Source organism: Pseudomonas sp. 34 E 7 (genome assembly GCF_900005715.1).
Classification (GTDB): domain Bacteria; phylum Pseudomonadota; class Gammaproteobacteria; order Pseudomonadales; family Pseudomonadaceae; genus Aquipseudomonas; species Aquipseudomonas orientalis_A.
The window spans coordinates 1-52,361 of record NZ_CVTX01000128.1; the positions used below are offsets into that span (position 1 = coordinate 1).

The following is a 52,361-nucleotide window of genomic DNA, read 5'->3' on the forward strand; positions in this document are numbered from 1 at the left end:
ATCATCTGGGTCGCTTCTTCCTTCATCTCGGCATCCCACAAATGCGGGTTTTCGATTTTGATCTGGTTGATCACATCGATCCCGAAGTTCAGGTGCATCGACTCATCGCGCAGGATGTACTGGAACTGTTCGGCCACGCCGGTCATTTTGTTGCGGCGGCCCATGGACAGGATCTGGGTGAAGCCGCAATAGAAGAAGATGCCTTCCAGCACGCAGTAGTAGGCGACCAGGTTGCGCAGCAGCTCTTTGTCGGTGTCGACGGTGCCGGTTTCGAACTTCGGATCGGAGATCGAGCGGGTGTACTTCAGGCCCCAGGCGGCTTTTTTAGCGACCGATGGGATCTCGTGGTACATGTTGAAGATCTCGCCTTCATCCATGGCCAGCGATTCGATGCAGTACTGGTAGGCGTGGGTGTGGATCGCTTCTTCGAAGGCCTGGCGCAGGATGTACTGGCGGCACTCGGGGTTGGTGATCAGGCGGTACACGGCCAGCACCAGGTTGTTGGCCACCAGGGAGTCGGCGGTGGAGAAGAAGCCGAGGTTGCGCATGACGATGCGACGTTCGTCGTCGGTCAGGCCTTCGGGGTTTTTCCACAGGGCGATGTCGGCGGTCATGTTGACCTCCTGCGGCATCCAGTGGTTGGCGCAGCCGTCGAGGTATTTCTGCCAGGCCCAGTCGTACTTGAAGGGCACGAGTTGGTTGAGGTCGGCGCGGCAGTTGATCATGCGCTTTTCGTCGACGGCGACGCGGGCGGAGGCGCCTTCGAGTTCGGCGAGGCCTTCGGCGACGTCGAGTTTGTCCAGTTCGGCCTTGGCGCGTGCGATGGCGGCGGAGTCATTGGCGGTGACGGCGCGGGCTTCGACGGCGGCAGCAGCGCCGGCTCCGTCGAGGCGGTCCATGTTGGCTTCGGTGGCGTGGCCGGCGTTGGCGCCCTTGGTGGCTACTTCGCCTTCTTCTTCTTTGTCGAATTCGTCCCAGCTCAGCATGACGTGTCGTCTCCTGCGTGAGGGCTCAAAGGTGCCCGTGTGAAACCGGATAGTGGGGTGTTCACACGGCCCTGAGGCCGCGGTGGATCTTAAGGAATCGTTTGTTGCAGCAGCTCGCGCAGGCAAATAAACGGAAATTGCGTAACGGGTACTGCATGAGGCTTGAGGTGCGGAGCGGTAGGTGCAGGCTCCAGCGGAGGCCTCAGGTCTGGCTCTTCATCCCTGTGTAAAGGGATATTGCAGGCCCGATTTACCCGCGCATTATAGGGAAAAAAACGGGTTTGTGTTGTGGCGGATTGTCCCGGTGGGCGGACAAAAAGGTGGATATTTAGGCCAGAGTGAGGGATTACGGGGGGTTGGTGGGTAGGAAGTTTTTGACGGGAGGTGTCGGTATTTTACCGAGGGGGGAAGAGGTGATCAGGTTGTGGGCATTTGCGTTGCTCTGCGACGAGGAGCTCCCTTAAATTGCAGCAGTCAGCTACGTTGGGGAGGCAACTTGTTATGCGCACTGTTTCGATCATTGGGAGTGGAGAGGGTCAGACGATCCATTTGCCAGCGGATATGACTTACGACGGGGTGGATGAGCTGGAAATTCTCAGGGAGGGGGACACAATTATTCTGAGGCCAGTCAGGCCCAGTTGGTTGTCGCTGGTCGATTTGCCTAAGGTGGATGAGGTTTTTTTGCAAGAAAGGAAAGATGTCATTGAGCGTGTGAAGCCCAATTCGGGCGCTTAGAGCGGATTGCAGTGGTGCAGCATCTATCGTCTTCGCGAGCAAGCCCGCTCCCACATTTGATCTGTGGTGCATTCGAGGTGGGTTCTTGGCCGCAAGAACGATTTCCTGCGGCGACCAAGATCCGGGTTAAAGCTAAATAACGAAGTTATTATCCGTTAGAGCAACCATTCCCCATCACATGATAATTAAGAATATGACGCTGACCTTGCGAGTCTTCATATTCCATCTTCACCGGTACTACTTCACACACTTGTGGAATGTCACTCATGGACACTACTTTGGCGACGTCCAGGTGGGTGCTGTAGGTGTAGTCCTCGACAATCGGCGCGTTGCCGCCAGCCAGCTCCGTCGGGGCTTCGTCGGCCAGGGCGGCGGTGGCGCACAGGCTGCTGAGGGCTAATACTACTAAAGCTTTCATTTCTCTACTTACCTTCTTCAGGGCGAAAGGGGTCACGGGGCCCTTGTGAGGCCACGTGTGTCACTTGAAAGTTGGGAAGTTCGGATTAACGTTGCCTTCGTGGGGGCTGTTACGGTGTTAATCACAGTGCCTTGGTTGGCGGAGTTGATTTTAGGCGCCCGAGTTATATTCATATACCCGTGGTTTTGATAAACACTTTTGACGGTTTTTGTAACAATCCCTCGATGGAGGTTTTTTCAGCAGGCCGCCAAGCGCCACAGGACGCGGGCCAGAGCGGGATACCGGCATAGCTGGGCAATTTGTAGGGTCTTGTTACTACCATCGTCGAATGGTTCTATAGGCCTACCCCGGCTACAACAGGGGCCATACAACAACAACTATTGTCACCGAGGTAAGAAAGATGAGTGCGGCTTCCCTGTACCCCGTTCGTCCCGAAGTAGCAGCCAACACGCTGACCGACGAGGCGACCTACAAGGCGATGTACCAGCAGTCGGTGGTCAATCCCGATGGTTTCTGGCGCGAGCAAGCCAAGCGTCTCGACTGGATCAAGCCTTTCACCACGGTGAAGCAGACGTCGTTCGACGATCACCATGTAGACATCAAGTGGTTTGCCGATGGCACCTTGAACGTTTCCTACAACTGCCTGGACCGCCACCTCGCCGAGCGCGGCGACCAGATCGCGATCATCTGGGAGGGCGATGACCCTGCCGAGAGCCGCAACATCACCTACCGCGAACTGCATGAACAAGTCTGCAAGTTCGCCAACGCCCTGCGCGGCCAGGATGTGCACCGCGGCGATGTGGTGACTATCTATATGCCGATGATCCCCGAAGCCGTGGTCGCCATGCTGGCCTGTACCCGCATCGGGGCGATTCACTCGGTGGTGTTCGGTGGTTTCTCGCCGGAAGCCCTGGCCGGTCGCATCATCGACTGTAAGTCGAAGGTCGTTATCACGGCTGACGAAGGCATTCGCGCGGGTAAGAAGATTCCGCTCAAGGCCAACGTCGATGACGCCCTGACCAACCCGGAAACCAGCAGCATCCAGAAGGTCATCGTGTGCAAGCGCACCAATGGCGCGATCAAGTGGAACCAGCATCGCGACATCTGGTACGAAGACCTGATGAAAGTGGCGGGCACCGTGTGTGCGCCCAAGGAGATGGGCGCCGAAGAAGCGCTGTTCATCCTCTACACCTCCGGCTCCACCGGCAAGCCCAAGGGCGTGCAGCACACCACCGGCGGCTATCTGCTGTATGCAGCCCTGACCCATGAGCGCGTGTTCGACTACCGCCCGGGCGAAATCTACTGGTGCACCGCCGACGTCGGCTGGGTCACTGGCCACACTTACATCGTCTACGGCCCGCTGGCTAACGGCGCGACCACGCTGCTGTTCGAAGGTGTGCCGAACTACCCGGATATCACGCGGGTGGCGAAGATCGTCGACAAGCACAAGGTCAACGTCCTCTACACCGCGCCGACCGCGATCCGCGCGATGATGGCGTCGGGCACCGCCGCCTGCGAAGGCGCCGACGGCAGCAGCCTGCGCCTGCTGGGTTCAGTGGGCGAGCCGATCAACCCGGAAGCCTGGGACTGGTACTACAAGAACGTCGGCCAATCCCGTTGCCCGATTGTCGACACCTGGTGGCAGACCGAAACCGGCGGCAACATGATGAGCCCGTTGCCGGGCGCCCATGCGCTCAAGCCGGGTTCGGCCGCGCGTCCGTTCTTTGGTGTGGTACCGGCGTTGGTGGACAACCTGGGCAACCTGATCGAAGGTGCGGCTGAAGGCAACCTGGTGATCCTCGATTCGTGGCCGGGCCAGGCGCGTACGCTGTACGGCGACCATGATCGTTTCGTCGACACCTACTTCAAGACTTTCCGTGGCATGTACTTCACCGGTGACGGTGCGCGACGTGACGAGGACGGTTACTACTGGATCACCGGGCGTGTAGACGACGTGCTCAACGTGTCCGGCCACCGCATGGGCACCGCCGAGATCGAAAGCGCCATGGTCGCCCACCCGAAAGTCGCGGAAGCGGCGGTGGTGGGGGTGCCGCATGACATCAAGGGGCAGGGCATTTATGTCTACGTCACCTTGATCGGCGGCGAAGAGCCCAGCGAGCAATTGCGCCTGGAGTTGAAGAACTGGGTGCGCAAGGAGATCGGCCCGATTGCTTCGCCGGACGTGATCCAGTGGGCGCCGGGCTTGCCGAAGACGCGCTCGGGGAAAATCATGCGGCGCATTCTGCGCAAGATTGCCACGGCTGAATATGACGGGCTGGGGGATATCTCCACCCTGGCCGACCCGGGGGTGGTTGCGCAGTTGATTGAGACGCACAAGACCATGAACGTCGCGTAAGGCGGGGTAGGTGGGACAAAGCCCCATTCGGTGCAGGCCGGGTGGGGCTTTTTTATGGGATCTTGCACACAGTGAAGATCCCTTGTGGGAGGGGGCTTGCCCCCGATGGCAGTGGGTCAGTGGAGCATGTATCGGCTGGCACACCGCTATCGGGGGCAAGCCCCCTCCCACATTTGGATTGCATTTCAAGGCGTGTGCAGAGGGTGGTCTGACAGACCCGCATAACCAACAAGCCAATAAATATCGATTTGCGCAGTAGGATATTTCTGAATGTTACCGTCGAACGCAAATGTGTAACCCTGCGCCCTGGCATGAGGCGAACGGCTACATCCGCGCCCCGAAAAATCGCGTTTCAGACACCCCCGCAAATAAGATTAAACGCCACACTTGCCGTGCCAGAAGGGTTTGCGAATAATAGGCCCGCAATTTGCAGCATTAGCTGGTTTAATATCTTTTGTCTCTGCATAAAATCCAGAGGCTGTCAATGGGCTGGAACCGCTTTCTCGGTGCTTCTGTAAATTGTTGTCGCATTGAGGAAATATCGGCTTTCCGCCTGTCGTTAGAATGCCGATCACTCGCTCGTCGTCGCTGGCACTCTCTGGCGCAGGACGCTGCAACGCTATTCGGTTTCACCTTCGCCGCATCGTGGGCCATGGCTCATACTGCTGTTTTGCCCTATACCGATGGAGTCCCAAGATGAAGAAACTCGTGCTGTTGGGCGCCCTGGCGCTGTCCGTGCTGTCCATGCAGGCTTTCGCCGAAGGCAAGCCACTGAAGATTGGTATTGAAGCCGCTTACCCTCCGTTTGCCTCGAAGGCGCCGGATGGCAGCATCGTCGGTTTTGACTACGACATCGGCAACGCCCTGTGCAAGCAGATGGACGTGAAGTGCACTTGGGTCGAGCAGGAATTCGACGGCCTGATCCCGGCGCTGAAAGTGCGCAAGATCGACGCGATCCTGTCGTCCATGTCCATCACGGAAGACCGCAAGAAGTCTGTCGACTTCACCAACCGCTACTACCTGACGCCGGCGCGCCTGGTGTTGAAGGAAGGCACCACGGTCAGCGACAGCCTGGATGAACTCAAGGGCAAGAAGATTGGTGTGCAGCGCGGTTCGATCCACGATCGTTTCGCCAAGGAAGTGCTGGCTCCCAAAGGCGCCACGGTTGTGCCTTACAGCTCGCAGAACGAAATCTACCTGGACGTGGAAGCCGGTCGCCTCGACGGCACCGTGGCTGACGCCACCCTGTTGCAGGAAGGTTTCCTCGACACCCCCGCCGGCAAAGGCTACGCGTTCACCGGCCCATCGTTCACCGACGTCAAATACTTCGGCGACGGCGTAGGCATCGCGGTACGCAAGGGCGACCAGGAAAACCTGGACCGTATCAACGCCGCTATCGCAGCGATCCGTGCCAACGGCGAGTACAAGAAAATCCAGGACAAGTACTTCAACTTCGACATTTACGGGCCTGAAGCCAAGTAAATCGTCGCAGCTGTCTGTCTGAAATGGCGCAAGCAACAGAACACTCTGAAGTTTGCGCCATTTTTTCATCCCCCTTTTCGAGGACCTGAATCATGTTGAAAGGCTACGGGGCCGTTATCCTCGATGGCGCATGGTTGACGCTTCAGCTCGCCTTGTCGTCCATGGCCCTGGCCATTGTTCTGGGTCTGATCGGGGTCGCGTTACGCCTGTCGCCGGTGCGCTGGTTGGCCTGGCTGGGTGACTTGTACTCCACGGTGATCCGCGGGATCCCCGACCTGGTGCTGATCCTGCTGATTTTCTACGGCGGTCAGGACCTGCTCAACCGCGTCGCGCCGCTGCTCGGCTACGACGACTATATCGACCTGAACCCCCTGGCCGCCGGTATCGGCACCCTGGGTTTCATCTTTGGCGCCTACCTGTCGGAAACCTTCCGCGGCGCCTTCATGGCCATTCCCAAGGGCCAGGCTGAAGCCGGCCTGGCGTATGGCATGAGCAGCTTCCAGGTGTTTTTCCGGGTGATGGTGCCGCAGATGATTCGGCTGGCGATCCCCGGTTTCACCAACAATTGGCTGGTTCTGACCAAGGCGACTGCGCTGATTTCAGTGGTGGGCCTGCAAGACATGATGTTCAAGGCCAAGCAGGCGGCCGACGCCACCCGCGAGCCTTTTACCTTCTTCCTCGCAGTGGCGGCGATGTACCTGGTGATTACCAGCGTGTCGTTGCTGGCCCTGCGCTACCTTGAGAAGCGCTACTCGGTAGGCGTAAGGGCGGCTGATCTATGATCTTCGACTACAACGTCATCTGGGAGGCCATGCCGCTGTACCTCGGCGGCCTGCTGACCACCCTCAAACTGCTCGCCATTGCGCTGTTCTTCGGCCTGCTCGCCGCTTTGCCCCTGGGCCTGATGCGCGTGTCCAAGCAGCCGATCGTCAATGGTGCGGCGTGGCTGTACACCTATGTGATTCGCGGCACGCCGATGCTGGTGCAGCTGTTTTTGATCTACTACGGGCTGGCCCAGTTCGAAGCGGTGCGGGAAAGCTTCTTGTGGCCGCTGCTGTCCAGCGCTACGTTCTGTGCGTGCCTGGCGTTTGCGATCAACACCAGCGCCTACACCGCCGAGATCATCGCCGGCAGCCTCAAGGCCACGCCCAATGGCGAGATCGAAGCGGCCAAGGCCATGGGCATGTCGCGCTACAAGCTGTACCGCCGCATCCTGTTGCCTTCGGCCCTGCGCCGCGCGCTGCCGCAGTACAGCAACGAAGTGATCATGATGCTGCAGACCACCAGCCTGGCCTCCATCGTCACCCTGATCGATATCACCGGTGCCGCGCGCACGGTGAACGCCCAGTATTACCTGCCGTTCGAAGCCTATATCACCGCCGGTGTGTTCTACCTGTGCCTGACATTCATCCTGGTGCGCCTGTTCAAGTTGGCCGAGCGCCGCTGGCTGAGCTACCTGGCTCCACGGAAGCATTGATATGGAACGTATCGATCACCTGTTGCCCTGGGGTCACCTGGGCTGTGAACGCCAGCTGAGCGTGTTTCGTTTCGGCAGTGGCGAGCGCAAGGCGTATATCCAGGCCAGCCTGCATGCCGATGAATTACCCGGCATGCGCGCGGCCTGGGAGCTGAAAAAGCGCCTCAGCGAACTGGAACAGCAAGGCGCGCTTAACGGCGTGATCGAGTTGGTACCGGTGGCCAACCCGATGGGCCTGGGCCAGTTGCTGCAAGGCAGCCATCAGGGCCGTTTCGAGGTGGGCAGCGGCAAGAATTTCAACCGCGATTTCGTTGAGCTGAGCGAGCCGGTCGCCGAGCGGCTGCAAGGCAAGCTGGGCGATGACCCCCATGCCAATGTGCGCATGATTCGCCAGGCCATGAGCGATGTGCTCACGGCCTTGCCCGCGCCGAGCAGCCAGTTGCAAGGCATGCAACGTATCCTGCTCAGCCATGCCTGCACCGCCGACGTGGTGCTCGACCTGCATTGCGACGCCGAGGCCGCGCTGCACATGTACGCACTGCCCCAGCACTGGCCGCAGTGGCGTTCGCTGTCGGCGCATTTGCATGTGAAGGTCGGCCTGCTCGCGGAAGATTCCGGCGGCAGTTCGTTTGATGAAGCCTGTTCGTTGCCCTGGCTGCGTTTGTCGCGCACGTTCCCCGACGCGCAGATTCCACTGGCCTGTCTGGCGACGACGCTGGAGTTGGGGGGCCAGGCTGACACCGGCCGCGATGAAGCGATCTTCCACGCTGAAGGCATCCTGGCGTTTCTGGCCGAGCAAGGCCTGATCAAGGGCGAATGGCCGGCACCGCAACACGAAGCGTGCGAAGGCATGCCGTTCGAAGGCACCGAATTGCTGTTCGCTCCCCACGCCGGGGTGATCAGTTACCTGCGTAAGGCCGGTGACTGGGTCGAGCAGGGCGACCCCATTTTTGAAGTGATTGATCCCCTGGCCGACCGCGTGAGCATTATCTGCGCGGGTACGTCCGGGGTGTTGTTTGCCGTTGAACGGCTGCGTTATGCCCAAGCGGGTTTCTGGCTGGCCAAGGTGGCGGGGCGCGAAGCGCTGCGTCACGGGCGCTTGCTCAACGACTGACCACCTGTTTTTGTGAGAACCGACCGCATGTACAAGCTTGAAGTCCAAGACCTGCATAAACGCTATGGCAGTCATGAAGTGCTCAAGGGCGTGTCCCTGGCCGCCGCAGCTGGTGATGTGATCAGCATCATCGGCTCCAGTGGTTCGGGCAAAAGTACGTTTTTGCGCTGCATCAACCTGCTGGAGCAGCCCCACGCCGGCAAGATCCTGCTCAACAACGAAGAGCTGAAACTGGTCGCGACCAAAGACGGCGCGATGAAGGCCGCCGACCCCAAACAACTGCAGCGCATGCGTTCGCGCTTGTCCATGGTGTTCCAGCATTTCAACCTGTGGTCGCACATGACCGCGATTGAAAACGTGATGGAAGCGCCGGTGCATGTGCTGGGCGTGTCGAAGAAAGAAGCCCGTGAAAAGGCCGAGCACTACCTGGCCAAGGTCGGCGTGGGCCATCGCAAGGATGCGTTCCCCGGCCACATGTCCGGCGGCGAGCAGCAGCGCGTGGCCATTGCCCGTGCCCTGGCGATGGAACCTGAGGTGATGCTGTTCGACGAACCGACGTCGGCGCTCGACCCCGAGTTGGTCGGTGAAGTGCTCAAGGTGATGCAGGACCTGGCCCAGGAAGGCCGCACCATGGTGGTGGTGACCCATGAAATGGGCTTTGCCCGTGAGGTGTCGAACCAGTTGGTGTTTCTGCATAAAGGCATTGTCGAAGAGCGCGGCAACCCGCGCGAAGTGCTGGTGAACCCGCAGTCCGTACGGTTGCAGCAGTTCCTCTCCGGCAGCTTGAAATAGTCCTTTGCTGTTGGAGCTGCTTTATGTAGGAGGGGGCAAGCCCCCTCCCACATTTGATCACCATTGTTTTTGAGATTTGTGTCGGTTTACCGGCTAGCATTGGCCTCTGTCTTCATTACCGTTACTCGCTTCGGATAGCACTCCATGACCGCCCATAAAATTGGTTTCCTGATTTGGCCCAGCACAAAAGCACTCACGCTTGCGCTGGCTGAGGAGGCCTTGCGCGTTGCTCAGCGGGTGCATCCGGAGGTGGTCTACGAGTTATCGTTTCTACAGGCCGAGCCGCAAACCGAAGGGGCCTGGCAGTTGCCCGGCGAGCCGTGGGCCGGCAAGTTGGACGGCTTTCAGAAACTGTTCCTGCTGGCGGACGAGCCGCCCACCGTCATCGCTTCCCAGCTCAGCACTGCGCTCAAGCAACTGGTCCGGGCAGGGTGTGTGATCGGTGGATTATCGGCGGGCGTGTACCCGCTGGCCCAGCTCGGCTTGCTCGACGGCTATCGCGCCGCCGTGCACTGGCGCTGGCAGGACGATTTTGCCGAGCGCTTCCCCAAGGTCATCGCCACCAGTCATCTGTTTGACTGGGACCGTGATCGCCTGACCGCTTGCGGCGGCATGTCGGTGCTCGATCTGCTGCTGGCGGTACTCGCGCGTGACCACGGCGCCGAACTGGCCGGCGCGGTCTCCGAAGAACTGGTGGTAGAGCGCATCCGTGAAGGCGGCGAGCGCCAGCGCATCCCCTTGCAGAACCGCCTGGGTTCCAGTCATCCGAAACTGACCCAGGCTGTTCTATTGATGGAAGCGAATATCGAAGAACCGCTGACCACCGATGAAATCGCCCAGCACGTGTGCGTGTCCCGACGACAACTGGAACGCATCTTCAAGCAATACCTCAACCGCGTCCCCAGTCAGTATTACCTGGAGCTGCGCCTGAACAAGGCCCGCCAGATGCTGATGCAAACCAGCAAGTCGATCATCCAGATCGGCCTGTCGTGCGGCTTTTCCTCGGGGCCGCACTTCTCCAGCGCCTACCGTAACTTCTTCGGCGCTACGCCGCGCGAAGACCGCAACCAGCGCCGCAGCAGCAGCCCGTTTGAATTGTCGTCGGTACCGTCCGAGCGCGGTTGATCGACCTCAGTCTTCGTCGGGGACAGGCCTGGCCACTACCAGGGGTCTGCCTTGATTGTCCACGGTGGCGGCCGCCACCTGGAAGTCCACGCCCGTGCGCTGATAGTACTGACGCAAGCGCAGCAGGCTTTGCGCCGACAGGGGGTTGCCGCTCAAATCGCTGTCGCCATTGAAGGCTGCCGAGGTCTCCAGCAAGTCCGCCGGTATCTCCTGGATGGCGTTGTTGCTCAAGTCCAGCGTTTGCAGTTGATCCAGGCCAAAGACGCCCTGCGGAACTTCGTTCAGTGCCGCGTTGCTCAAGTGCAGCGAGGTCAGTTCACGCAATGAGCTGATGTCAGGGGTAAGGCCCAAGGGGTTGTTGCTCAGATTGACGAACTCAAGTTCGGTGAGGGCGGTCAGCCTGCCACGGGTTTCGGGGGTCAATCGGATCGCGCATTCGGTCATGTCCAGCGTGGAAAGCTTGGGCATGCGCTGGAGCGCCTCGGGCAGGGCGCCCAGGGAGCATTTGCTGAGCCTGAGTGTTTGCAGGTGGGTGAAGCTGCGCAACATCGTGTCGACGCCGGTCGTGGTGCCGTTCCCGTCCAGTTGGAGCAAGGTCACGTGGTCGAAGTTGGCGTTCAATGCTGGTAAATCGCCCATCACCGGAGTGTCGAGTATGACTTGATGGGTGAGCTCATCGTCCAGGCTGTCTTCATCCTCGGGGCTTTCTCGTCGCCAGGCCTGTTCCAGCAGTGTCTTGAAGTTGCGTCGCCTCAGTTGGTCCTGGGCACGGGTTTGTTCGTCAATGGGCACATCCAGGATCGGATGGCGGTCCGGAACGGCCTGCACCCACAGTTGCAGGTCATTGCCTAGTTGTTCGTACTCGGCCGCCAGGTGCGTCAGCGTTGGGTCCACTGCCGCCAAGTCGCCGGGCAGGTGGAAGATGAAACGGTCTGCCTCGGTGTCGAGGAACGAGGGGTATAGCTGCTGCGTGCGCCGGCGTTGGGCCACGGGTGCCTGGGCGGCGAAGCTTTCGCCGGTGCGCTGGCAGTAGCGTTTGATCGACTCCAGGGCCTGGGGTGCCAAGGGGTTTTCCGACAGGTCCAGGCCACTGGTGCTCGAGGCCGGCATGGAAAACAGCGCGTCGGGCAGTTGCTCGATAGCGTTTTTGCTCAAGTTGATCGACTGGCGTGGCGGGTCGCCCAGCAGGCTCTGGGGGACCTGCGTCAATCCGGTGTCCTTGAGTGAAATGCTGCTCAGTCTGGGCAAGTGACTGAAGTCCGGGGTGTTTACCAGTGGATTGTGATCCAGGTTCAGGTATTCGAGGCGGCTCATGCCTTGCAACTTCGCGGCGCTGGCGGGGCTCAGTGCTATCGAGCAGCGTGGCAGTCCCAGTACGGTCAGTGCCGGCAGGTTGAACACCGGTGCCGGCATGTCGCCGAGCGCAACGTTTTCGAGGTGCAGGATGCTCAAGGCCGGGAAGCTGTCGATCAAGGCCGACGATTGCATTGGGCCGCCATTGCCTTTGATGGTCAGTGAGCCAACATGCTTGAAGCGCGCGCTCAGCGTGGGCAACTCGCCCGCCAGTGTTGCGGGGATTTCCAGGGCATGGACGAATTGAGTGTCCTGGGGGATTTCCCTGCGCCAGCTTCGTTCAAGCAAGGCGTTAAGCTGGCTGCGCCGGGTGGCTTCCGGGGGCGGCAGCTGCGGTTGTTGCGCCCAATGGTTGAGTTCTGACTGCAGCGTACCCAATTCCCCCGCCAATCTTGCCAGCTCGCGCTTACCCGCTTCCAGATCGCCCGGGAGACTGTAGATAAGCTGGTTGATCTGGTTGATGTCCAGCGAGGGGTACAGCTGTTGTGCGTCACGCACATCTACCGCTGGCGCATTGGCCTCCCAGTAGGTGCCATGTTGCTGGTAGTAGGCTTTAACGCGCTCGAGCGTGGCCGATGACAGCGGGTTGTCAGACAGGTCGAAGGCAACGCTGGTATGTGAGGGCAGTTCGAACAGCGCCTCAGGTAATTCGCTGATCCGGTTGCCGCTGAGAAAGGCCGCGCTCAGGTCGTTGCGGGTGAGCATGCCGGGAGGGAGGCGATCAATGCCGGTTTCGGACAGGTCCAGGGTGTTCAACTCGTTCATTGCTTCGACGCTGGGCACCCGGCCCAAAGGGTTCTTATGCAGGTCCAGGGTTTGCAGTTGGGTCATTGAGGCGAGCCGGGCCTGGCTGTTGGGCGTCAGGGTGACACCGCAGTCGCTCAGGCTCAGTACGTTCAGGTTGTGCATCTGAAACACGACCGGCGGCACGCTGCCCAAGGGAATACTGTCAACGCTCAGATGGCGCAGGCGGGGAAAGAGGGCCAGAAACCCGGCGGCGCCCTGTGTGTGGTGGCTGCCTGAGAGGGTCAGCATCGAGACGTGATCGAAGTTGGCCGATAGCCGTGGAAGTTCGCCGCGAATGTGATAGTGAAGGTTCAGCCGGTAGCCGTCGCGCGCAGGGTCTTCGAAGTAATCATCAACGGGCAGCTCCCGGCGCCAGCAGCGTTTGAGTTCAGTGGCAATGAGTTCGCGATTGCGTTGCTCGTACTGGCGCTGGCGCAGGCTGAGCAGGGAGCCGTTTGCGGGGTCTTGAAGCGGGATATTGCGTTGCCAGGTACTGAGGTCACGTTCCAGTTGGCGGTATTCGATGCCCAGCGCTTCCAGGCCCGCGAGCGCGCCACCTGTCTGTGAGTGCAAGTGGTTCACCAGCGTGGTCAATGGGTGTTCGCGAAGTTCGGGGTACAGGGCGCGCGCGCGGTCCAGCAGGCTCGGCGGGCCCAGCGGTGCCGGTGCCTGGGCACGGTAGCCGTTGTCGCTGCCTAACAGGCGCAGGGTTTCCGTGACGCTCTGCGGTTTGATATCAGGCGTGAGCAGCACACGCAGTTCATCGCGGGGCAATGAATGTTGCCGCAGGCGCCTCTTGAGTTCGCCGCCCTGGTGAATCCGCAGGTCGAGCTGATCGCGTTGTTGATCGGGCAGTGCACTCAAGATGGCCGAATACAGGTCTGTTTCACTCGAAAGCTCGCCCTGTTCGTCGCAGGGGATGTAGCGCCCTGCTTCAGTGCGCACCAGTGTGCGGTGAATGGGCGCATCAGTCGGGCCGATCTGCAGCCAGGTGGGGCCGGTCGGCGAGTGATGGCGAGCGTCGAGCCGTATCTCGCTCGACCAGCCCGGCAGAAGGCGCAGGCTGTTCAATTCAAGGCGATCGGTGTCGAGGGCGCGCGGTGCGTCCAGATGCTGCCCCTCGTAGGCGCGATTGACCCGGACTTCGCTCACTGCGGTGCGTGCCAGTTCGGCCAGGCGTGGCGGGGTGTTGCCGTCATGCAGGAGCGCAAGCTCGGCGCCGGTCATTTGGTTCACCAGGGTTTGCGCAACGCTTGCGGGCAATTCAGGTGTGGTGCTGAGCAATTGTTGGGTAAGGGGGGCGGTGGAGGCCCGCAGCGGTGCATAGCGCGATTCGAACAACGCGCTGCGCTGACGCTCGGCAATATCGGCCAGGCTATGGCGCAGCAGGCGGCTGCGGTTTTCCAGGCTCAGCTCGGGGTCGCTGGCGCGTTCATCGAATTGGGCGCGAATTTCCTCGGGGCTCAGCCCACGCAAGACGGTTTTGAGCAAGTCGCCGTTTTCCAGCTGGGCTTCGTGTACCTGGATCACCGGCACGTTCCTGTCGCCGAACGCCCAGGCGATCTGGCCCTTGTCATCGATGATGCGCAAGGCTTTGGTACGCGGCCATGGCCCGTGGGTGGTCAGCAACTGCAAGGTGTCTTGAGGGTCGATCTGGTGATGCACCGCCGGGTCGTCGCTGCGCAGCTGCTCGATCAGCCGTTGGAGGCTGCGGTCGATGCGCAGGCGGCTCAAGGTATCGTCCAGCAGGGGCGACAGGCGTTCGCTGTTGACGTGCATCTTGCGCACGGCGTCTTCGGGAACGCCGCTGATGTCCAGGGCCAGTTCCCGGTCCGCCTCGCTCAGTGCCTGGGCACTGTGCCCCAGCCGACGCAACAGCGTAGGTCTGTCCCACGCCAGCGGTTGTTCAAGCTCGGTATGCCAGGCGCCGGCCTGGTTGTGCCGCACCACGGGGCGGTAGGCTTCAGGACGGCTTGGGTGCTTGATGCGATAGAACTCGCTGTCGGCGTCTTTTTCCACGGAGTACAGCTTGCCTTCATGGGGCAAAATCGATTCCCTGCGCACCTCGTGCAGGCCCAACTCATTGATGCCGATGCGCGGCGGCAAGGCGGATGGATATTCGTAGGGCGCCAGGTCCGGTTTCCAGTAGCGTTGGGCGCCGTTGGCCAGGCTCACCGGTTTGAAGCTGTCGATGTACGCGAGGACGGGTTCGGGCAGCACTTTGCGCAACTCGGCCGGGCCAATCTGGCCGCCCACTGCGAAAGCACCCATTTGCACCAGGGATTCCAGCACGCTCATGAGGTGACCGAAAGCCTCCTTGCCCAGGCCTTCGGCCCAGTCGACGATGCCTTCGAACACGTCCTCAAGCAGTTGATAGGCCATGTAGCCCAGCATCAATTCGCCCAGCCCCGGGACGAAGGGGGCCACCACCATCAGTGCGGCATTGAGGATTGAGGCCGCCACATCGACGAAAGAGTCCCACAGCCGCCAGCGCGCCTCACGATCGACGCTGGCGGTGGAGACCGCCAGCGTGCGGGCGTCGTTGAGGATCTTGTCGAGTTTGCGATGGTACAGGTGCAACCAGGGATCGCCCGTGATGGGCTGGGCATCAAACTGTAGCTTGGGGTCGTCGATGGGCGTGCTGCGCCAGGGCGCCTGGCCGCTGCCCTTGACCGGCGGGTGCCAGGTGATCCGTGCCAGATGCTGGCTCAAGCCGGAAAAAAACACCCCGAGTTGAGCGTGGGGCACGAAGCGGCTGAAAAAGGTTTGGTAGTCGAGGTCACGCAGTTGTCGGGTCAGCTCCTGCTTGAACGCCAGGGGTGACGCATATTCCTTGACGGGGTGCTGCGGATCATCGGGAACATACGCCACCAGGCGTTGCGGCGACCGCGGGCTTTCAAGCTCGGGGGCGAACAGTTGAATGCCCGTCAGCGCAATCCCCATCATGCGTAAATCCTGGCAGCGCAGGCGCGCGCCGTCGAGCCTGGGGTCGGGTGTGCCGGCGATCAAGCTTTCGATCACGTCAGCGTAGTCATCGCTGATATCTGCGTTGATCCGGGCCAATTGCAGGGCTGCCCGTAGAGCGGCTTTCTGGCTGGCATCGACCTTCAGGCGCAAGACCGCAGCGGCCACAGGGTTGGACATGCCCAGCGCTTCGTTGAGGTAGCGGGCGTAGCGGGCGCCGATATCCAGGTCACGGCACAGGCTGGTGAACGCCGGAATTGAAAGCACACGCTTGATCTGCGCCAGGGTGTCGAATTGGCCGCTGGCCGAGGGCTTTGTGATAAAGGTCGAGGCCGGTGCGTAGGCGTCGACCAGGGTTTCCTTGTGTTCGAAATTATGCAGGGCGGCGTCCAATAGCGAGACCGTCCAGGTTCGCGCTGCGCCGGAGCGTATCGAAAACCAGGGGATGTGATCGGGGATGTACAGGCGCAGATAGGTCGCCTCGACATCCAGCACCAGGTTGAAGTCGGCTTTGAGTGCCTGTTCGAGTATCGGCGTGGCGAACGCCTTGATGTCCTGCAGGCTTTGCAACCCCAGGTCTACGCTGTTTTGCGCCTCCCAGTGGGCGCCGGTCAGCCGCGCAAGTGCGGCCCGTTGTTCAGCGCTGCCCTGCAACTGCAGCGGCTGGACGGCTTTGAGCGCCTGGCGTTTGCTGGCAGAGGCATTGCCGAGCCAGGGGGGCAGGGTGCCGGTCAACAGTTGATAGTGGCTGTCAGGCAGGCGGGTATCGGAATAGTCGATGTTCGTCATGGAGCGGGTCCGTGCAAGTCATGAAGGCTTGCAGTTAACCAGCCGGTCCCGGGCGGCGAACTTTAGATAGTTAGCGCGTCGCCACCCTTTCACCGGATATCCTGACGCAAACCTGATGCACCGTTTAAACTGCGCCATTGCGACGCTATTTGTCGCATTGGCGTAAACCCCCGAAAAACGCGGGTTGGCGCTATAAGAAGTTGTCGCTTGGCGACAAGGCCCAGCCGAAAACTGTCCTTACAATCCCTGCATCGCCCGCCAGTTCCAGGCAGGCGTTCCTCTTCAGGAGACTCCGATGTCCGTTGAGCAAGCCCCGGTGCAACGTGCCGATTTCGACCAGGTCATGGTGCCCAACTATGCACCTGCCGCCTTTATTCCCGTGCGTGGCGCAGGTTCGCGCGTGTGGGACCAGGCGGGTCGTGAGTTGATCGATTTTGCCGGCGGCATCGCGGTCAACGTATTGGGCCACGCCCATCCGGCGCTGGTCGGTGCGCTGACCGAACAGGCCAACAAACTGTGGCATGTCTCCAACGTGTTCACCAATGAGCCGGCGCTGCGCCTGGCTCATAAGCTGATCGACGCCACGTTTGCCGAGCGCGTGTTCTTCTGCAACTCCGGCGCCGAAGCCAACGAGGCCGCCTTCAAGCTGGCCCGTCGCGTCGCGTTCGACCGTTTCGGCAGCGAGAAGTACGAGATCATCGCCGCGCTGAACAGCTTCCACGGCCGTACGCTGTTCACCGTCAACGTCGGTGGCCAGTCCAAGTACTCCGATGGTTTCGGGCCGAAAATCACTGGCATCACCCATGTGCCTTACAACGACCTGGCTGCACTGAAGGCCGCTGTGTCGGACAAGACGTGCGCCGTGGTGCTGGAGCCGATCCAGGGTGAGGGCGGTGTATTGCCGGCCGAACTGACTTACCTGCAAGGCGCCCGCGAACTGTGCGACGCCCACGACGCGCTGTTGGTATTTGACGAAGTGCAAACCGGCATGGGCCGCAGCGGTCACCTGTTCGCCTACCAGCATTACGGCGTGACGCCGGACATCCTCACCAGCGCCAAGAGCCTGGGCGGCGGTTTCCCGATTGCCGCGATGCTCACCCGTGAAGACCTGGCCAAGCACCTGGTGGTCGGCACCCACGGCACCACCTATGGCGGCAACCCGCTGGCGTGCGCGGTGGCGGAAGCCGTGATCGACGTGATCAACACCCCCGAAGTGCTGGCCGGCGTGAATGCCAAACACGCGCTGTTCAAGGCGCGCCTGGAGCAGATCGGCACGCAATACGGCATCTTTACGCAAGTGCGCGGCATGGGCTTGCTGATCGGTTGTGTGCTCAGCGATGCATTCAAAGGCAGGGCCAAGGACGTGTTCAACGCCGCCGAGAAAGAGAACCTGATGATCCTGCAAGCCGGCCCGGACGTGCTGCGCTTTGCGCCAAGCCTGGTGGTGGAAGAGGCGGACATCAAGGAAGGCCTGGACCGTTTTGAACGTGCTGTGAAGACGTTGACCCAAGCCTGATAGCAACACATTTGGCAGGTCGGACCGTTTCCAAATGTGGGAAGGGGCTTGCCCCCGATGGCGGTGGATCAGTCCCCTGATTTATCAACTGACACACTGCTATCGGGGGCCAGCCCCCTCCCACGTGGGATCTGTGTGAACTCAGTTCCCGTGTCCGGTATTTTTTCCTATGAGTTTTTCGAGTTAAGGAGTGACACCATGCTGGTGATGCGCCCCGCGCAAATGGCTGATCTGGGCGAGGTACAGCGTCTGGCTGCGGACAGCCCGATTGGTGTGACTTCCTTGCCGGATGATGTGGAACGCCTGAGCGACAAGATCGCCGCCAGTGAAGCGTCCTTCGCGGCCGAAGTGAGTTTCAACGGTGAAGAAAGCTATTTCTTCGTGCTTGAAGACACCGACACCGGCAAGCTCGCCGGCTGCTCGGCCATCGTTGCTTCAGCCGGCTACTCCGAGCCGTTCTACAGTTTTCGTAACGAAACCTTTGTGCACGCCTCCCGCGAGCTGAAGATCCACAACAAGATCCACGTGCTTTCCCAGTGCCACGACCTGACCGGCAATAGCCTGCTCACCAGTTTCTACGTGAAGCCTGCATTGGTCGGTTCGCCGTGGTCGGAACTCAATTCCCGTGGTCGCCTGCTGTTCGTCGCCAGCCACCCGGAGCGCTTTGCCGATTCGGTGGTGACCGAGATCGTTGGCTACAGCGACGAAAACGGCGATTCGCCGTTCTGGGACGCCATCGGTCGCAACTTCTTCGACCTCAACTACGCCGCCGCCGAGCGCCTGTGCGGGCTGAAAAGCCGTACCTTCCTCGCCGAGCTGATGCCGCATTACCCGATCTACGTGCCGCTGCTGCCGGACGCAGCCCAGGAGGCCATGGGCCAGGTGCACCCGCGTGCACAGATCACCTTCGACATCCTGATGCGCGAAGGCTTCGAGACCGATCACTACATCGACATCTTCGACGGCGGCCCGACGCTGCACGCGCGGGTGTCGGGGATTCGCTCGATTGCCCAGAGCCGCGTGGTGCCGGTGAAAATCGGCGAGATGGCCAAGGGCGTCGGTCGCCAGTACCTGGTGAGCAACGCGCAGTTGCAGGATTACCGCGCGGTGATGCTGGAGCTGGACTACGCGCCGGGCAAGCCAGTGATTCTGGACCTGGAGGCAGCTGAAGCCCTGGGTGTGGGCGAAGGTGCGAGTGTGCGCCTGGTTGCGGTTTAAAAAGAGAGTTTCGCGGGTGGCTGACCACAGCGGCCCGTTCGAGGAGATAGCATGATCGTTCGTCCCGTACGCAGCAGCGATTTACCGGCCCTGATTGACCTGGCGCGCAGCACCGGCACCGGCCTCACCACCTTGCCGGCCAACGAAGAGCGCCTGACCCATCGCGTGGGCTGGGCGGAGAAAACCTTTCGCGGCGAAGCCGGGCGCGGCGATGCGGACTACCTGTTCGTGCTGGAAAACGACGAAGGTCGGGTAGTGGGGATTTCGGCCATTGCCGGCGCCGTCGGCCTGCGCGAGCCCTGGTACAACTTCCGGGTCGGCCTGACGGTCAGCGCCTCCCAGGAGTTGAATATCTACCGCGAAATTCCGACGTTGTTCCTGGCCAACGACCTCACCGGCAATTCCGAGCTGTGCTCGTTGTTCCTGCACGCCGATTACCGCAACGGCCTCAATGGCCGCATGCTGGCCAAGGCGCGCCTGTTGTTCATCGCCGAATTCCCGCAATTGTTTGGCAACAAGATCATTGCCGAGATGCGCGGCGTGTCCAACGAGGCAGGGCGCTCGCCGTTCTGGGAAAGCCTGGGCCGACACTTCTTCAAGATGGAGTTCAGCCAGGCCGACTACCTCACCGGCGTCGGCAACAAGGCGTTTATCGCCGAGCTGATGCCGAAGTTTCCGCTGTACAGCTGCTTTCTTTCCGAAGACGCGCGCAACGTGATCGGCAAGGTGCATCCGGACACCGAGCCGGCGCTGAGCATGCTCAAGAGCGAAGGCTTCAGCTACCAGGGCTATGTGGATATTTTCGACGCGGGCCCGGCGGTGGAGTGTGAAACCAGCAAGATTCGTGCGGTGCGCGACAGCCAGGCGCTGGTGCTGGCAATCGGCACGCCGGGGGACGACGCCACGCCGTTCCTGATCCATAACCGCAAACGCGAAGACTGCCGCATCACGGCCGCACCGGCCCGCCTGGCTGCGGGCACGTTGGTGGTCGATCCCCAGACCGCCAGGCGCCTGCAGTTGGTGGTCGGTGATCAAGTGCGTGCTGTTGCGTTGTCTGCTGCTCGGGAGTCGAAATAATGAATTCGTTGTACATCGCAGGTAGCTGGCTGGCTGGCCAGGGTGAACTGTTTGAGTCGCGTAACCCGGTCACCCAGCAAGTGCTGTGGAGCGGCAATGGCGCGACGGCCGAACAGGTCGAGTCCGCCGTGCAGGCTGCGCGTCAGGCGTTTCCAGGCTGGGCTCGGCAGTCGTTGGAAGAGCGCATCGGTGTGCTCGAAACCTTCGCCGCCACGCTGAAAAGCCGCGCTGATGAAATCGCCCGCTGCATTGGTGAGGAAACTGGCAAGCCGCTGTGGGAATCGGCGACTGAAGTCACCAGCATGGCCAACAAGATCGCCATCTCGGTGCAAAGTTATCGCGAGCGTACCGGCGAGAAGAGCGGCGCCCTGGGCGACGCCACCGCTGTGCTGCGCCACAAGCCTCACGGTGTGGTGGCGGTGTTCGGCCCCTACAACTTTCCCGGTCACTTGCCGAACGGGCATATTGTCCCGGCGCTGCTGGCGGGTAACACCGTGCTGTTCAAACCGAGCGAGCTGACGCCCAAAGTTGCCGAGCTGACCGTGCAGTGCTGGATCGAAGCGGGTTTACCGGCGGGTGTATTGAACCTGCTGCAAGGCGCGCGGGAAACCGGTATCGCGCTGGCGGCCAACCCAGGCATCGACGGTCTGTTCTTCACCGGTTCCAGCCGAACCGGCAACCACCTGCACCAGCAGTTCTCCGGGCGTCCGGACAAGATCCTGGCCCTGGAAATGGGTGGCAACAACCCGCTGGTGGTAGACGAAGTGGCCGACGTGGATGCGGCGGTGTACACCATCATCCAGTCGGCGTTTATCTCCGCCGGCCAGCGCTGCACCTGCGCCCGTCGCTTGCTGGTGCCGGAAGGCGCCTGGGGCGATGCGTTGCTGGCACGTCTGGTAGCGGTCAGCGCCGCCATTGAAGTGGGCGCGTTCGACCAGCAACCGCCGCCATTCATGGGCTCGGTGATTTCCCTGGCTGCCGCCAAAGCCTTGATGGACGCCCAGGAACTGATGTTGGCCAATGGCGCTGTGGCGCTGCTGGAAATGACCCAACCCCGGGACCAGGCCGCCTTGCTGACCCCGGGCATCATCGACGTGACCTCAGTGACCGAGCGCGAAGACGAAGAACTGTTCGGCCCGCTGTTGCAGGTGATTCGCTACGCAGATTTTGCTTCGGCGATTGCCGAGGCCAACGACACCCAGTACGGCCTGGCCGCAGGCCTGCTGTCGGATTCCGAGGCGCGTTACCAGCAGTTCTGGCTGGAAAGCCGCGCCGGTATCGTCAACTGGAACAAACAGCTGACCGGCGCCGCCAGCACCGCGCCGTTTGGCGGGGTCGGGGCCTCGGGTAACCATCGCGCCAGTGCGTATTACGCGGCCGATTATTGCGCGTACCCGGTGGCGTCGCTGGAGACCCCAACGTTGGCGGTGCCCGCCACGCTAACACCTGGCATTACGCTTATTTGAATGTGGGAGGGGGCAAGCCCCCTCCCACACTGAATCTGTGGTGTGTTGAAGATTGCCTATAAGAACAGATGTTCGTGGAGCCTCGCCGATGAAATCCTATGAAGTCAATTTTGACGGTCTAGTGGGGCCGACCCATAACTACGGCGGCTTGTCCTTCGGCAACGTCGCGTCCCAGAGCAACAGCCAGCAGCATTCCAACCCCAGGGAAGCGGCGTTGCAGGGGCTGCAAAAAATGAAAGCGCTGATGGACATGGGCTTTGTGCAAGGCGTACTCGCGCCCCAGGAGCGCCCGGATGTGGCCGCTCTGCGCAACCTCGGTTTCAGCGGCACCGACGCTCAGGTCATCGAGCAGGCGGCCAGGCACGCCATGCCGTTGTTGGTGGCGAGCTGCTCGGCGTCGAGCATGTGGGTGGCCAACGCCGCCACGGTCAGTCCCAGCGCCGACACGGCGGATGGCCGCGTGCATTTCACCGCTGCCAACCTCAACTGCAAATACCACCGCAGCATCGAACACCCGACCACCAGCCGCGTGCTGGGGGCGATGTTCGCCGACCAGAAGCACTTCGCCCACCACGCGGCATTGCCGGCGGTGGCACAGTTTGGCGATGAGGGCGCGGCCAATCACACGCGCTTTTGCCGTGAATACGGTGAGGCCGGCGTCGAGTTCTTCGTGTTTGGCCGCAGTGCGTTCGATGCTCGCTACCCGGCCCCGCAAAAATATCCAGCGCGCCAGACACTCGAGGCGTCCCAGGCGGTTGCACGTCTGCACGGCCTGAAGGATGACGGCGTGGTCTACGCCCAGCAGAACCCGGCGGTGATCGATGCCGGTGTGTTCCACAACGACGTGATCGCGGTCGGCAACGGCGAGGTGCTGTTCTACCACGAGGACGCGTTCCTCAACACCGAACAGATGCTCGCCGAACTGCAGGGCAAGTTGGGCAAGCGGGGCGGCAACTTCCAGTCCGTGTGTGTGCCGCGTTCCCAGGTCAGCGTCGAAGATGCGGTGCGCTCCTACTTGTTCAACAGCCAGTTGCTGACACGTCCCGATGGCTCGATGCTGCTGATCGTGCCGGAAGAATGCCGCGCCAACCCGCGCGTCTGGGCGTACCTGCAGCACCTCACGGCCAGCGGCGGCTTGATCCGCGAAGTGAAGGTGTTCGACCTCAAGCAAAGCATGCAGAACGGCGGCGGCCCGGCGTGCCTGCGTTTGCGTGTGGCGTTGAACGAAACCGAACTGGCGGCGGTGAATCCAGGCGTTATCATGACCGCGCCGCTGTACGACACCCTGACCCAATGGGTCAACAGGCACTACCGCGACAGCCTGCGCGAAACCGACCTGGCTGACCCGCAATTGCTGCTTGAGTGCCGGACGGCACTGGATGAACTGACGCAAATCCTTAAACTGGGCTCGGTTTATCCTTTCCAGATCAATTAACGCCCTACGGCTGAGATATTTTATTTATGACCGACACCCTGAAGCTGATCCTTGAAGACACCGACGGCACCCAGCTGGAAACCTCCTGCACCCGCGTTGCCGTGGTCTGGCAGGGCAAGGAGATCTGGATCCAGCATGACGGCCGTGGCCAACTGCTGATCGGTGTGGATGTGGAAGAGGGCGACGCCGAGTACGCCAACCTGCTGATGCGCCCGCTGGCGACCAACCTGATGAGCCTGGAACTGGAAATGGAACCGGCTGACGTCGAAGGAGATGACGACGATCACGTCCACGGCCCAGGCTGCAACCACTAAGGAAGCTGCTTATGCTCGCCCTCGGCAAACTGCTTGAACTGACCCTCGCCGGTCGCGAACCGGCGCAAAAAATTCAACTGACTGTCGACGGCGTGCAAATGCGCTGGCTCAGTGAGGGCGCGCTTGAAGTGCGCCCGCCTGAAGCCCGGGACAATGGCGGCGACCTGCTGCTGTCGTCCGGCATCCATGGCAACGAAACCGCGCCGATCGAACTGCTCGACCGCCTGTTGCATGGCATCGCCCGTGGGGAGATCAAGCCCCGCACCCGTATTCTGTTCCTGTTCGGCAACCCCGAGGCCATGCGTCGCGGCGAGCGTTACCTTGAACTGGACATCAACCGGCTGTTCAACGGCCGGCATGAAAGCAACATTGGTCCCGAAGCCATGCGCGCCGCCGAACTTGAACAGTTGGCCCGCAGCTTTTTCAGCCAGCCGGGCCGTTCGCGCCTGCATTACGACCTGCACACCGCGATTCGCGGCTCGAAGATCGAGCAATTTGCGCTGTACCCGTGGAAAGAAGGGCGCCAGCATTCGCGCCGTGAGCTGGAGCGCCTGCGCGCCGCCGGAATGGAGGCGGTGCTGCTGCAGAACAAAGCCTCTATCACCTTCACGGCGTTCACCTACGAACGACTCGACGCCGAGGCCTTCACCCTGGAGCTGGGCAAGGCCCGTCCTTTCGGCCAGAACCAGAGCGTGGATGTGTCCAGGCTGGAGACGCGCCTCAAGCACATCATCGAAGGCACCGAGCCTGAGACAGGCGACCTCGACGGCTTGAAGCTGTTCGCCGTCGCACGGGAAATCATCAAGCACAGCGACGCGTTCCTACTGCATTTGCCGGCGGACGTGGAAAACTTTTCGGAATTGGAAAAGGGGTATCTGCTGGCCGAAGATGTGGCCCAGACCCGCTGGGTGATCGAGGAGGAGGGCGTACGCATCATCTTCCCCAACCCGAAGGTGAAGAATGGTTTGCGCGCGGGAATTCTCATCGTGCCGACCACAGAAGCTGGCCTTGCATAGATCTCAGGCCTGACTGGCTTCAAATGTGGGAGGGGGCTTGCCCCCGATAGCGGTGTTTCAGCTACAGATGAGCTGACTGACACACCGCCATCGGGGGCAAGCCCCCTCCCACACTCGTTTTGCGGTGTTGCTTAGACCGCTACAGCACGCGGCTCGCTACGACGGATCGCCCGCACCTTGTGCAGGGTGTCGGCACACGTACGCGCAGCTTCCTGGCCCTTGTGCACGAAATGCTCGTAGAAGAAGGTGGTGTGTTCGCTGCCCCCGTGGAAATGGTGGGGAGTCAGGGATACCGAAAATACCGGCACTTCGGTTTCCAACTGCACCTGCATCAGGCCGCTGACCACCGATTGGGCGACGAATTCGTGACGATAAATGCCGCCGTCCACCACCAGCGCGGCGGCGACGATACCGGCGTAACGGCCGGTCTTGGCCAGCAGCTTGGCGTGCAGGGGCATTTCAAAGGCGCCGCCGACTTCGAAGAAATCGATGTCCGATTCCTGGTAGCCCTGGGCGATCATTTCGGCGAGGAAGCCTTTGCGCGACTGGTCGACAATATCCTTGTGCCAGCAGGCCTGGATAAACGCGACACGCTCGCCGTGATGGTTTTTGCTTTTGCTGTCGATTGCGGTGGGTTGCATGTTCTGACTCCTGTTTAAGAAAAAAACAGGGCGTTATGAATCGAATGGGATTTAAGGGTACGCGTGCGCGAACAGGCGCGCGGCCCTTAGGTGCCAATCCCGTTCTCTCTTCATCCGGACTATGACCGTCGGCCCCGGGATCACACCGGGTCTGCTGACCTTGTCGCCGTCCTGCCTGAGCAGTTCGAGGCGCCAAGCGCTCGCGGGCTATGCACATTGCGCGCAATTACCGCCGGTGGGGAATTACACCCCGCCCTGAGAACGTTGCCGCCAGAACCCTGGCGGCGCAGAGTTTTTAACATGGTTTTTCAAAAACTGCACGGTTGCCGTATCGATAAGCTATATCGGTTTGTTTGGTGGGTATTCGATTGAGTGCAGCGGGGACTTGATATTGCGTGGCTTTGCCCGCAGTAATCACTCACAAAAGGACTTATCCATTCCGTTAGAGGCCCCCTTCATGACCGTGATCGACCTGCGCAGCGACACCGTGACTCAACCCACCCCCGGTATGCTCGATGCGATGGCCAGCGCCGTCAGCGGTGATGACGTCTACGGCGAAGACCCCAGCGTCAACCAACTGGAGGCTGAACTGGCCAGGCGCCTGGGGTTCGACGCTGCGCTGTTCGTGCCCACCGGCACCATGAGCAACCTGCTGGCGTTGATGGCCCACTGTGAGCGCGGCGAGGAATATATCGTCGGGCAACAGGCCCATACCTACAAATACGAAGGCGGCGGGGCGGCCGTGCTCGGTTCAATCCAGCCGCAGCCGCTGGAAGTGCAGGCCGACGGTTCCCTCGACCTGAATCACGTGCTCGACGCCATCAAGCCCGACGACTTCCACTTCGCCCGTACGCGCTTGCTGGCGCTGGAAAACACCATGCAGGGCAAGGTGCTGCCGCTGGAATATCTGGCCCGGGCGCGTGCGTTTACCCGTGAACACGGCCTGGCTTTGCACTTGGATGGCGCGCGGCTTTACAACGCAGCGGTCAAATTGGGCGTGGAGGCACGAGAGATTGCCCGGCATTTCGATTCGGTGTCGGTGTGCCTGTCCAAGGGGCTCGGCGCACCGGTCGGCTCGGTGCTGTGCGGTTCCACCGCGTTGATCGCCAAGGCGCGGCGCCTGCGCAAGATGGTCGGCGGCGGCATGCGCCAGGCCGGTTCCCTGGCGGCGGCGGGCCTGTATGCCCTGGATCACCAGGTGCAGCGTTTGGCCGATGACCACGCCAATGCGCAGTGGCTGGGGGATGCGTTGCGCCAGGCCGGTTATACGGTCGAGCCGGTACAGACCAACATGGTCTATGTGCAGATGGGCGATCGGGCGCAGGCCCTGAAAGGCTTTGCCGCCGAGCACGGGATCAAGTTGAGCGCCGCGCCGCGTCTGCGCATGGTCACGCATTTGGATGTCAGTCGGGCCCAGATTGAGCAAGTCGTGCAGACATTCGTCGCATTTTCGCGGAAATGACAGTGCAGGCCGTCTAATTGACTGTTTCTATCACATAAACACGCTGTACCACCGGCAAAGGGCCGATATAATGCGGCCCTTTGCCGTCGCTTCGTCTGATGATGTTGCGCACTGGCCTTTGGCCGCAGCCTCCGTGGAAGAACCTAATGAAAAGCGCAGAAATCCGTGAAGCCTTCCTTCGCTTCTTCGAAGAGCAAGGCCACACCCGTGTAGCCTCAAGCTCCTTGATCCCAGGCAATGACCCAACCCTGCTGTTCACTAACGCGGGGATGAACCAGTTCAAGGACTGCTTCCTGGGCCAGGAAAAGCGCGCCTACACCCGCGCCACCAGCAGTCAGAAGTGCGTACGCGCCGGCGGCAAGAACAGCGATCTGGAAAACGTCGGTTACACCGCGCGCCACCACACCTTCTTCGAAATGCTGGGCAACTTCAGCTTTGGCGATTATTTCAAGAAAGACGCGATCACCTTTGCCTGGACCTTCCTGACCGGCGTGCTGAAGCTGCCCAAGGAAAAGCTCTGGGTCACCGTCTACGCGACGGATGACGAAGCGTATGACATCTGGACCCAGCAAATCGGTGTGCCCGCCGAACGCATGATCCGCATCGGTGACAACAAGGGCGCGCCTTACGCGTCCGATAACTTCTGGACCATGGGCGATACCGGCCCGTGCGGCCCCTGCACCGAGATTTTCTACGATCACGGCGCCGACATCTGGGGCGGCCCGCCGGGTTCGCCGGATGAAGATGGCGACCGCTATATCGAAATCTGGAACAACGTGTTCATGCAGTTCAACCGCACCGCCGATGGCGTGTTGCATCCGTTGCCGGCACCGTCGGTGGACACCGGCATGGGGCTGGAGCGCATCAGTGCGGTCATGCAGCACGTTCACTCCAACTATGAAATCGACCTGTTTACCAACCTGTTGAGTGCCTCGGCTGCGGCCATTGGCTGCGCCAATGAGAGCCAGTCTTCGCTCAAGGTGGTCTCGGACCACATCCGTTCCTGCGGTTTCCTGATTGCCGATGGCGTGTTGCCGTCCAACGAAGGCCGGGGCTATGTGCTGCGCCGCATTATCCGTCGCGCCTGCCGTCACGGTAACAAACTGGGTGCGACCGGCAGCTTCTTCTACAAGATCGTGGCTGCGCTGGTGGCCGAGATGGGCGACGCCTTTCCGGAACTCAAGCAGCAACAAGCCAACATCGAGCGGGTGCTCAAGGCTGAAGAAGAGCAGTTCTCCAAGACCCTGGAGCATGGCCTGAAAATCCTCGAGCAGGACCTGGCTGAGCTCAAGGGTACGGTGGTGCCGGGCGACGTGGTGTTCAAGCTTTACGACACCTACGGTTTCCCAATGGACCTGACCGCCGACATCGCCCGCGAACGCGAGCTGACCGTCGATGAGGTAGGTTTTGAGCGCGAGATGGAGGCCCAGCGTGTGCGCGCGCGTTCGGCCAGCTCGTTTGGCCTGGACTACAACACCTTGGTCAAGGTTGATGTACCCACCGAGTTCATCGGCTACAAGGCAACCGCCGGCTCCGCCAAAATCGTTGCCATTTATAAAGACGGCAAGTCAGTCGATGTGCTGAACGAGGGCGATGAAGCGGTCGTGGTCCTGGACCAGACGCCGTTCTACGCTGAGTCGGGTGGCCAGATCGGTGACTGTGGTTTCCTCGGTTCGACGTCCGGTCGTTTCGAGGTGCGCGACACCACCAAGACCGGTGGTGCGTTCCTGCACCATGGTGTGTTGGTGCTGGGCAACCTGGTCGTGGGTGCGCCGGTCGATACTCAGGTCGATGCCGATGTACGGCATGCAACCGCGCTGAACCATTCGGCCACTCACTTGCTGCACGCTGCGTTGCGCCAGGTGCTCGGTGAGCATGTCCAGCAGAAGGGGTCGTTGGTCGATAGCCAGCGCCTGCGTTTCGATTTCAGCCATTTCGAAGCGATCAAGCCTGAGCAGATCAAGGCGCTGGAAGATATCGTCAACGCGGAAATTCGCAGGAACAGCCCGGTTGAAACCGAGGAAACGGATATCGAGACCGCCAGGAACAAAGGCGCCATGGCGCTGTTCGGCGAGAAATACGGCGACCAAGTGCGCGTACTGAGCATGGGCGGCAGCTTCTCGGTGGAACTGTGTGGCGGTATCCACGCCAATCGCACCGGTGACATCGGCCTGTTGAAAATCATCAGCGAAGGCGGCGTGGCCTCGGGTGTGCGCCGTATCGAGGCGGTGACCGGCGCCGCGGCGCTGGCCTACCTCAATGCCGCCGAAGAACAACTCAAGGAAGCGGCCGGCCTGGTCAAGGGCAGCCGCGACAATCTGATCGACAAGCTGTCCGCCGTGCTTGAGCGCAACCGCGCGCTGGAGAAACAGCTGGAGCAGTTGCAGGCCAAGGCAGCCAGTGCCGCGGGCGACGATCTGTCGGCCTCGGCGGTTGACGTCAAGGACGTAAAAGTCCTGGCGGCGCGCCTGGACGGTCAGGACGGCAAGGCGTTGCTGGCCTTGGTCGATCAGTTGAAGAACAAGCTCGGCCGCGCAGTGATCCTGCTCGGCAGTGTCCATGAGGATAAGGTCGTTCTGGTTGCCGGTGTAACCAAGGACCTGACTGGCCAACTCAAAGCCGGTGATTTGATGAAGCAAGCTGCTGCGGCAGTGGGCGGCAAGGGCGGTGGTCGTCCGGACATGGCGCAAGGCGGTGGTGTGGATGCCGGCGCCCTGGACGCGGCCCTGGCCTTGGCCGTGCCGTTTGTCGAGGCAGGTATTTAAGGCGCTGTTAATGAGCCCATGGTTTAGTCGTGGGCTCGCTCGGTTGCTGGAAGATTCGTTTATTGGGCGCCCCTTTACGGGCTGAGGCGGCTTAGAAATGGCTTTGATCGTACAGAAATTCGGAGGCACCTCGGTCGGTTCTGTCGAAAGAATCGAGCAGGTCGCCGACAAGGTTAAGAAGTTCCGTGATGCCGGCGACGACCTGGTGGTCGTGCTGTCGGCCATGAGCGGCGAGACCAATCGCCTGATCGACCTGGCCAAGGCCATCAGCGGTGATCAACAGCCGCTGCCGCGTGAGCTGGATGTCATTGTGTCCACCGGTGAGCAGGTGACTATTGCGTTGCTGGCCATGGCGTTGAACAAGCGCGGTGTGCCGGCGGTGTCCTACACTGGTAGCCAGGTGCGCATTCTTACCGACAGCGCGCATACCAAGGCGCGCATCCTGCAGATCGACGATCAGAAGATTCGTGCCGATCTGAAGGCTGGACGCGTGGTGGTTGTAGCCGGTTTCCAGGGGGTGGACGAGCAGGGCAATATCACCACCCTCGGGCGTGGCGGTTCGGATACCACGGGCGTGGCGCTGGCAGCGGCTCTCAAGGCCGACGAATGCCAGATCTATACCGATGTGGATGGCGTCTACACCACTGATCCGCGCGTTGTGTCCGTGGCCCAGCGCCTGGACAAGATCACCTTTGAAGAGATGCTGGAAATGGCCAGCCTTGGTTCCAAGGTGTTGCAGATCCGTGCGGTGGAGTTCGCCGGCAAGTACAACGTTCCGCTGCGCGTACTGCACAGCTTCAAGGAGGGTCCGGGCACCCTCATTACTATTGATGAAGAGGAATCCATGGAACAGCCGATCATTTCCGGCATCGCTTTCAACCGCGACGAAGCCAAGCTGACGATCCGTGGCGTGCCAGACACTCCAGGTGTGGCCTTCAAGATCCTCGGCCCTATCAGCGGTGCGAATATCGAAGTCGACATGATCGTGCAGAACGTTTCGCACGATAACACCACCGATTTCACCTTCACCGTGCACCGCAACGAGTACGATGCGGCCGAGCGTATCCTGCAGAACACGGCGAAGGAGATCGGCGCCCGTGAAGTGATCGGTGATACCAAGATCGCCAAGGTATCGATCGTGGGCGTGGGCATGCGCTCCCACGCAGGTGTTGCCAGCCGCATGTTCGAGGCGCTGGCCAAGGAAAGTATCAACATCCAGATGATCTCTACATCAGAGATCAAAGTCTCGGTGGTGATCGAGGAGAAGTACCTGGAGCTGGCTGTGCGCGCGCTGCATACCGCTTTTGAGCTGGACGCTCCGGCCCGACAGGGCGAGTGATGCGATGCCAGAAAGGCGCGGCTTACCGCGCCTTTCATTTTTTTGTTGAGCGCATGTTCTTTTGCGTGGGCTCGACAATACTTAGGCGGTAGGGCTATGGCCGTCTGGTTGTAGGTCCAATGCCTTTTTTTTGCAGACTGTTGTTCCTGAAATGAATTGCGTGAGGTGAAAGGTATGTTGATTCTGACTCGTCGTTGCGCAGAAAGCCTGATTATCGGTGATGGCGAAATCACCGTGACCGTGCTCGGCGTCAAAGGCAATCAAGTGCGTATCGGGGTTAACGCTCCGAAAGAGGTAGCGGTCCATCGCGAGGAAATCTACCTGCGGATCAAGAAAGAGAAGGACGAAGAACCAAGCCTTTAATTTTTATCGTTTTTTATGTTTGCAAACGGGGAGGAACGTGGTTAATATACGCCCCGTGTTGCGGAGAGCTGGCCGAGTGGCCGAAGGCGCTCCCCTGCTAAGGGAGTACACCTCAAAAGGGTGTCGGGGGTTCGAATCCCCCGTTCTCCGCCATTATTTGCTTAGTACGTTGCAATCTGGTTTTTTCGGTAAGTTGTTGAAAATACTCGAAAAAATAGCTTTACATAGAGATTGAACGGCCTATAATGCGCGGCAACAAATGCACTCGTAGCTCAGCTGGATAGAGTACTCGGCTACGAACCGAGCGGTCACAGGTTCGAATCCTGTCGAGTGCACCATTTAAGAGTTGGTTGCAGTAATGCAGGTGACTTGGCTCCAACCAGTTGTGATCTGGTCTAAAAAGCACAATCTGCACTCGTAGCTCAGCTGGATAGAGTACTCGGCTACGAACCGAGCGGTCACAGGTTCGAATCCTGTCGAGTGCACCATACAAACAAAAAGCCCGCCTAGTGCGGGCTTTTTGCCGTCTGGGGTTTGTGTAGGTTTTATCCTGGCGCAGGCCTTTTTCGATTTTCCGTGTGTTTTCCCTTCCGGCTGTGTCGTCGCAGTTCATGGATGCAGCCAATACTCAACTTTGGCTTGCAAGCGCTTGTTCTTTCCAGTTTTTTGACGTTAAAAGCGGTTGGTCGGTGTATCATGCGCCGGTCAGCCCCGCCGGGGCTTATGGACTGCCTCCATGGACTTACCCAGTAGTTACTCAGTACCCCGCTTTACCAATCATGAATTGACTGATTGATCCTTCCGGCGCGCTCCGCTGCTGGGGGTGGAGTTCGCCTATGACCGAAGTAGAAGTAAAGAAAACACAAGAAAGCCTGCAGGATCGTCTGGCTCAAGTTATCGAGCTGCTGCAGCGCCAGCGCGTGGTCGAAGACCTCACGCACCGCCAGGAAGGTCCGCACCATGACCGCGTCGAAAACCTGGTTCACCGGCAAAATCTTGTCGAGTTGCAACGTAAGCTGGATGACCTGCACTCCGCCGACGTCGCTTACATCCTCGAAGCCTTGCCGTTGGATGATCGGCTGACGCTCTGGCAACTGGTCAAGGCTGATCGCGACGGCGACATTCTCCTCGAAGTATCCGATTCGGTTCGCGAAACCCTGATTGCCGACATGGACGATCATGAGCTCCTGGCTGCGGCCAAGGAGATGGACGCGGACGAACTGGCCGACCTGGCGCCTGAATTGCCGCGTGATGTTGTTCATGAGCTGATGGAGGCGTTGGACACTCAGCAGCGTGAGCGTGTGCGTTCGGCACTGTCTTATGATGAAGACCAGGTCGGCGCGCTGATGGACTTCGAGATGGTCACCATCCGCGAGGATGTCAGCCTGGAAGTGGTGTTGCGCTACCTGCGTCGTCTCAAAGAGCTGCCTGGCCACACCGACAAGCTGTTTGTGGTCGACTACGAAGGCATCCTCAAGGGCGTATTGCCCATCAAGCGCCTGCTGGTAAATGATCCGGAGAAGAGGGTTGCTGACCTGATGGCCAGCGATACCGTGAGCTTTCATCCGGATGAAGATGCCTACGACGCGGCCCAGGCTTTTGAGCGTTACGACTTGATCTCGGCTCCGGTGGTCGACAAGAACGGCAAGCTGATCGGCCGTCTGACAATCGATGAAATCGTCGACTTGATTCGCGAAGAGAGTGAAACCGAAGTCCTCAACATGGCAGGTTTGCGTGAAGAGGAAGACATTTTTGCGTCAGTCTGGCGTTCGTTGCATAACCGCTGGGCGTGGCTGGCCGTCAATTTGATTACCGCGTTTATCGCGTCCCGCGTGATCGGTCTGTTTGAAGGCTCCATCGAAAAGTTGGTGGCCTTGGCAGCTTTGATGCCGATAGTGGCTGGCATCGGCGGCAATTCCGGTAACCAGACTATCACCATGATCGTACGTGCCATGGCCTTGGATCAGGTCAGTACCGCAAACTCTTCGCGTCTGTTGCGCAAGGAATTGGCGGTGGGCCTTATCAATGGCCTGGTATGGGGCGGAGTGATAGGGGTGGTGGCTTACTTGCTATATGGCAGTTGGTCGTTGGGCGTGGTGATGACCGCTGCCATGACTCTCAATTTATTGTTGGCTGCCTTGATGGGGGTTCTGATTCCCATGACCTTGGCGCGTTTGGGGCGCGATCCTGCGATGGGGGCCAGCGTGATGATTACGGCCATGACCGACAGTGGGGGCTTTTTCATCTTCCTGGGCTTGGCCACCATCTTCCTGCTCTGACCTTCCCTGCGAGGGCAATTCTGCCCTCGCCTCCCTTGCTCAAATCCCACACAAAAAAAAGCCAGCATATAGCTGGCTTCGGCTTTCAAGTGTAAATCAATTAGCTTCTGCGGCCGCCTCTACGTCGTGCGCGATCAGCGAAACGAGAGCATTTTGCTGGCGGTGGGAAAGCTGACGAAAACGCTGCAGCAGTTCGCGTTCGTGCAGTGACAGCTCCGGACTGTCCAGGCGCATGCTTAGCTCTTCACCCAAAGCACCTTCCTGAATAAGGCTCTGTTCCAGGCGAGCGATGATTTCCGAGTTCATGCTGCGATGATGATTGCGGGCCACATCGGCAATGCGTTCCCGCATTCCGTCTGGCAGACGTACGACGAACTTGTCAGCCGTACGGCTGGAATAAATTGCCTGTTTCAATGGGCGCATATATTTAACCGGTTAGTTCAGGGGAGCGGTTTCTGGAATTGGCCGCAAGGATGTGTGTTAAGACAAGGCTCACGACCAAAGTTCAACCCGAATTGCAAAGAGGCCGCATCATGCCTCAGATTTGACATTTCCTTGGCGTCAATTCTGTGACAAATATTGAACCGCCTACAGGCTTTATGCCAGCACTGATTTGCATTTTTGCGGACTGGTTGGAAAAGTTTTTGCTCGGATCGGACATTCCTGATCTTCGCGCAAACCTTATCCCGCATCGGGTTGAAGAGCTCGCGCCAGAAGCAATATGGCCTTTTGCCCTCATCTACGAGGGTAGTGGCAGTTTGCTGTTTTACTAGCGCAGGGCGACGTAAGGTAGGGCAGGGTTTGAGGCGGGGAGGGCTAGCGCAGCACGGGGTCGAATTTGATACGACGACCAATGGCGAGCGACACGATCAGCAGGCAGCCGAACACAGCGCTGGCGATAAATGCGAGGGTCGCGCTTTCCCGCATATCGTTACTCAAACCCAGTAGAGCGGTGAGAAGCGTCAGGCAAAGAAATAACCATGCGGATTTGGACATGAGTAGCGCTCTCAAAATACCCAGTGTTCGGATGCTGGGGCTTCTTGGGTGCCTTGGGCCAAGCGAATGGGCGATTGGGCATTGGCAGTCATGACCGCCAACTGTGGACGTTGCTGCAGATGGTGGGGGACGGGTTGATTGATCTGAGCAGTGTCTTGGAAATCGGCAGGCTGGAAGTGAAAGGTTGCCAGCGCGGCCAGTGCCAATGCGTTGAGGCCGAGCAAAAGGGCGCTGTTCATGATTTCTTCTCCGTATGCCTGTATCAAATCGGGTTAGTAGAAGAACTATTGCAGCTCTCGTGCCAACCTATTAGTTCAATATAAACAATGGCTTGCGGGTCAGTCGAGGTTGTGGTGCATTGCAATTTGCAATGATGGCAATTTGCTGGGATGCAATCTGCACGATGGGGCGGGGCGAGCGAATGTAGTGCGGCGCCACGTATATGCTTGCAGGATTGGCCTACGATCAAAAAGCCAACGGATGACATGACAAACTTTACCGTGGCCGTTAACATGCACGCCGTCCGTCGCTGAGCCTTTGGCCCGACGATCGCGACATGTCCCAGTAGCTCAATTGGATAGAGCATCCCCCTCCTAAGGGGAAGGTTGGCCGTTCGAACCGGCCCTGGGACACCATATAATTCAATGATTTAGCACTCCCACAACACTTCTGTTTTTGATCCGTGGGTGCATGGCGGGTGCAACGATCCGATTAGAGCCTCGCGCAACTCCTTGCGCGGGGCTTTTACGTTTATGGTTCACGCATATATGCAGGAGGCAAAATGCACCCGTTGTTAGAAGAATTAAGTAGTGAGCTTGAGTTGCTAGCGCAGGAGATTGCCGATCAATTTCCAAGTGACGAGCCCCTTTCAACATTCCAGTCGAACTGGTCCTTTCCTGGTCTCACTGGCACTGAGCTAATGAGCAAGGCGCACCGGCTCGAACGCCTTATCACTGATAGGGGGGGCGATTTTCTTGGATCTTATGAAGAGGACCTTGCGAGCTACCCTAAACGCCTGCAGTACCTCAGGAAAGCAACTGTCCCGAATATGTGGGACAACGCTTCTCAGGCGGTGCCTGCCTATGTTTTGACGTTAGAAGGCTTGGAGCAGGCTCTTGAGCCGATCCTTCTGAGCGAGCACGACCTATCGAAGAGTATTCAGCAGTCGCTTAAGAAGGTTCGAGCTATCGAGGCGCGTGTTGGCGATTTAGCTGAGAGGTCGTTGGACTTAGATCAGCAGGTAGCGCGTATCGAAAACGCCAATAGTGCAGCCGAGGAATTACCTGCCGATCTTCAGTTGCTGAAGGAGGCTAGGCAGCGGGTCGACATCGTTGTTAAAGGCGCCGATTCCGACAAGGCAGCTATCGAAGCTGCCAAAAAACGGATTGAAGAGTTAGAGGTCACAATATCAAAAGCCGCTGAAGATGCCCGGAATGTCACTGAGCTTTGTGAGCAGGCTTATGCTTCTGCCACAAGTACGGGGCTTGCGGCTGCGTTCACTGAGCGATCCCGCGCATTAGATTTTTCAATGTGGGGCTGGGTGTTTGGGCTTGTTGTCGCTCTGGGGGCTGGGAGCTTTTTCGGGTCAATTCAAGTGGAGCGGCTTGGACGAATGATCGGTGACTCGTCAGCGAGTGGCTTTTCGATCACCGTTAACCTGGTGCTAGCGGTGCTTTCTGTGGGTGCGCCGGTATGGTTTGCATGGCTGTCAACGAAGCAAATTGGACAGCGCTTCCGGCTTTCTGAAGATTATGCATTCAAAGCATCCATTTCTCGTGCTTATGAAGGTTATCGTCGGGAAGCTGCGAAGATTGATCCAGATCTGGAAAAGCAGCTCCTGAAGTCTGCGCTGTCTAGGTTTGATGAGCAGCCACTCAGGCTTGTAGAAACCGACAGTTTCGGTAGCCCATGGCATGAGTTTCTGTCGTCTGGAATCATCAAGGACGCTGCCAAAAGCGTTCCTGGCTTTATGCAAAAAGTCACAGACTTGGCGGCGTCCTCCCTTGAGCGAAAAGGAAAGATCGAGCCCCCTAAAGTTGCGTCGAACGACCCATCTCCAGTAGAGGAAGCCAAGGCCTAGTTTTGATCGCGGATTCTTAAAACTGTCGTTGTCGAGCAGTCGGCGTGTCGTGCGGTTGCTCGAATCCCCAATCCGGCGTTAAGCAACTCTCTAACGCGCCCATGCAGATCTAAGTCGATGGGCCTACCTTGGTATTTTCCGGCAGCCCTGGCCTTTTCAATGCCTTGGGCCTGACGCTGCCGGCGCTGTTCGTAATCCTTGCGCGCAATGGCGGCCATCATTTCCACCAGCATTGAGTTGATGGCCCCCAGCATCCGACCGGTGAACTCGTCGCCCTTAGTGTCCTGCATTCCCTGGTGGCTGGTCGGCAGGTCGAGCGCGACGATGCGCAGGCCCTTGGAGTCAATAGCGGCCTTCAGCTTTTGCCAATCCTCCACCGGCAAGCGGGAGAGGCGGTCTATCGACTCCACCAGCAACACGTCACCCTTGCGGGCATCCTTCAGCAGGCGCAGCAGCTCGGGCCGGTCGGCGGTGGCGCCGCTGGCGTTCTCCAGGTACACGCTTGCTATTACGTTGTTATGGTCGCTGGCGAACTGCTCGAGCGAAGCCCGGGCACGGCCGGCGTCTTGTTCGTCGGTGGAGGCTCGGAGGTATGCGCGGATGAACATGATGGGTGCCTGTATCAGTTAGGGCGTTCTACTAACACTGTCACACTTTGGGTGTTACTTATCAAGCGGAAAGCCCGAAAAAGGCAAAATAAGCCTGTATCTGGATAGGCATACGCAAAAAAATACGTATCTAACCAGCGTTTTTCTCGTATAAGTATGGCGTTTGGCTATCGTTTGCGTTGCGTGGGTATTTGGAAAACGCTTGTTTTTGTAATCAGGGAGCTGGCATGACGTTCGTCGAAGTGGTTAAAAATCGTTTTGTGGAACTAGGATTAAATTGCGAATTTGAAGGCAGTAGTATCACGGTCACCGCTGAGGATGGCTTTGTAACTGTAGTCACCGTGAGTGATGAGTGGGAGGCCAGTTATAAGGCATTTGTTACTGCGCGAAGTGTTAACTACGATTCTGAGTCTAGGCTGCTGGTTTTAAATAATTCTGTGGAGATGCAAGTTTCGCGTCTAGCTACTGCTGGCTTATATAATGAGTCGTATACACTGAAGGATAAGGGGCAAAATACCGTTACTGTTGGTGATTGCTCTTCAATATTTGCTGTGGCCTTTTTTATCTCAAAAGAATATGAGAGGTTTTTTGAGATAAGGATTAAACGTCGACTTGCGAGCAGAATAAAGCGGCGTACGGTGAAGCAGCTGTTGTTTATGCCTCAAACAGTTACTTATTCTGCAAAAGGTAGAAAGATACAGCCAAGCTTGAGCGCTGTAGCGCTACGAGTCATTGAGCGAGCACTTTTCAAACTCGCCGTTGAGCAAAATGATTGCATGGTGGTCTGGAAGCCTAAGAAGAAGCGAAATCGCTCGATATTCTGGGGGGATGTGGTCGATGACGAGTGCCTGTCGGAGGCGGATTATGATGAGACTGTTGTAAATTATTACAAGCTTGCTAAAGCGAGTCCTTTTCCGAGTCAAAGTTTCCTAGCGTTTTATCATGTTTTGGAATATCAATTCCTTAAGGTCTCAGAGCTGGTGGTTCATGATCGCTTGGCATCTATACTGAATGAGACCAAATTTCGCGCAACTCGGAATAATCTAGATAAGGTTATATCTGCAATTCGAGGGCATGATTCGCGTAATGATGAGACGGAAATGCTTCGTAACGTGCTTGCGCGATATATTTCTGAAGAGGATTTAGTCGAGTTTATAACAACTTTTGAGGAGAAGTGTGGCGACAAAGTCTACACGAAATCACGTACTTTGTTTGGGCAGAAGGACGCTGTTATTAATAAGTCGCATGCGTTGGCGAATACGGCAAAAGTTCTCAAGCAAGTCAGAAACGCAATTGTCCACTCAACAGATCGTTACAAGCGTGAAGACTGCCACATACCATTAACAGACTCTGAAAGTATCATCGAGGAATATTTGCCGATCGTTAGGTTTGTTGCGGAAAAGGTGATTTTTGGTACCGCCTCCTGAACATAGATGAGGTTTTCAAGCTTGATCCTTAGTGTGGATCAGAGTCGAGATTATCATCCCCCCCCAGCGGCGCTTACCGATGCAGATTGGTATTGGCTCGCCGCTGGCCGCGGTGTTATTAGTGCCGCCCAAGGCGTAGGGCGTTTTGGCCTACATCTGGTCTTCGGCGTAGATCGCGGCACTGATGATCGCGCCTCCTACCCGCCGCTTGCCGTAACACAGCGGTACCGGGTTTCCGGATGCCGTGGTGTTCTTCGCGCTGCCGAAGGCGTAGCCAGGCGTATTTTCTGGAGCGGCGCTGGTCTTCAGGCCGCCAGCCTGGGGGCTGAGCATTTGAATGACGCCGCCTGCGACCATGCCCACGCCAGATGCAAACAGGCCGGCTGATACTGGAGGCGCCCAGAACGTGAAGAATGACGCTGCGATCAGCACGGCGCCGATGACGGTTTGCAGAACTCCCGAGCGTTTGCTGCCTACGATTACAGGGGCAATGATGATGTCGCCTTTGCCTTGAAACCCAAGCTCGCCCTCACCGATATTTTTCTTGCCTCGAAAGACCGCGAATACAAGCCCGCGAGACTTCGCGTTAGACAGAAACCTTTCAAACCCAGGGATCTGCACTGACAGTGCTTTGATGGCCTCGGCCGGCGTTCGGACGGAGAACTGGTAGGACTTACCGAACTGCCGTAGCTGCCCGTACAGTTTGATGGTGGTGAGCGGGGCGTATTCGATTGCTGTAGCGGCCATGCGGCCTCCTATGGATTGGGCGAAGGGGTTGGAAGCCCAAGGCGAATGGGTAGTTAGCCCGCTTCGGATTGATCAGGAGACGCTTTCGCGGAGCTGCGAGTGGGCATTTTCGCCAGCCATTCCCGAAGCGCCTCGGAGCCTTCGCAGCCCGACCTCCACTTCTCGAACCGACCGGTGTACCCATTCGAATTGGCGACCATACCGCTCAGTGCGACACCGGCATTGGAGGCGGTGGCCAGCACGTCATCGTAGATCGCTAGCATCTGCTTGAGCCCTTCAATGTCTTCGGCGCGGGACGCGGCAATACCTGCGCGCGAAAGACTGTCAGCCGCCTCTGGTGATAGTCCGGAGAGCATTGGGTTTGCCCTTAGCACCGCCTCTACAACATCAGGGTGACTGCCTGCGCGCGCTTCAGCGACTAATCGCTGGCGCTCTTCCGGCTTGAGGCTACGCACAATGGCTCGTAGCTCCTGGTCGGCCAGGAAACCAACAACGTCCGAGCTAGCGCGTGGCGTGACCGCTGCAAAGCCGCTGGCCACTGTTTGGGCCAACGTGAGCATATCTTTTGCCGCCTTCTCCATCGCAGGCATCAGGGCGGGGATGATTCCATCAATCTGTTCTTTGCCCTTGCGCTCAATGGCAGCGGCGTTGAGGTCCTTGTTCTCGCGAATCGAGAGGATTTCTTCTCCGAGGTCCTTGAACGCCTCTAGCGACAAGCCCTGCAAATGGCGAACCGACTTCAGCAAGCCACCGGCCTGCCAGGTTCCTTTGGTGCCATCGGGGCGCTGAATATTGAAGGTTCTTGCCTCTACCTGGGAGTGCTCGTATTCGGAGTAATGGAGGTTGGCCAAGCCAACTTTGAGGACGGATCGTTTGCCGATTTTCATTGAGTTACCTTTTGATTGTTTGGCCGTGGTTCGGCCGGTTTTGGTCTGAGGCTTCGCTCAGGATCTCGAGTAGGGAAACGTTTTGTCGGGTGCCACCGCCGGCTGCTGCTAGGTGCAACTCATCCATAAGGGCGCTGATCTCTCGCACGTCACGATTGAATTGAGTGAGCCCGGATTGCTGACGCAGCTTGGCCACCTGGCTACGGATGTTCATGGCGGGCCTCGATGATCAGTTGGTACTGTTCTGCGACGTGGTCTTTGATGTCTTGCCCATCAGCCAATGGCGGGAAGATCCAAGCGCTAGCGCTTGGGAATGGCCGCATATCCATCACACCTACTGGAGCGGGACGGCGGAGGCTTTCAATTGCGCGGACGTGGAGAATGAACGCCTCTGCTAGATTGGCCGCGTCATAGCTGTTCATGGTGCAGAGTGGGAAGTGCATCACCGTCTGTACGCCCAGGACGGGATAGTTGAACGAATGGCCTACTGTCTTGGGGTAGTCCATCTCCTCCTCAACCGCGTCAACCCTGCAGTCCACCACCGTCAACATAACGAGCACTGTCTCTTCGTCTTCGGTGCCGATCTTCTCTGCAATTCGCTTGAGCTCGGCCCGCATCCACTTAATGCTCATTGCCGCATTCCCTCCATCTGTTCGCGGAGTTCTTCGACGGCCTTCTGTAGCTCTGCAACTTCGATAACCCGGGCAACAGCGCCCAGCCCTTCGATTAATGCTTTGCCCTGGTCGGGCGGTAGCTCGCCGGCGGCAACTGCGCGTAGGATTGATTTGGCTGCGCTGGGTAGGTCGGTATCGTCGAGCTCGAAGCACACTGTCTCGGCAGTTGGCTTGATTGGCGGCACCAGGCGTTCAAGGATCAGTCGGCAAGCCTGCATATCGCCCTTCTTGGCTGCTGTCAGAACCTTTTTTGTCACGGCGTCCGCACCTTCTGCGAGCCGGGCGCGCAGCTCCTGCGTTTGGCCAGAGCGACCACCGGGATTACCTGACTGCCCCGGCTTCCATTTGCCGGCTTTATCGCGATCAGTCATGCGGTGGGCGATTCCATAGCGATGACCGGTTTGTTTTCAGCGAGCGCTATCAGCAGGGCGGATGCTTGAACGCTTCCGTCTGCTGCGGCTTCGCGAAGGCGGCCCCAGGCGGCAGCAACTTCGGAGCGAGTTGGTTTGTGCTGGCGTCCTCGGGCGGGCTTAGCTGTGTTCATAGGTGCTGCCTCGAATGGTTTTTGAGTGGCTCAAAAACTCACATTAGGCATGATCTGATCATTTATCCAGTGCTTTTTAGGTAAACCTAATGTGCTACACATAACGGGATTGAATGGGACTGAAATAGTTGATTTTGACGGGATTGGAGAGGGTGTTTTTGTTGCAGTAAATCGAGGGTAGGCAAAGTGATACAGGGCTGGGATTTCAGCTCAGTCCGAACTCAGATTGAGGATGGAGCAGGGAGGGCTGACCTACCATTTTGGTATCTCAGGTATCCGCGCCACGTTTTGCGAGATGTGAAAACGTGGCACGGATATCTGATGCCGCGGCGTAACTACCGAGCAATCCTAGTCAGTTCAATCGGGTGTTCCTGTCATCGCAACACCTGTTCCAGCCTGCTGTCAGGTCGGTTGCGAAGCAGTGGAATGCAGTGGTATACCTCGCCGAAAAGTCCGAATTGTTATCTCACCTGCAGCTATTATCTTTTCATTTTCTATTACTGAGCACGATGCGATGCCGATAGACGATAAGAAACCAATGCCAGTGGATGGGGCCAGACTAATTCAGGATGTGGTGGCAGAACTGGGGTGGGATGCAGACGCTGCGTCTGTCGCCGAAGGGGTCCGACGCCTCGATATTGGTCTGCCGGCAGAGGACGAGTTCTCAGTAGTCTGCGCATGGCTGGGAAAATGCCAGCTAATGCACAAACTTGACCAGCAGCAGGTGCCGGTCGCCTCAAAGCAGGAATATCAGGTGCCTGATCTTATAGCCAGGTTCTCGACTCAGGCCAACCAATCTCCCATCCTGATTGAAGTGAAGTCGAAAAAGGCCAATGTCCTTTCTTTCACGCCCGACTACCTAAAACGTTTGCAGAACTATGCAGATCTGATGGCGATGCCTTTGTTGGTTGCTTGGAAATTCCATAGCGTCTGGATGCTATTCGAAGTGCGCCATATGACGAAGGCCAAAACGAATTTCAACATCACGCTTAGTTCGGCCATGCGGGAAAATCTTCTCGGTGTTCTAGCTGGCGATGTTGCGTATAGGTTTGGCGTCGGTGTTGGCTTGCATCTTCGATTCCGCAAAGACAAGCTAGTCAATACGGTGCAGACCGAGGACGGCAGCACGGAGCAATGGATGATGACAATTGACGACGTGGTTTTCACCGATCGTGACGGCAACCGCCGCAAAGACGTAGATGGTGAAGTCCAATCGCTGATTACCGCTTGGAATTTAGAGTCGCAAGAGGAGCATACCGACACCCATATTCACCTGCGATTTGTTGCAGGGAAAGAAGGTATACAGTTCGCTCATAAGGCTTTAGTTCAGTTGCTGGGTTGGGAGTCGCCGAGTGACGATCGACTGCACTGGAGAGGCTTCTTGCGGAGGGAACAGATTACTGCAAACGTTAAGAGCTTTTCCGCCGCTTTGGAGGCGGCGTTTCGGGAAAAATTTGTATCCCATATCTTCAATCAGCAACCGGAGACCATGCCGGACTTTCTACTTCCTCGTTGATCAAACCGATTATCTGAGCCGAGACAGAACATCCCGACTGTCTCGAAACAATCGAAATTACCAGAATTGGTAGTTTGACCTGGAGTCAGAGAATATCTCCGATCTGAGGGGGCCTGACCGTGTTGATTGCTAAATCATACGCGGATTTTTACACGTAGAGGCGACTCAGGGTTTAGCACCAAAATTTAAACAAAGACCGCATTTTTGCAGAATATACTGAAATGCGGTCTTTGCCCTAACTGAAGAGTTTGTCGGCAATCGCTACAGGGGCGGTGTCGCACCGGGTTCTAAATCTGAAGAGGTATTTACAACGAGGTCTTTGAGCGGCGCCTCAATGAATATTTGAATTTTGTCAGATGGAGGTTCGTAGAAGGAGACTATTATATTTATTTTATTGGTGTTGATATCTGCCTTTATTGATTTTATCGTGCTTAATAGGATTTCAGCCTCTTCTGCTGAGTCGGTTACGAATAAAATTGAAATCTTGGTAAAGTTTGAGGCGTCTCGCATGCGGAGAGATTGGTTTATAATTTTCTCCACCCTTTCTGAGTCTATGCTACTTGTGAATCTTATATCATAAGCGTTGCGCTCGTGATTATCTATTCCTATGGCGTCAAAAAAGCCATCGTCGTGTATCTCTAGGATGCTATGTCTATTTGTTAACCAGTTTTGAATGATTACGGATACGTCTTTTTTGCTTTCAAGAATGCGCAGCCTTCGTGCGAGAAAAGCTTTGTTTTCTGAAGAGACCTCTCTTACTTCGTTTAAAGCATCTTCGGAAATTTTTACTTTTAGGAATTCTTTTGCATACTGTAAGAATCCTTCAGGTTTATACATTAAAAATGACTCGAGCTTTCCGATTCTTATTGCTTCATCAATTAGCTCTGGGCGAGGACCAGTTGTTTTGATTCCTTCGAAATCAATCTGCGACCACCAGTCTTCTTTGGAGTCGTCAGTTACAAAGATTAGCTTTTTGGATGCATAAGTTTCTGCTTTTTTTAAAATTTGGCTCCAGACGATATAATCGCCATATTTTCTCTTATATATTATTCCTTCATGTATGAAATCGTCAGGTCCGTCTTTGTCCTTTCCTTCATCTTTATAGCCAGGAGGGATTTTCAGTTTATACCTGTTCTCTGCTTCTTTGTTTAAGTTGTCAATGTCTTGTTGGGATGTGTATGCAGCTCCGACTTTTTCATTGAATAATGTTTCAATTCGTTCTTTCAGTGGGTCTGGAGATGTAAGGGTTTGTTGCGCTTGCTGTAATTTATTCAGTTCGCTTAAAAAGTTTTCAGTAAGTGTTTCAAATCCATTTATAAGAGGATCTGGATTGATCAATGCGTGCCTTTTGTGCAGTCTAAGTTTTTCAATCTCTTTCGAAAGAGTTGTTTTTGATAGGTCAATGATATTTCGGATTTCAGAAAATCGCTTTCCTTGGCCAGCAATAACTTTTAAGCGGTTACGTTGAAATTCTAGTGCTACGTGGTGTGGTATCCAAATGCGTTCGGATAACTGCGCTAGGACAGTTAAGAGTTCTTCGCATGTACTGGTTTGGTATCTGTACAGGTTAAGGAGAACGTTAGTGTCAAAAACAAAAATTGCATGTTTCCAAATGTCAGCATAGTCAGCCGAGTTGTTTTGGTCATATTGTGGAAAGAGTCCTTTCATTTGCCCTCCAGGCGATATCGATAAAGCGTTCAGATTACGCTGCTAAATTGTTGCTCTGTTTGAGACAGTCCATTTCGTCCGAGTCGGACCGTTTGGTCTGACTCATCAATTTGCGACAGGGGCGTCCCTGACTCGAGCCACGGTATGAGGATGGCAAATGGCTTTCAAGGCAATTCGCGAAATTTTCGATGTCCCAGTGAGACCAAATCGTCACACAGTGAGATAATTCACTGCCTTTTCGCGTGTATGTAGGGTTTTCACCTGGCACGGCGTCGAGATACCCTGAGAAGTCAGGACATCTCCGGAGCCCCTATGTCAGTCATCGATTGCGATTACCTGCCCGACCCATCCAAGACCACATTCCCGCCCGAACTGGCGCTGCTGATCGTGCGCAAGGCTGCACCTATGGCCGAGGCGTTCGAACAGCAGGCCCTGGACCAGTTGACCAAGGACGCTATCTCAGCAATATCCGCCGGCGCCGATCCGCGCCAGGTGATCAGGCAGCTGAGATTATAACGCCCATGCCGTCCGAGAGCTCATTGCAGGGCCATAGCCAAGAATCTCTCAACGTCGTCAATCATCCCCTTCACCTCTGCAGCCGTAAATTCTTCCGGCTTGCCATGAGCCGCGCTGTTGCGAGTTCCTGCCAAGGCCGTGATTCGTTTTTTCTGAGTGGCGTTGTAAGCGTTCGCTCTAGCCAGATCGTCATTCATTTTGTTGAGGCTGCCGTGCTCTATCCCGTGCGCTGTACATAGATCGCGCAGGGTCGTCTCAAGCACAACTCCTGCAATGACCGCTGCAGCTGTTGCATACCCAGATTTGAGCAGCTCCTCGGCTTGCTCCAGTTCGCTGGTGAACACTTCTGCCTGCACCAGGTTGCGAACGCTGTTGAGGTAGCCACCTTCATAATCTTCTTTGGCTGCCAGAAAGACGGCCTTAACGCGCTGAAGCGTTTCGAAATTGTTTGAGTAGGGGCGCGGCCTCTCTGCTTCGACGAAAGCGGACAAATGATACGATTTTTCGCCACACGCATTTGATAAAAGCGACTTCGCTTTGACAGTCCAGTTGAGAATTAGGTCGGCGTTAATGTGCGGGTATGGGGATCCGCTCAGAGCGCCTTGCTCCATCCGCTTGGTCGCCTCGATAGCTTCGAGTTGCACCTCAAGTTCGCCGAACCGTTTTTCCAAAAGCCTCGTCATGTTCAATTCCCTTTCCGTCTTGGCGATTTTTCTGCATCGATACTCGCTTGCCTTCCTGTGTATTAGCAATAGCGCTGAATTTCCTAGCTGGTGTTGATTGTGGGAGCGGAACCCTTTTACGACTCCCTCGCAAAACTACCGGGATTTCAGTAGAGGCCACGCGAACCCGTGTTATCTCGGCCGTGCAGATACCCCAGATTTGGGGGATGCAATTATTTTGCACACCCCATTGCGTTACCGGTAATGCCGTGACGGTATGATTCACGTTACCGGTAATGAGGAATTCAGATGGCAGACAAACCCGAAAGCCCGAACACGTTGCGCCAGCGAGCATTCAAGGAGCGTCAGAAAGCAGGGGGCTACAAGAACACCACGGTGTGGATTCACACAGAGACGGAGCAGGAAGGCAAGCAGGCGGCACGCGATGGGAAGCCACTTGAGCCGATGGAGTCGAAAGACCCCTTGAGTTGGGCGGCAGGCTGGATCAGCGAGAAGAGTAAGCAGTAGATACGGGGAAATCCCGTATGTCGATCGGCTTAAGCCGTAGCCGATTGAATCGATGGTCCTGATTTGGGCCATCTCAAAAGAGGTGCCAAGCCGCTGCGTCAACAGCGGCCTGGCGATCACACGACGAAGCTTAGAGGCACACGTCATGCAACTTTACCAAAGTACCAGTAACACTCTTAAAGGCCAAGATAAGTCCGAATTTGACGGAGAGGGCTCGGTAGGCATGGAGGCGGAAGACTCTAGCGTCTTACGCCTGCCTATCTTCACCGACAATCAACGAACCTTAGTGGTTGAACTCATCCTGGCAGAGCGTCGCCACGCTACCCGGTGGTGGACGCACCTAAGTGAGATGCGGCGGCGTCAGGAGCTCCCTGAGTGGGTTGCGGCGGACATTGGCAGTCATGATGAGCATGACCTTCTGCTTGAGAGTAGGAAGGCCGTCAATCAGGCTCTGTTCGGCTCGGATGACCTGGGCGGCGATCAGCAATACCGCGCGGTGATGTTGGAGTAGGGCAGGTAAGCAACGAAACCTTTGCAGCATCGAGGGCACTACCCCGAAACAGGGTGGTGCCCTTTTTCATTTGTGGGCGGCGGGTGAATTCTCAGCAAGGTGGTCAGGTCGAGCTGTATGCCTCCAACCACTCATCAACACTCTGGTCCTGTGGTGGCTTAGGTGTGTGTATGGGGGAGTGAGGACGTACCTTGTTACCGTCCTCCCTTATTACCTTGTTTCCGTGGTTTTCAACGCACGTAGTTGAATTCGGCTGAAACCCTTGTAGATCGTGCTCTGTAGCAGGTTCCTTGTGCCCTGGAGTTGTGCCCTCCTTGTGCCCTCCTTGTGCCCTAAAATCGCCGACCGCGCTTGATCAGCATCGATGGTCACGTGTCGGATTGACTGCACGTCAAGGCGCTCATTGGTTACGCTGCCCGCCAGCAAGAAACTGGATAGCTTGCCCATGCATTTGTGGAACCGCTGCATCCGATCTGGCATCTGCAAACCCATGGCCAGCCAGAACTTGTAGAAGTGGCTCCGCTCACCCACACGGAACTCGCCAGCAGGAAGAGGATCACCGGCCTTGCCGCCCGCCGTGGTCCGCTTTCTAGCCAGGTCCACGTTGAAGATGGCGTATGCGGGTTCACCTGTGATCACCGATGCGAAAATTAGAGTCAAACCTGCAGCTCTGCGCTTCCCGTAGTGACCAGTGCGGTGTCCCACGTACTCGTAGGCGTCAATGCCTGCCGCAACCAATACCGATCGGCAGATCTCCCGCGCATTGGCGTTCATCCACTCAGGCGGTACAGGCTTGCCGCTCGCCGGTTGAATGACGAGCTGCCCAAGCTCAATGCTCACCGCGTCACCGCGGCTAAGTAGTTTTGTGGCTAGGCATTCCACTGAATCGACCTCCGCGTAATTCGGCTGGATAAACAACGGGCCGAAGCCCGCCAGCAGCTCGCAGGCAGGCACAAAGGACGCCGCAATTTAGCGGCGTCCTTTGTGGTCTCCGGATTACGACGCTTCGCGCATCAGGATGTACTTGGCAACGCGGTGTGGCGGCCGGCCTGGCTCAGTGGACTGATGCGTCCAGTAGGTGCGGATTTCGTGACCCTTTTTCCTGAGTCGGCGAATGGTGTTTGGTGGCTGGACAATATCCAGGTCCTTTGCGGCCTCGATGGTCGATACCGGCCCGTTTCGCAGGGCCTCCATCATCTTGCGGTCTTGCTCAGTTGAAGAATGGCGTGTCATAGTTTGCCCTTCACGTTGGTGCTATCCAGTGTGTTTTCGCTAAGGCGGTGTTCTAGCACCGCCTTGGCAATCTCCCGCGCAGTCCTGCGCAATCCCCACTCCTTATTCTTTTCGCACTTCACCGTGCGCCGACCTTTGCTGCGCGCTCGACGAACGCCTTCAGCTCGGATGCCAAAGCCAGGCGCCGGCGCCCGATCTTGAAAGTCTTGATTTCGCCTTGGGCGATAAGCTCGTATGTGGCGGAGCGAGAGATGCCCAAGATTCGGGCAGATTCCTCGACGCTCAACGACAGCGGCGCCATTTTTTGAGGTGCTTGTTCCATAGGATTCTCCAAATGCCCATCGAGAGTGATTGGGCAATGTGAGAATCCTATTGCGGTATTTGCATGTAGTCAACTGCAATCATAAGCTGATTGTGAACGCATGGACTTCGGCGGACGCAAAAGGTACGATTCGATTTATGCGTAAATTGATGAGTGCAGATGAGATGGCTAAGAACAAGCCCAACCAGGGCGCACGGAAGACAGAGACCTTGACTTTACGTCTCGACCCCAAGGTTAAGCTGATGATCGAGCTCATCTCTCGCATTCGACGACAGTCCATCACCGGCGTGGTGGAAGCTGCGATCGAGGAAATCGCTTTTGATTTAGACGCCCCGGTCGTATCGGCGGGCGAGCCATGGCCTATGTCTCTGCTGAGCGCAGTGAGCGAAATATGGTCGACAGATGAAAGTGAGCGCTTTATCCACCTATGCACCCACCTTCCTTCTCTGATTACTTACGAGGAGCAGCGGATTTGGGAAACGATTAAAGCGTCCAAAGTCTTTCTAACCGATGGCATCGAAGAAAACGCTCAGTTTTGGGATGTTCCAGGGGTTGGATACATTGACAAGCATAGCGTCCGAATTTGGTGGCCTGATTTGCTGGCTCACGTTGAGGAAAACAAAGAAAGCCGCACCATCGTGCCCTTTGAGCCGCCTCTCTAAATCAGCTCTACCGCGGCGGCCTTGGTGCCTGGCGCCAAGTGCGCGTAGCGCAGCGTCATTTTGATATCGGCGTGCCCCAGTAGATCCCGTACCGTGTTGAGCGGTACGCCGGCCATTACCAGGCGTGACGCAAAGTCGTGACGCATATCGTGCCAGCGGAATCCGTCGATCTGCGCCCGCTCAAGCAACTTGAGCCAGGCGCTTTTGATGTCCTCAAATCGACCGCCGCCCTGACCTGGGAAGACATACGTCGACTTGCTCACCTGCTTCTTCCAGGCTTCCAGCACACCAATAGTCTCCTTGTTCATCGGGATGTGGCGCGTATCGCTTGTTTTGGTGGTGGCCCCGGCGACTGTGATTGTCTTCGTGTTGAAGTTCACCGCTGACCATTCCAAGTCGAACAGCTCTCCGCGCCTCATGCCGGTATTCAACGATATCAACACCATTGGCTTCAGGTGATCGGTGAAGGGCAGTTGCAGGAGGCTTGGCATCGGCTCTTTGTTGCGGTCTGTCCGCCAAGTGTTCGCACTCTCACGCTCGACCCTCATTTCATCCTGTCGAGCGTCCAAGGCCTCATGTAGGCGCTTGGTCTCGTCGGCAGCCAGGTAGCGAATCACCCCCTTTGAATCGACTTTGAGCTGTTTCAGCTTGGCAAGCGGGTGTGTGTCGATGTACTCCCACTCAACGGCACGACTGAAAACACCACTGATCGAGCCCATTTTTCGATTCACCGTCGAGGCCTTGTTGCCGGCCTGCATCCATCCGGTGCGGATCTGCTCCAGGTCTCGTCCGGTGATCGCGTCCAGGCGCTGGGACATGATTGGGTCGAAGTTATTGCTGAGGGTGTGCTGCGTCTTCTCGTGGCCTTTGTGATGAGCCTTAAACCACGGCATATAGGTGTCGTCGATGAAATCGCGCAGTGAGGGCAGGGCTGACCCCTTACGGCCCTGGGCGATGGCCAGGGGCTCGCCGTGGGCGTGGGCATCGGCTAAGTACTGGGCGGCCTCGGTTCGGGCTAGGTCAAGAGTAAGCACGCCGACACGCCCAAGGGTGGCGTTCTTGTTTCGGCCCCACGTGACCATGTAGGACTTATGACCGCTGGGCAGTACGCGAATAAAGAAACCGGGTTGCGCGGTGTCATGCACGCGGTATGCTTTCGCCTCGGCGGCTAGGCTGCCAATAAGCTTCTGAGTGATTTTGGTTTTCAAGGGTTCGACCGTGACAGCAGGGTGGCAGCAAAAAGCACTATACCGCTCGATATTCACGGACTCAATGGGACTAAAAGGCCCAGTAATCATGGGCTTGTGGCTGTACCTGTTGGGTCTAAATTGACCCTCCTAAGGGGAAGGTTGGCCGTTCGAACCGGCCCTGGGACACCATCTTCTGCGCTTCATGTTATTGGCGTTCGCCATACACAAGACCTTCGCTCCCTTGCCTGGCCATCATCTCTCCCGAAAAGAGGGGAGGTATTCAGCTCATGGGGCCGGAAACTACCGCTTTTTGATACGTCTGGTTTGTTCTTCTATATAGAGGGACGGCGAACTGGAAGGAAATCTCCATTTTTTTGGTTTAGGCGCTTGACGCCCTTGGTGGATTCTGTAGAATTCGCCTCCCGCTTACGAGAGATCGCAAGCGCAAGTGGTTGAAGTTGTTGAAGAAATCTTCGAAAACTTCTGAAAATTACCGCTTGACAGCAAATGAGGCTGCTGTAGAATGCGCGCCTCGGTTGAGACGAAACATCTTAACCAACCGCTCTTTAACAACTGAATCAAGCAATTCGTGTGGGTGCTTGTGGAGTCAGACTGATAGTCAACAAGATTATCAGCATCACAAGTTACTCCGCGAGAAATCAAAGATGTAACCAACGATTGCTGAGCCAAGTTTAGGGTTTCTTAAAAACCCAAAGATGTTTGAACTGAAGAGTTTGATCATGGCTCAGATTGAACGCTGGCGGCAGGCCTAACACATGCAAGTCGAGCGGTAGAGAGAAGCTTGCTTCTCTTGAGAGCGGCGGACGGGTGAGTAAAGCCTAGGAATCTGCCTGGTAGTGGGGGATAACGTTCGGAAACGGACGCTAATACCGCATACGTCCTACGGGAGAAAGCAGGGGACCTTCGGGCCTTGCGCTATCAGATGAGCCTAGGTCGGATTAGCTAGTTGGTGAGGTAATGGCTCACCAAGGCGACGATCCGTAACTGGTCTGAGAGGATGATCAGTCACACTGGAACTGAGACACGGTCCAGACTCCTACGGGAGGCAGCAGTGGGGAATATTGGACAATGGGCGAAAGCCTGATCCAGCCATGCCGCGTGTGTGAAGAAGGTCTTCGGATTGTAAAGCACTTTAAGTTGGGAGGAAGGGCAGTTACCTAATACGTGATTGTTTTGACGTTACCGACAGAATAAGCACCGGCTAACTCTGTGCCAGCAGCCGCGGTAATACAGAGGGTGCAAGCGTTAATCGGAATTACTGGGCGTAAAGCGCGCGTAGGTGGTTTGTTAAGTTGGATGTGAAATCCCCGGGCTCAACCTGGGAACTGCATTCAAAACTGACTGACTAGAGTGTGGTAGAGGGTGGTGGAATTTCCTGTGTAGCGGTGAAATGCGTAGATATAGGAAGGAACACCAGTGGCGAAGGCGACCACCTGGACCAACACTGACACTGAGGTGCGAAAGCGTGGGGAGCAAACAGGATTAGATACCCTGGTAGTCCACGCCGTAAACGATGTCAACTAGCCGTTGGGAGCCTTGAGCTCTTAGTGGCGCAGCTAACGCATTAAGTTGACCGCCTGGGGAGTACGGCCGCAAGGTTAAAACTCAAATGAATTGACGGGGGCCCGCACAAGCGGTGGAGCATGTGGTTTAATTCGAAGCAACGCGAAGAACCTTACCAGGCCTTGACATCCAATGAACTTTCCAGAGATGGATTGGTGCCTTCGGGAACATTGAGACAGGTGCTGCATGGCTGTCGTCAGCTCGTGTCGTGAGATGTTGGGTTAAGTCCCGTAACGAGCGCAACCCTTGTCCTTAGTTACCAGCACGTTATGGTGGGCACTCTAAGGAGACTGCCGGTGACAAACCGGAGGAAGGTGGGGATGACGTCAAGTCATCATGGCCCTTACGGCCTGGGCTACACACGTGCTACAATGGTCGGTACAGAGGGTTGCCAAGCCGCGAGGTGGAGCTAATCCCACAAAACCGATCGTAGTCCGGATCGCAGTCTGCAACTCGACTGCGTGAAGTCGGAATCGCTAGTAATCGCGAATCAGAATGTCGCGGTGAATACGTTCCCGGGCCTTGTACACACCGCCCGTCACACCATGGGAGTGGGTTGCACCAGAAGTAGCTAGTCTAACCTTCGGGAGGACGGTTACCACGGTGTGATTCATGACTGGGGTGAAGTCGTAACAAGGTAGCCGTAGGGGAACCTGCGGCTGGATCACCTCCTTAATCGACGACATCAGCTGCTCCATAAGTTCCCACACGAATTGCTTGATTCATTGAAGAAGACGA

Annotated in this window: 46 protein-coding genes, 4 tRNA genes, 1 rRNA gene and 1 riboswitch; of the genes, 32 read left to right on the forward strand and 19 right to left on the reverse strand. The window is 57.5% G+C overall.

Features of this window, described 5'->3' with window-relative positions; genetic code table 11:
• The coding region (locus BFP96_RS10595; protein ID WP_065936182.1) for a ribonucleotide-diphosphate reductase subunit beta at window positions 1-986 on the reverse strand (986 nt) is incomplete at its 3' end.
• Window positions 987-1,487: 501 nt separating this feature from the next.
• Here BFP96_RS10595 and vapB point away from each other — a divergent pair.
• Window positions 1,488-1,721, forward strand: coding sequence for a type II toxin-antitoxin system VapB family antitoxin (vapB, locus tag BFP96_RS31205; RefSeq protein WP_065936201.1), 234 nt, complete (start codon window positions 1,488-1,490; stop codon window positions 1,719-1,721).
• A gap of 148 nt (window positions 1,722-1,869) precedes the next feature.
• Here vapB and BFP96_RS10605 read toward each other — a convergent pair whose 3' ends face one another.
• Window positions 1,870-2,139 (reverse strand): DUF2790 domain-containing protein, encoded by a 270-nt coding sequence (locus BFP96_RS10605; protein WP_065884417.1) that lies wholly within the window; start codon window positions 2,137-2,139, stop codon window positions 1,870-1,872.
• A gap of 400 nt (window positions 2,140-2,539) precedes the next feature.
• Between BFP96_RS10605 and acs the strand changes: the two genes are divergently transcribed.
• The 7 genes from acs (at window position 2,540) to BFP96_RS10640 (ending at window position 10,485) form a co-directional block, all read left to right on the forward strand.
• Complete coding sequence (acs, locus tag BFP96_RS10610; protein ID WP_065892695.1) at window positions 2,540-4,495, forward strand: acetate--CoA ligase; 1,956 nt, start codon at window positions 2,540-2,542, stop codon at window positions 4,493-4,495.
• A 696-nt stretch (window positions 4,496-5,191) separates the two neighbouring features.
• Entirely contained in the window at window positions 5,192-5,977 is a 786-nt protein-coding gene (locus BFP96_RS10615) for an ABC transporter substrate-binding protein (protein WP_065892694.1), read from the forward strand.
• A gap of 92 nt (window positions 5,978-6,069) precedes the next feature.
• Complete coding sequence (locus BFP96_RS10620; RefSeq protein WP_053257623.1) at window positions 6,070-6,759, forward strand: ABC transporter permease; 690 nt, start codon at window positions 6,070-6,072, stop codon at window positions 6,757-6,759.
• Window positions 6,756-7,454: an ABC transporter permease gene (locus tag BFP96_RS10625; RefSeq protein ID WP_065892692.1), complete on the forward strand. Its 699-nt coding sequence runs from the start codon at window positions 6,756-6,758 to the stop codon at window positions 7,452-7,454. The genes BFP96_RS10620 and BFP96_RS10625 overlap by 4 nt, the downstream gene beginning before the upstream one ends.
• 1 nt (window position 7,455) lies before the next feature.
• Window positions 7,456-8,568: a succinylglutamate desuccinylase/aspartoacylase family protein gene (locus BFP96_RS10630; RefSeq protein ID WP_065936183.1), complete on the forward strand. Its 1,113-nt coding sequence runs from the start codon at window positions 7,456-7,458 to the stop codon at window positions 8,566-8,568.
• 27 nt (window positions 8,569-8,595) lie between these two features.
• The gene (locus BFP96_RS10635) at window positions 8,596-9,360 is read left to right on the forward strand and encodes an ABC transporter ATP-binding protein (protein ID WP_065884422.1); all 765 of its coding nucleotides are present in this window, start codon (window positions 8,596-8,598) and stop codon (window positions 9,358-9,360) included.
• A gap of 144 nt (window positions 9,361-9,504) precedes the next feature.
• A complete protein-coding gene (locus BFP96_RS10640) occupies window positions 9,505-10,485 on the forward strand; it encodes a GlxA family transcriptional regulator (protein WP_065884423.1) in 981 nt (326 codons plus the stop codon).
• Window positions 10,486-10,491: 6 nt separating this feature from the next.
• Here BFP96_RS10640 and BFP96_RS10645 read toward each other — a convergent pair whose 3' ends face one another.
• Window positions 10,492-16,377, reverse strand: a complete 5,886-nt coding sequence (locus BFP96_RS10645; RefSeq protein ID WP_065936184.1) for a leucine-rich repeat domain-containing protein — start codon at window positions 16,375-16,377, stop codon at window positions 10,492-10,494.
• Window positions 16,378-16,672: 295 nt separating this feature from the next.
• On the opposite strand from BFP96_RS10645, the gene BFP96_RS10650 reads away from it, so the two are divergent.
• The 7 genes from BFP96_RS10650 (at window position 16,673) to astE (ending at window position 24,419) form a co-directional block, all read left to right on the forward strand.
• Window positions 16,673-17,893, forward strand: a complete 1,221-nt coding sequence (locus BFP96_RS10650) for an aspartate aminotransferase family protein (protein WP_065884425.1) — start codon at window positions 16,673-16,675, stop codon at window positions 17,891-17,893.
• A 198-nt stretch (window positions 17,894-18,091) separates the two neighbouring features.
• On the forward strand, window positions 18,092-19,111 hold the full coding sequence (gene aruF, locus BFP96_RS10655; RefSeq protein ID WP_065884426.1) for an arginine/ornithine succinyltransferase subunit alpha: 1,020 nt from the start codon (window positions 18,092-18,094) through the stop codon (window positions 19,109-19,111).
• Window positions 19,112-19,162: 51 nt separating this feature from the next.
• The gene (gene astA / locus BFP96_RS10660) at window positions 19,163-20,188 is read left to right on the forward strand and encodes an arginine N-succinyltransferase (RefSeq protein ID WP_065884427.1); all 1,026 of its coding nucleotides are present in this window, start codon (window positions 19,163-19,165) and stop codon (window positions 20,186-20,188) included.
• Window positions 20,185-21,654, forward strand: coding sequence for a succinylglutamate-semialdehyde dehydrogenase (gene astD, locus BFP96_RS10665; RefSeq protein WP_163001579.1), 1,470 nt, complete (start codon window positions 20,185-20,187; stop codon window positions 21,652-21,654). Before astA ends, astD begins: the two co-directional genes overlap by 4 nt.
• 88 nt (window positions 21,655-21,742) lie before the next feature.
• Entirely contained in the window at window positions 21,743-23,089 is a 1,347-nt protein-coding gene (gene astB / locus BFP96_RS10670; protein WP_065895867.1) for an N-succinylarginine dihydrolase, read from the forward strand.
• 26 nt (window positions 23,090-23,115) lie between these two features.
• Entirely contained in the window at window positions 23,116-23,403 is a 288-nt protein-coding gene (locus tag BFP96_RS10675; protein WP_065884430.1) for a topoisomerase II, read from the forward strand.
• 11 nt (window positions 23,404-23,414) lie between these two features.
• Window positions 23,415-24,419 (forward strand): succinylglutamate desuccinylase, encoded by a 1,005-nt coding sequence (gene astE / locus BFP96_RS10680; protein ID WP_065936185.1) that lies wholly within the window; start codon window positions 23,415-23,417, stop codon window positions 24,417-24,419.
• A 131-nt stretch (window positions 24,420-24,550) separates the two neighbouring features.
• Here the strand turns inward: astE and BFP96_RS10685 are convergent, their stop codons facing one another.
• Window positions 24,551-25,060 carry a 6,7-dimethyl-8-ribityllumazine synthase gene (locus BFP96_RS10685; RefSeq protein WP_057723717.1) on the reverse strand — a complete coding sequence of 170 codons (510 nt, stop codon included), beginning with the start codon at window positions 25,058-25,060 and terminating at the stop codon, window positions 24,551-24,553.
• Window positions 25,061-25,157: 97 nt separating this feature from the next.
• Window positions 25,158-25,327, reverse strand: a riboswitch (FMN riboswitch).
• Between the two features lie 190 nt (window positions 25,328-25,517).
• Here BFP96_RS10685 and ltaE point away from each other — a divergent pair.
• The 8 genes from ltaE (at window position 25,518) to mgtE (ending at window position 33,268) form a co-directional block, all read left to right on the forward strand.
• On the forward strand, window positions 25,518-26,522 hold the full coding sequence (gene ltaE / locus BFP96_RS10690) for a low-specificity L-threonine aldolase (protein ID WP_065936186.1): 1,005 nt from the start codon (window positions 25,518-25,520) through the stop codon (window positions 26,520-26,522).
• Window positions 26,523-26,668: 146 nt separating this feature from the next.
• The gene (alaS, locus tag BFP96_RS10695; protein ID WP_065936187.1) at window positions 26,669-29,287 is read left to right on the forward strand and encodes an alanine--tRNA ligase; all 2,619 of its coding nucleotides are present in this window, start codon (window positions 26,669-26,671) and stop codon (window positions 29,285-29,287) included.
• A gap of 97 nt (window positions 29,288-29,384) precedes the next feature.
• On the forward strand, window positions 29,385-30,626 hold the full coding sequence (locus tag BFP96_RS10700; RefSeq protein ID WP_057723714.1) for an aspartate kinase: 1,242 nt from the start codon (window positions 29,385-29,387) through the stop codon (window positions 30,624-30,626).
• Between the two features lie 174 nt (window positions 30,627-30,800).
• Window positions 30,801-30,989 (forward strand): carbon storage regulator CsrA, encoded by a 189-nt coding sequence (csrA, locus tag BFP96_RS10705; protein WP_003175645.1) that lies wholly within the window; start codon window positions 30,801-30,803, stop codon window positions 30,987-30,989.
• Window positions 30,990-31,051: 62 nt separating this feature from the next.
• Window positions 31,052-31,142 (forward strand) — tRNA-Ser (locus tag BFP96_RS10710).
• Between the two features lie 108 nt (window positions 31,143-31,250).
• A tRNA-Arg gene (locus BFP96_RS10715) sits at window positions 31,251-31,327 on the forward strand.
• A 73-nt stretch (window positions 31,328-31,400) separates the two neighbouring features.
• Window positions 31,401-31,477 (forward strand) — tRNA-Arg (locus BFP96_RS10720).
• Between the two features lie 348 nt (window positions 31,478-31,825).
• A complete protein-coding gene (gene mgtE / locus BFP96_RS10725) occupies window positions 31,826-33,268 on the forward strand; it encodes a magnesium transporter (protein ID WP_065892684.1) in 1,443 nt (480 codons plus the stop codon).
• 96 nt (window positions 33,269-33,364) lie between these two features.
• Here the strand turns inward: mgtE and BFP96_RS10730 are convergent, their stop codons facing one another.
• The 3 genes from BFP96_RS10730 to BFP96_RS10740 form a co-directional block, all read right to left on the reverse strand.
• A complete protein-coding gene (locus BFP96_RS10730) occupies window positions 33,365-33,691 on the reverse strand; it encodes an Arc family DNA-binding protein (protein ID WP_065884435.1) in 327 nt (108 codons plus the stop codon).
• A 393-nt stretch (window positions 33,692-34,084) separates the two neighbouring features.
• A complete protein-coding gene (locus BFP96_RS10735; protein ID WP_065884436.1) occupies window positions 34,085-34,264 on the reverse strand; it encodes a PA3371 family protein in 180 nt (59 codons plus the stop codon).
• An 11-nt stretch (window positions 34,265-34,275) separates the two neighbouring features.
• Complete coding sequence (locus tag BFP96_RS10740; protein WP_065895870.1) at window positions 34,276-34,503, reverse strand: hypothetical protein; 228 nt, start codon at window positions 34,501-34,503, stop codon at window positions 34,276-34,278.
• Between the two features lie 319 nt (window positions 34,504-34,822).
• Between BFP96_RS10740 and BFP96_RS10745 the strand changes: the two genes are divergently transcribed.
• A tRNA-Arg gene (locus BFP96_RS10745) sits at window positions 34,823-34,899 on the forward strand.
• A gap of 146 nt (window positions 34,900-35,045) precedes the next feature.
• The gene (locus tag BFP96_RS10750) at window positions 35,046-36,344 is read left to right on the forward strand and encodes a hypothetical protein (protein WP_065936188.1); all 1,299 of its coding nucleotides are present in this window, start codon (window positions 35,046-35,048) and stop codon (window positions 36,342-36,344) included.
• Here the strand turns inward: BFP96_RS10750 and BFP96_RS10755 are convergent.
• Window positions 36,341-36,952, reverse strand: a complete 612-nt coding sequence (locus tag BFP96_RS10755) for a recombinase family protein (RefSeq protein ID WP_065936189.1) — start codon at window positions 36,950-36,952, stop codon at window positions 36,341-36,343. The two genes, BFP96_RS10750 and BFP96_RS10755, sit on opposite strands and share 4 nt — an antisense overlap.
• A gap of 227 nt (window positions 36,953-37,179) precedes the next feature.
• Between BFP96_RS10755 and BFP96_RS10760 the strand changes: the two genes are divergently transcribed.
• Entirely contained in the window at window positions 37,180-38,379 is a 1,200-nt protein-coding gene (locus tag BFP96_RS10760; protein ID WP_065936190.1) for a hypothetical protein, read from the forward strand.
• 150 nt (window positions 38,380-38,529) lie between these two features.
• On the opposite strand, the gene BFP96_RS10765 is transcribed toward BFP96_RS10760, so the two are convergent.
• Genes BFP96_RS10765 through BFP96_RS10785 form a run of 5 tightly spaced genes read right to left on the reverse strand, consistent with a single transcriptional unit; the run spans window position 38,530 to window position 41,058 of the window.
• Window positions 38,530-39,126 (reverse strand): tail assembly protein, encoded by a 597-nt coding sequence (locus tag BFP96_RS10765; RefSeq protein WP_065936191.1) that lies wholly within the window; start codon window positions 39,124-39,126, stop codon window positions 38,530-38,532.
• A gap of 53 nt (window positions 39,127-39,179) precedes the next feature.
• Window positions 39,180-40,013, reverse strand: a complete 834-nt coding sequence (locus BFP96_RS10770; protein WP_065936192.1) for a hypothetical protein — start codon at window positions 40,011-40,013, stop codon at window positions 39,180-39,182.
• A gap of 4 nt (window positions 40,014-40,017) precedes the next feature.
• Complete coding sequence (locus BFP96_RS10775) at window positions 40,018-40,227, reverse strand: hypothetical protein (protein WP_139113388.1); 210 nt, start codon at window positions 40,225-40,227, stop codon at window positions 40,018-40,020.
• Window positions 40,214-40,645: a hypothetical protein gene (locus BFP96_RS10780; RefSeq protein WP_065936193.1), complete on the reverse strand. Its 432-nt coding sequence runs from the start codon at window positions 40,643-40,645 to the stop codon at window positions 40,214-40,216. Before BFP96_RS10780 ends, BFP96_RS10775 begins: the two co-directional genes overlap by 14 nt.
• On the reverse strand, window positions 40,642-41,058 hold the full coding sequence (locus tag BFP96_RS10785) for a DUF5681 domain-containing protein (protein WP_017138405.1): 417 nt from the start codon (window positions 41,056-41,058) through the stop codon (window positions 40,642-40,644). Before BFP96_RS10785 ends, BFP96_RS10780 begins: the two co-directional genes overlap by 4 nt.
• Before the next feature lie 687 nt (window positions 41,059-41,745).
• Here BFP96_RS10785 and BFP96_RS10790 point away from each other — a divergent pair.
• The gene (locus tag BFP96_RS10790) at window positions 41,746-42,747 is read left to right on the forward strand and encodes a restriction endonuclease (protein WP_065936194.1); all 1,002 of its coding nucleotides are present in this window, start codon (window positions 41,746-41,748) and stop codon (window positions 42,745-42,747) included.
• A 261-nt stretch (window positions 42,748-43,008) separates the two neighbouring features.
• Here BFP96_RS10790 and BFP96_RS10795 read toward each other — a convergent pair whose 3' ends face one another.
• The gene (locus tag BFP96_RS10795) at window positions 43,009-44,415 is read right to left on the reverse strand and encodes a PIN-like domain-containing protein (RefSeq protein WP_065936195.1); all 1,407 of its coding nucleotides are present in this window, start codon (window positions 44,413-44,415) and stop codon (window positions 43,009-43,011) included.
• 312 nt (window positions 44,416-44,727) lie between these two features.
• Between BFP96_RS10795 and BFP96_RS10800 the strand changes: the two genes are divergently transcribed.
• Complete coding sequence (locus tag BFP96_RS10800; protein ID WP_065936196.1) at window positions 44,728-44,931, forward strand: hypothetical protein; 204 nt, start codon at window positions 44,728-44,730, stop codon at window positions 44,929-44,931.
• A gap of 20 nt (window positions 44,932-44,951) precedes the next feature.
• Here the strand turns inward: BFP96_RS10800 and BFP96_RS10805 are convergent, their stop codons facing one another.
• Complete coding sequence (locus BFP96_RS10805) at window positions 44,952-45,614, reverse strand: DUF4145 domain-containing protein (protein ID WP_065936197.1); 663 nt, start codon at window positions 45,612-45,614, stop codon at window positions 44,952-44,954.
• Between the two features lie 288 nt (window positions 45,615-45,902).
• Here BFP96_RS10805 and BFP96_RS10810 point away from each other — a divergent pair, with 288 nt between their 5' ends.
• Both BFP96_RS10810 and BFP96_RS31215 read left to right on the forward strand, forming a co-directional pair.
• The gene (locus BFP96_RS10810; protein WP_065936198.1) at window positions 45,903-46,121 is read left to right on the forward strand and encodes a hypothetical protein; all 219 of its coding nucleotides are present in this window, start codon (window positions 45,903-45,905) and stop codon (window positions 46,119-46,121) included.
• 145 nt (window positions 46,122-46,266) lie between these two features.
• Entirely contained in the window at window positions 46,267-46,632 is a 366-nt protein-coding gene (locus tag BFP96_RS31215; protein WP_256548929.1) for a hypothetical protein, read from the forward strand.
• 210 nt (window positions 46,633-46,842) lie between these two features.
• Here the strand turns inward: BFP96_RS31215 and BFP96_RS10820 are convergent, their stop codons facing one another.
• The 3 genes from BFP96_RS10820 to BFP96_RS10830 form a co-directional block, all read right to left on the reverse strand.
• Window positions 46,843-47,586 (reverse strand): hypothetical protein, encoded by a 744-nt coding sequence (locus BFP96_RS10820; protein WP_256548930.1) that lies wholly within the window; start codon window positions 47,584-47,586, stop codon window positions 46,843-46,845.
• A gap of 42 nt (window positions 47,587-47,628) precedes the next feature.
• On the reverse strand, window positions 47,629-47,865 hold the full coding sequence (locus BFP96_RS10825) for a helix-turn-helix domain-containing protein (RefSeq protein ID WP_026067396.1): 237 nt from the start codon (window positions 47,863-47,865) through the stop codon (window positions 47,629-47,631).
• Between the two features lie 118 nt (window positions 47,866-47,983).
• Window positions 47,984-48,187, reverse strand: coding sequence for a helix-turn-helix domain-containing protein (locus BFP96_RS10830; protein ID WP_065936199.1), 204 nt, complete (start codon window positions 48,185-48,187; stop codon window positions 47,984-47,986).
• A gap of 137 nt (window positions 48,188-48,324) precedes the next feature.
• Between BFP96_RS10830 and BFP96_RS10835 the strand changes: the two genes are divergently transcribed.
• Window positions 48,325-48,849, forward strand: coding sequence for a hypothetical protein (locus BFP96_RS10835; protein WP_065936200.1), 525 nt, complete (start codon window positions 48,325-48,327; stop codon window positions 48,847-48,849).
• Here the strand turns inward: BFP96_RS10835 and BFP96_RS10840 are convergent.
• On the reverse strand, window positions 48,846-50,057 hold the full coding sequence (locus tag BFP96_RS10840) for a site-specific integrase (RefSeq protein ID WP_065936202.1): 1,212 nt from the start codon (window positions 50,055-50,057) through the stop codon (window positions 48,846-48,848). The two genes, BFP96_RS10835 and BFP96_RS10840, sit on opposite strands and share 4 nt — an antisense overlap.
• Window positions 50,058-50,761: 704 nt before the next feature.
• Between BFP96_RS10840 and BFP96_RS10845 the strand changes: the two genes are divergently transcribed.
• Window positions 50,762-52,298, forward strand: a 16S ribosomal RNA gene (locus BFP96_RS10845).
• Window positions 52,299-52,361 lie beyond the last annotated feature (63 nt).

Excerpts from the sequence above, each read along its gene's own strand:
- astE (WP_065936185.1), top strand. The coding sequence starts at position 23,415 with ATGCTCGCCCTCGGCAAACTGCTTGAACTGACCCTCGCCGGTCGCGAA.
- BFP96_RS10625 (WP_065892692.1), top strand. The coding sequence starts at position 6,756 with ATGATCTTCGACTACAACGTCATCTGGGAGGCCATGCCGCTGTACCTC.
- BFP96_RS10775 (WP_139113388.1), bottom strand. The coding sequence starts at position 40,227 with ATGAACATCCGTAGCCAGGTGGCCAAGCTGCGTCAGCAATCCGGGCTC.
- astB (WP_065895867.1), top strand. The coding sequence starts at position 21,743 with ATGAAATCCTATGAAGTCAATTTTGACGGTCTAGTGGGGCCGACCCAT.
- BFP96_RS10700 (WP_057723714.1), top strand. The coding sequence starts at position 29,385 with ATGGCTTTGATCGTACAGAAATTCGGAGGCACCTCGGTCGGTTCTGTC.
- BFP96_RS10825 (WP_026067396.1), bottom strand. The coding sequence starts at position 47,865 with ATGACACGCCATTCTTCAACTGAGCAAGACCGCAAGATGATGGAGGCC.
- BFP96_RS10685 (WP_057723717.1), bottom strand. The coding sequence starts at position 25,060 with ATGCAACCCACCGCAATCGACAGCAAAAGCAAAAACCATCACGGCGAG.
- BFP96_RS10605 (WP_065884417.1), bottom strand. The coding sequence starts at position 2,139 with ATGAAAGCTTTAGTAGTATTAGCCCTCAGCAGCCTGTGCGCCACCGCC.
- BFP96_RS10740 (WP_065895870.1), bottom strand. The coding sequence starts at position 34,503 with ATGAACAGCGCCCTTTTGCTCGGCCTCAACGCATTGGCACTGGCCGCG.
- BFP96_RS10650 (WP_065884425.1), top strand. The coding sequence starts at position 16,673 with ATGTCCGTTGAGCAAGCCCCGGTGCAACGTGCCGATTTCGACCAGGTC.
- csrA (WP_003175645.1), top strand. The coding sequence starts at position 30,801 with ATGTTGATTCTGACTCGTCGTTGCGCAGAAAGCCTGATTATCGGTGAT.
- BFP96_RS10830 (WP_065936199.1), bottom strand. The coding sequence starts at position 48,187 with ATGGAACAAGCACCTCAAAAAATGGCGCCGCTGTCGTTGAGCGTCGAG.
- BFP96_RS10675 (WP_065884430.1), top strand. The coding sequence starts at position 23,116 with ATGACCGACACCCTGAAGCTGATCCTTGAAGACACCGACGGCACCCAG.
- BFP96_RS10635 (WP_065884422.1), top strand. The coding sequence starts at position 8,596 with ATGTACAAGCTTGAAGTCCAAGACCTGCATAAACGCTATGGCAGTCAT.
- acs (WP_065892695.1), top strand. The coding sequence starts at position 2,540 with ATGAGTGCGGCTTCCCTGTACCCCGTTCGTCCCGAAGTAGCAGCCAAC.
- BFP96_RS10790 (WP_065936194.1), top strand. The coding sequence starts at position 41,746 with ATGCCGATAGACGATAAGAAACCAATGCCAGTGGATGGGGCCAGACTA.
- BFP96_RS10735 (WP_065884436.1), bottom strand. The coding sequence starts at position 34,264 with ATGTCCAAATCCGCATGGTTATTTCTTTGCCTGACGCTTCTCACCGCT.
- BFP96_RS10805 (WP_065936197.1), bottom strand. The coding sequence starts at position 45,614 with ATGACGAGGCTTTTGGAAAAACGGTTCGGCGAACTTGAGGTGCAACTC.
- BFP96_RS10630 (WP_065936183.1), top strand. The coding sequence starts at position 7,456 with ATGGAACGTATCGATCACCTGTTGCCCTGGGGTCACCTGGGCTGTGAA.
- BFP96_RS10800 (WP_065936196.1), top strand. The coding sequence starts at position 44,728 with ATGTCAGTCATCGATTGCGATTACCTGCCCGACCCATCCAAGACCACA.
- BFP96_RS10640 (WP_065884423.1), top strand. The coding sequence starts at position 9,505 with ATGACCGCCCATAAAATTGGTTTCCTGATTTGGCCCAGCACAAAAGCA.
- mgtE (WP_065892684.1), top strand. The coding sequence starts at position 31,826 with ATGACCGAAGTAGAAGTAAAGAAAACACAAGAAAGCCTGCAGGATCGT.
- ltaE (WP_065936186.1), top strand. The coding sequence starts at position 25,518 with ATGACCGTGATCGACCTGCGCAGCGACACCGTGACTCAACCCACCCCC.
- BFP96_RS10730 (WP_065884435.1), bottom strand. The coding sequence starts at position 33,691 with ATGCGCCCATTGAAACAGGCAATTTATTCCAGCCGTACGGCTGACAAG.
- BFP96_RS10645 (WP_065936184.1), bottom strand. The coding sequence starts at position 16,377 with ATGACGAACATCGACTATTCCGATACCCGCCTGCCTGACAGCCACTAT.
- BFP96_RS10835 (WP_065936200.1), top strand. The coding sequence starts at position 48,325 with ATGCGTAAATTGATGAGTGCAGATGAGATGGCTAAGAACAAGCCCAAC.
- BFP96_RS10760 (WP_065936190.1), top strand. The coding sequence starts at position 37,180 with ATGACGTTCGTCGAAGTGGTTAAAAATCGTTTTGTGGAACTAGGATTA.
- BFP96_RS10765 (WP_065936191.1), bottom strand. The coding sequence starts at position 39,126 with ATGGCCGCTACAGCAATCGAATACGCCCCGCTCACCACCATCAAACTG.
- BFP96_RS10810 (WP_065936198.1), top strand. The coding sequence starts at position 45,903 with ATGGCAGACAAACCCGAAAGCCCGAACACGTTGCGCCAGCGAGCATTC.
- aruF (WP_065884426.1), top strand. The coding sequence starts at position 18,092 with ATGCTGGTGATGCGCCCCGCGCAAATGGCTGATCTGGGCGAGGTACAG.
- BFP96_RS10780 (WP_065936193.1), bottom strand. The coding sequence starts at position 40,645 with ATGAGCATTAAGTGGATGCGGGCCGAGCTCAAGCGAATTGCAGAGAAG.
- BFP96_RS10615 (WP_065892694.1), top strand. The coding sequence starts at position 5,192 with ATGAAGAAACTCGTGCTGTTGGGCGCCCTGGCGCTGTCCGTGCTGTCC.
- astA (WP_065884427.1), top strand. The coding sequence starts at position 19,163 with ATGATCGTTCGTCCCGTACGCAGCAGCGATTTACCGGCCCTGATTGAC.
- BFP96_RS31215 (WP_256548929.1), top strand. The coding sequence starts at position 46,267 with ATGCAACTTTACCAAAGTACCAGTAACACTCTTAAAGGCCAAGATAAG.
- BFP96_RS10795 (WP_065936195.1), bottom strand. The coding sequence starts at position 44,415 with ATGAAAGGACTCTTTCCACAATATGACCAAAACAACTCGGCTGACTAT.
- BFP96_RS10750 (WP_065936188.1), top strand. The coding sequence starts at position 35,046 with ATGCACCCGTTGTTAGAAGAATTAAGTAGTGAGCTTGAGTTGCTAGCG.
- BFP96_RS10770 (WP_065936192.1), bottom strand. The coding sequence starts at position 40,013 with ATGAAAATCGGCAAACGATCCGTCCTCAAAGTTGGCTTGGCCAACCTC.
- BFP96_RS10785 (WP_017138405.1), bottom strand. The coding sequence starts at position 41,058 with ATGACTGATCGCGATAAAGCCGGCAAATGGAAGCCGGGGCAGTCAGGT.
- alaS (WP_065936187.1), top strand. The coding sequence starts at position 26,669 with ATGAAAAGCGCAGAAATCCGTGAAGCCTTCCTTCGCTTCTTCGAAGAG.
- BFP96_RS10620 (WP_053257623.1), top strand. The coding sequence starts at position 6,070 with ATGTTGAAAGGCTACGGGGCCGTTATCCTCGATGGCGCATGGTTGACG.
- vapB (WP_065936201.1), top strand. The coding sequence starts at position 1,488 with ATGCGCACTGTTTCGATCATTGGGAGTGGAGAGGGTCAGACGATCCAT.
- BFP96_RS10755 (WP_065936189.1), bottom strand. The coding sequence starts at position 36,952 with ATGTTCATCCGCGCATACCTCCGAGCCTCCACCGACGAACAAGACGCC.